The following is a 57,671-nucleotide window of genomic DNA, read 5'->3' as shown; positions in this document are numbered from 1 at the left end:
GAGGACGGGGACGGCCTCGCTGCCGCAGGCTTCGGCCCTGGCTTCCAGGCCGGGCTGCACGAAGCAGAAGCGGACACCGGCATCCTTGAACATGTAGGCGATGCGCTTGTCCGGCAGGGAGGGGGACACGGGCAGATAGGCGCCCCCGGCCCGCAGGATGCCCATGACGGCCACGACCTGTTCCCAGCCCTTTTCCATCATGACGGCCACGATCTCGCCGGGACGCAGACCCCGCGAACGCAGCCCGTTCCCCAGCAGGCGGGAGATGGATTCGGCCTCGGCCCGGGACAGGCTGACGCCTTCGCCGATGACGGCGGCCGGGGCTCCATCCCGGGAGGCGTGGTCCAGGAAGGGGGCGAACAGCGTACGCGGCGGGATGGCCGCTTCTGTGGCATTGGCCGCATGGCGGACGTCTGCCTGTGATGCGGGCAGCCGGTGCAGGGGCACAGGCTGCTGCCAGAGAGCGGCATCCTCGCACAGGGCCGTGAGGAAGTCGCCGTAGACGGTGAACACGGCATCGAGCATCCCCGAGGGGAACAGGTCTTCCACCGCATCCCAGGTATAGACGAGCTGGCCCCGGTATTCGCAGACCTGATGGTCCAGCCATACCTGCGGCGTCTGGGAGACGGCATAGGCCAGCTTCGCTCCCAGGCCGTCGGCCGCGGCGAACGGATCGTCACCGCTGAGGGGCAGGGCGCTGGTGAAGACGACAGCGGAGCGGGAGGAGGTCATGTCCTCGCCGTGATCCTTTGCCAGTTCTCGCAGAACGTCCACGGCGGAGAAACGGCTGTGTCCCATGTCCCGGATCAGCTGCCTGCCGAGAGCCGTTGCGTGCTCCAGGAAGGTGGCGCCTTTTTCCCTTTGGACTTCGAGCAGCAGCAGGCGGGTGAAGTCCCCCACCACGGCCCCCATTTCCTCATGCCGGTACCGGCGGTCGAAGGTCGTGAGCATGAGGCAGAAGTGCGGTTGCGCCGTCCAGCGGGAAAGGACGAGGCTGAAGGCCGCCAGCAGCAGGCCGGAGGGCGTGAGCCCCTGTGCGCGCCCCATTTCCTTGAGGCGGGCCCAGCGTGCGGCATCCAGCATCGCCGTGCGACGATGGAAGCGGGGGGTGCCGAGGCTTTGCGGCGTCCGTGCCAGAGGCAGCTCGGGACCTGCGGGCAGGAAGGGCAGGCGCTGCAGCCAGTACTCCCTGTCCGCCTGCCAGGCGGGCGTGTCCTTTTCCGCCTCGGCCGCCAGGACGCAATCCCTGAAGGAAAGGGCCAGAGGGCTTTTTTCCATTCCCGGGTCGGCATACCAAGCGGCGAGATCCTGCATCAGGATGCCGAAACTGTAGGCATCGGCCACCAGCAGATCCAGCTTGACGTGCAGGCGTATGGTAGCGGCATCCAGACGGCTTGCCGTGATCTCCAGCAGAGGGGCCTTGTCCGTGGGCAGTACCTTGTGGGAAAGCTGTTCCCGTTTCTGCCGGAGGACGCGTTCCTTCTCCTCTTCGGGCAGGGCGGAAAGGTCTTCGAGCGGGATGCGGCAGGCAGGGACCGCAGGCAGGACGCGCTGCCGTCCGTCAGGCGTGATGACGCAGCGCAGCATGTCATGCCGCCTGACGAGGGCATCCAAGGCTTTTTCCAGCCGGGGGACGTCCAGTCCCGTGAAGTCCGCTTCCACATAATTGCTGCAACTGACGCCACCCAGCGTCATGCTGCCGTCCCGTCCGATCCAGTAGGCGTGCTGCACGTCCGTCAGGGGGAAGGGCAGGTGCCTGTCTTCGGGACGGGCAACGATGTCCGTCATCTCCTGAGGGGCGGGAGCGGTCTGTTCCTGCAGGCGCAGACGTTCCCGCAAGGCGGCCAGGGTGGCAGTTTCCATGAGCAGGGCCGGAGGCAGCGTCATGCCGAGGCGTCTGCTCAGGCGTTGCGCCAGCTCCATGAACAGCAGGGAATCGAAACCGGCCCTGACCAGGGGCGTCTCAGGGGACAGGGGGACGTTTTCGGGCAGGCGCAGGACGGCGCGGGCCTCGCGGGAAAGCAGCGCCAGGAGCTCCGCATCGTCAAGACGGTCCGCACGCGCCGTCTCCTGCATGACGCACGATACGTCGGGGATCTCCAGCGGGGCGGGAGAGCGGCGTGCGGGCAGGGCGGCAGGGGCGTCTGTCATGTCCGTGCCGCCGAACCAGAAGCGCTCGCGTGCAAAAGGATAGGTCGGCAACGGTATGCGCCGGGCAGCGCTGCCCGCATGGACGGCAGTCCAGCGCACGTTTGTACCGCGTGTCCAGCAGCAGGCCAGCACCGCGGCCATATGCTGCGGCGTCGCGGCGGCATCGGGAGCGAAGGCGGGGAGCAGCAGCGGCGTGTCCGCGGTATTGCCGTCGGGAAGGTCGCCGGGACGCATGGCCAGGATGTCGGCGGATGGGGCAAGGCGCCGGGCCTGGGCGATGGCATGGGCTTCTTCCGGGGTTCCGGTCGTGGGGGCATATGCCCGCCAGAAGGCGGGATCGCGGGCTTCTTCGGCGGAGATGAGCCTGCTGCGGCCCAGATCGAACAGGGGGAGGGAGACGGTCCCGGCTTCCGGGGCGCGGACCTTGAACTGCGGGATGGGGGCTCCATCACCTTCAAGGGCCCGGTACAGGGCAAGGCCTTCTTCCGGGTCGAGATGGCCTGCAAGGCAGGCCGCCACAGACACCGTCGCCGGTGTGCAGAGGATGGCCGCAGGTTCGCCGAGCATACGGCGCCAGGCTTCGGCCGTGGCCATAAGAGCCAGGAACGCCCTTGCCTGTCCATCCGTCTCCGTCCCGGAGGGCAGCTGCTCCAGCAGTGCGGTGCGGGCGGAGGCCAGCGGCGGGACATCCGGGAGGGAAGCGTCGGGGCTGCCCGTCATGCTGTCGAGGAAGAAGACCACCGGACGGTGCGGCGCGCTGTCCGGCACATGGCCCATGAAGGGCACGGGCATCCCCGAGGCGAGCTGTTCCAGCCCCCGGACGATATCAGGGCCCGCGAGGGCCGCACGGCAGGGCAGGAAGGCCCGGCCGGTGCCGCAGGTCAGGCAGGCATCGGCCATCTCCCGTTCCGGTGCCCGGGCAAGGTGTTTCCTGTAGTCTGCCGCCAGCTCCCGCAGCTGGCCTTCCGATGCGGCCGCCAGCGGCAAGACGGGGAGAGGTCCGGGGAGCGTGCCGGAAGGCGCGTCTGTCAGGGGAGCTTCTTCGAGGATGACATGGACATTGGTCCCGCCAAAGCCGAACGAGCTGACACCGGCCCGGCGGGGACGTCCCGGGGTCCGGGGCCACGGGGTGGTGGCGACGGGGATGGCGGCCGGGATGCCGTCTGTCCTGATCTCAGGATTGAGGCGTTTCAGGTGCAGGTGCGGCGGGATGGCCGCGGCCTGCAGGGAAATGAGGACGCGGCAGACCCCGGCAAGACCGGCGGCAGCCTCAAGGTGGCCGACGTTCGTCTTGATGGAGGAGATCAGCAGGGGGCGATCGGCCTCCCTGCTGCCGCTGTAGACATCGCTGATGGCGCCGAATTCGATGGGGTCGCCCAGGGGCGTGCCGGTGCCGTGGGCTTCGATGCCGTCGATGTCCGCGGCCGTAAGCCCGGCGTTATGGAGAGCTTCGCGCAGCAGGCGGGCCTGGGCCCGGCGGCTGGGGGCCGTAAGGCCGTTGCTTCGGCCGTCCTGGTTGACTGCCGAGCCGCGGACGATGCCCAGGATGGGATCCTGGTCGTTCAGGGCCTTCTCCAGCGTTTTAAGAACGAGCACCACGCAGCCTTCGGCGCGGACATAGCCGTCGGCGTCGGCGGAAAAGGTCTTGCAGCGGCCGTCCGGGGCCATGAGATGGGCGTCGGTGAAGATATCCTGTCCTTCGCTTCCGGCCAGGATATTGACGCCGCAGGCAAGAGCGGTCTCGCATTCGCCGTCCCGCAGGCTGCGGCAGGCCAGGTGCAGGGCCAGCAGCGAGGACGAGCAGGCGCTGTCTACGGCCATGCTCGGGCCTTCGAACCCGTAGAAATAGGAAAGGCGGTTGGCCGCGATGCTGTGGGCGTTTCCCGTCCCCACATAGGCGTTGAGGCTCTGGCCGCACTGGAGACGGCGGTTCTCGTAATCGGAAGAGCTGATGCCCGTGAAGACGCCTGTGCGGCTGCGGCGCAAGCTGTCCGGCGCGATCCCGGCCCGCTCCAGGGCCTGCCAGGAGACTTCCAGCAGCAGGCGCTGCTGGGGATCGATCTCCACGGCTTCGCGGGGAGAGATACCGAACAGAGCGGCATCGAAAGCGCTGATGTCGTCCAGAAAACCACCCCAGACAGCCCTGTCCCCGTCTTCAGGAGCGGCCGTACCGTCCCGGTGGGCGGGGTCGCGCCGGGTGATGGCATCCTTGCCGCCGAAGAGCAGTGCCTCCAGAGCCTCGGGGCTGTCGGCGCCCGGCAGACGGCAGGCCATGCCGATGATGGCCACCGCTTGTTGTCCGGCGCAGTGCGCGGGCAACGGGGCTTCATCGGAAAGGTCCCCGGCCATGAACGACGCCAGCGAGGCGATGTCGGCATGGTCATAGAACAGGGTCGCGGGCAGAGGACGGCCGCAGGCCTGCTGCAATTCCCCGGTCAAGGCTACGGCCGTGGCCGATCCCATGCCCAGGGAGCTGAACGGCGTGTGCAGGCCCACGCTGTCCGGGGAAAGCCCCAGGCGCGCGGAAAGGCCGTCACGCAACCAGTTTTGCCAGGCCTCGCGGGAGGCGGGGGCATCCTGCTCCTGCGGGGGACGAGTCCAGGCGGGGGCCCCGGCGCGGGGCTCTTCCCGCCATTCCGCCAGTACGGGCAGTTCGCCGTGAAGGTAAAGATGGCGGCACAGGGACTGCTGGATCTTGCCGCTGGTGGTCTTGGGCACGCCATGCCGCTTGCAGAGGACGACGGCGCAGGGGGAGATGTCGAATTCTTCGGAAAGGCTGCGCCGGATGGCCGCCAGCGTCGCCTCGTGGGCTGTCGCGGGCAGGCGGGTCTCGAAGACCATGACCAGCCGTTCGCCGGCATCGCTGTCGATGCCGAAGGCGGCAGCGCCATTCTGCTCCAGCCCCGGCACGTTCTGCAGGACGCATTCCTCAAGGTCCTGCGGGAAAAAATTGCGGCCGTTGAGGATGATCATTTCCTTGCATCTCCCGGAGACGAAAAGATGCCCCCCGGACATGAAGCCCATGTCACCTGTCCGCAGGAAGGGCCCTTCGCCGGATCCGGCCAGCACGGCATGCAGGACGGTCTTCGTGGCTTCGGGCTGTTCCCAGTATCCCGGAGAAACGCACGTCCCCCTGATCCAGATCTCGCCCAGCTCCTTTTCTTCGACCTCCCGGCATGTCTGGGGATCGACGATGCGCACGTCGTTGTTACGCCCGGCCGTGCCGCAGGAAAGCAGCGGCATGGCATCGGCGTGCTGCTCCTGCAGGAAGCGTATGCGGCCTGCGGCATATTCCTGCTTGTCGAGAAAAACGGCAAAATCGCCGTCATTTTTCCAGCAGCCTGTGGTGAACAGCGTGTTCTCCGCAAGGCCGTAGCAAGGATAGAAACTGGCAGGATCGAGACCGGCGGAACTGAAACGCTCCAGAAAACGGCGGATGGTCTTCAGGCGGATGGGCTCGGAGCCGCAGTAGCAGACGGAAAGCGAACTGAGATCCAGCTCCCGGAGCCGATCCTCCGGGATGCGGTCGCAGCAAAGATCATAGGCAAAGTTGGGGCCGCCCGTCAGCTGGGCGCGATAGTGGGTGACGGCGCGCAGCCAGCAGAGAGGTTGGCGCAGGAAGGCCATGGGAGGCATGGTGACGCACAGGCAGCCCAGATGGAGCGGCGTCAGGATGCCGCCCACGAGGCCCATGTCGTGGAAGGGGGGCAGCCAGCTGACGGTGGGAATATTTTCCCGGAGCCGCATGTGCCCGGCGATGCTGTCCAGATTGGCCATGATGTTGCCGTGAGTGATGATGACTCCTTTGGGGCTGCTGGTGGAGCCGGAGGTATATTGCAGCCATCCGGGCGTATGCGCAGTCAAAGGAAGTTCCTGCCAGGACCGGGACAAGGCATCGTCGGTCTCATCAAGGCAGATGATCCGTATGCTGTCGGCAAAATGGACGCGTTCGGCCAGTTCTTCCACCGCCTTGCGCAGACGTGCGGAAGTGATGAAGACGCGTGAGCCGGAGTCTTCCACAATGCGGGCCAGACGATTGAATGTGCGGGCCATGCGGGCCAGGCCCGGAGGTGTCATGGGAACGGCGATGGCCCGCGCGTACAGGCAGCCGAAAAAGGCCGCGATGAATTCCAGGCCCGGCGGCAGCATCAGCAGGACGGGACGGCCGTCGCCCTGACCTGTGGCCTGGATGGCCGCGGCAATGGCACGCGCCCGCATGTCGAGGCGGCTGTACGAGCAGAGCTCGGCATTTTCCGCTTTTCCGTCGGGAAGAAAACTGAGCGCCGGAGAGTCGGGGTGGCTCAGGGCTTTTTTACGGATGCCGTCGATGATGGAGACGAAGGCATCATCTCCGGTCTTGCATGTCGTACCGGGACACTGCGTCGCCATGTTCCCTCCTTTTCTGGGTGGGCCAGAGCAAAGGGCATCCCGTGGGCACGGCGGACAGACCGGCGCAAAGCTCCGGTCATGCAGACCGGTAGCGGATAAGCGCACGAAGGAGCGGGGCCGTTACACCGGGGGGTGTTTGTTCTGGCAAAGTGCCCTGGAGCGTTCAGCTGGAAGCTGGCCCCGGGCATACAGGACAGCAGGGAGCTCCGCAGAAAGGAGCAAAGGAGGATCTTCTGGATATGATGCCGGGGAGAATCATGGAGGGCAGGACGGTGAGGGACACGGGGAGGCGTTTGCCGCGGGGCAGGCTGGATGCGGCGGAGAGCGAGCGGGAGGCAGGGTAGTGCATGGCAATGGGGTCTGGCTGAGGGTGTGGGAGGTTTCTTGATAAGACATATTGAAAAAGAATTTCAAAGTCAATAAGGAAAGCGTAATTCTTCAAAAAAATTATATTTTCGTAAAAAAGTCGTGCCTCCTCGTGTAAACGGAGGCACGACATGCTGAAAATCATCGGGGGGCTTGCTGATGGTACGGCGGGCTTCGCCGGGAGCAGACAGGGACAAAAAAAGCCTGTCCCCAAGGACAGGCTTTTTTACGTGCAATGTGTGTGTCGCAGCTAATCCGCCGCGATCTCGTACTGGTCCAGTTTGTCCCAGATGGCGGTGATGACCAGGGCCATGACCGCGGCCAGACGGGCCTGGATCTTCTTCAGGATCTCGGGCGTGATGCGGCTGTCCTCGTCATAGCCCAGGCGGCGGCAGAAGAGCACGGGGCACTGGTGCTGCTTTTCCTGCGCCAGCAAGGGCATGTAGGCGGCAAAGGGGCCGTCCACGAAGGCATTGAGGCTGTCCTCGGAGACAGGCACGGCCTGGGTATGCAGGCTGGCGCCTTCGGCTTTGGCCGTGGCGGCCAGCAGTTCGCCGGTGCGGCGCAGATAGCCCACCAGCACGCTATTGGGCGCGTGCTGCATGAGCCCGGCCGTGACCGTGGCATGGACGAAGGCCCGCCACTCGGCGCAGAAGTCGGGCAGGGCGCCGGGCTCCGTCAGGCAGGCTTCGGGGATCTCCGCACCGAAAGCCAGATTGACGATATGCTCGCGCTTGCTGTTGAGCTCAAAGAGGATGCAGGCGGCATCCATGCCCTGGGCGGCGGTCAGTTGTTTCTTGGCTGCCATGACGGCCTCACTTCTGGTGATAGCGGGAAAGATAGACCTCATAGCCGTGGGCGCGCAGCTTGCAGGCCGGGCACTGGCCGCAGCCGTAGCCCCAGGGATAGCGCTCGCCGCGCGTGCCCTCGTAGCAGGTATGGCTCTGCTCGAGGATGCAGTCCACCAGCGGCATGCCGCCCAGATCTTCGGCCAGGCGCCAGGTATCGGCCTTGTCCAGCCACATGAGCGGCGTATGCAGCACGAAATGGCTGTCCATGCCGGTATTGAGGGCCACCTGCATGGCCTTGATGCTGTCGTCGCGGCAGTCCGGGTAACCGGAGGAGTCGCTCTCGCACACGCCCAGCACCAGATGGCGGATGTTTTTGCCGTAGGCCCAGGCTGCGGCGTGCATGATGAACAGCAGGTTGCGGCCCGGCACGAAGGTGTTGGGGATGCCTTCGCCTTCCTGCTCGATGGGCATGTCCGAGGTCAGGGCCGTGTCGGCCAGCTGGCGGAACAGGCTGATGTCCAGCAGGGTGTCGGGCCCCAGACGGTCCTGCCATTCCGGCTTGAGGGCCGCGATGGCGCTGCGGACCTTGCCGCGGCATTCCAGTTCCACGGAGTGGCGCTGGCCGTAATCGAAGCCCAGCGTATGGACGCGGGCAAAGCGGGAAAGGGCCCAGGCAAGGCAGGTGGCCGAATCCTGGCCGCCGGAAAAGATGACCAGGGCCTGCTGGTCGGAAAGGGGAGGCTGATGGGACATGATCTTATTTTTCCTCCGGCCAGAAGGGGCAGACGCGGGCCGGGGCATAACCGGCCATGAAGGCATCCATGAGGGTGCCGAAATGGATGCGGTTGCGGGGCTTCATCTTCTGGGCGTCAGGGCAGTCGGCAGGGAAGAAGCGCAGGGAATTGCGGTTGCCGGTGTAATTTTTCAAGGCTTCGGGGCGGGAGAGCACCTCGGCCCACATGCCGCGCCGTTCCTTGATGGCTTCGGCCTGCAGGGCCAGCAGCCAGTCCTGGTACTCTTTGTCCAGCCCCTTGTGGGGATAGAAGAAGGCCGCGCCTTCACGCACCATGATGCCGTTGAGCGAGCGCCCGTCCTTGAGGCGCACGTCCGCGACGATGCGGCCGTACTTGTCCTTGCCTTCCTTGTCCACGGCAAAGAACCGGACCTCCTGGCCGCGGGCCAGACGGGTGAGCAGTTCCCGCGCTTCGCGGGCGTAGAACTGGGGCTTGCCCTTGCGGGGCTTGAGCTCCGGCGTGTCGATGCCGGCCAGGCGCACGCGGCTGCGGTTGGTCAGCTGCATGGTGTCGCCGTCCAGACAGGAAGCCACCGAGGTCTTGCCCCGGACGGCGATCTGTTCCAGATGGGGCAGGGCGTCCGTCTGTGCGCGGCCCGTGCCGGGGAAGGCCCCGGCCACGAGCACGCAGCACAGGAAAAGGATCAGGCAGAGGCTACGCAGCATGACTAGTTTTCGTAGTAGGAACGCAGGGGCTGGCTGCGCACGGGATGACGCAGCTTGCGCAGGGCCTTGGCTTCGATCTGGCGGATGCGTTCACGGGTGACGTTGAAGAGCTTGCCCACTTCTTCCAGGGTATGGTCGCTCTTTTCGGCGATACCGAAACGCTTGCGCAGCACCTGTTCTTCGCGGGGCGTCAGATCGGCCAGCACGGCCGCCAGCTGTTCGGACAGCTTGGTATTGATGACTTCCTCGGCGGGGGCCACGGCCTTCTTGTCCTCGATGAAATCGCCCAGGCTGGAATCTTCCTCGTCGCCGATGGGCGTTTCCAGCGAGATGGGTTCCTTGGCGATCTTGAGCACCTTCTTGACCTTTTCCACCGGGTATTCCATGCGCTCGGCGATCTCTTCGGGCGTGGGATCGCGGCCCAGCTCCTGCACCAGGTAACGCGAGGTGCGGATGAGCTTGTTGATGGTCTCGATCATGTGCACCGGGATACGGATGGTGCGGGCCTGGTCCGCGATGGCGCGGGTGATGGCCTGACGGATCCACCAGGTGGCGTAGGTGGAGAACTTGTAACCGCGCTGGTACTCGAACTTGTCCACGGCCTTCATGAGGCCAATGTTGCCTTCCTGGATGAGGTCCAGGAACTGGAGACCGCGGTTGGTGTACTTTTTGGCGATGGAGACCACCAGACGCAGGTTGGAGCGGATGAGCTCCTGCTTGGCGCGCATGGCGGCGGTGTTGCCGCGCTTGATGCGCCACAGCACTTCTTCCAGGTCGTTGACGTTGTGGCAGCACTTTTCCTGCAGGCGGCTCAGGATCTCGATCTTGCCGATGATCATTTCCTTGAAGGAGAAGAGCTCGTCCACACTGAGCTTGAGGTCGCGGGCGGCATCATTGGGATTGATGGTGCGCTGCTCAAGGCCGGTGAACATCTCCTGGATCTCGGCCTGGGTACGCCCGGTGGACAGGATGTAGGCCGAAAGGTCGCGCTGGCAGTTGTGCATCTGGCGCACGTAGTCCTCGACCGTTTCGATGATGCGGTCGATGAGGGTCTTTTCCAGCTTGATGTCGCGCAGGCGGGTGACGATCTCTTCCTTGTAGCTGATGATCTCCTTCTGGATGGCGGTCACCTTGCGGTCAAGGGTGTTGCAGTCGTCCAGCTTCTTGTAGATCTTGCGCTTTTTCTTGAAGATCTGCTTGATCTCGTCCAGCAGCAGGATGACGCGGGAGCGCTGGTTGAGCTCGTCTTCGCTGGGATCGTCTTCTTCGATGGTCTTGACTACGTCCTTGAGCTTGATGCGGTTCTGGCGCAGGTCCTCGCCCACGTTGATGAGCTCTTCCACGGCCACGGGCACTTCCACCAGGGCGTAGAGCACGTCCTGTTCGCCCATCTCGATCTTTTTGGCGATGACCACTTCACCGTCGCGATCCAGCAGGGGCACGGCGCCCATCTCGCGCAGGTACATGCGCACCGGGTCGGTGCTGCGCGAGGAATAGTCGGCGGATTCTTCGTCTTCGGCCAGCTCCAGGGAGCCGTCCATGGCGTCGTCGTCGGTTTCGGTGGGCGTGGCGGAGATTTTTTTGCCGTCCTTTTCGGAATCGACGATGGCGATCTCCAGCTGCTCAAAGATGCCGATGATCTCCTCGAACTGCTCGGGGGTGTTCATCTCCACGGGAAGGGCTTTGTTGACCTCGTCGAAGGTCAGGTAGCCCATGCCCTTGCCCTTGGCGATGAGGCTTTGAATTTGCTGGATATCTTTAAGATTGCTCATGTCCCTGCTCCAAGGTTTCCTGCAGTGCGCGAAGATATTCCAAATCAGCGGCAAAGTCGCCGGTGCCGGTGTTCTGCCGCAGGGCGGCCGTCACGGACTGGCGCTGGGTTGCCGCATAATAGGCATCAAGATCATGGCGCAGGGCTGCCAGCTCCCTGTCGCCGTCATCACGGGGGGCCGCTTCGGCGCCCCGGCAGAAGGACCAGAAATTCTTTTCGCGCTGGTCCAGATGGTAGGGGGCCTCGTCAGAGCCCCATTCTTCGATCTTGTCCCACAACTGACGGGCGATGTCCGACTGCAGGGCCAGGTCAGCGCCCAGATCCCGCAGATCGTCCAGTCGGTCGGGGTAGCGGACCGCATACATCATGATCTGGCGGTCCCGCATGTTCTGTCGCGCCCGGCTGGGGCGCGTGGTCTGTCCGTCAGGGCCGGGACGTCTGCTGTCGGCCAGTCCCTGACGCAATTCCGCCTCGGAAAGCTGCAGGTGGGTGGCCAGCCGTGACACATAGGGGCTGACCAGCTCCGGCACTTCCACATGGCGCAAAAAATTCTTGGCCCATTCCACGGTCTCGCGCGGGGCCAGGGCGCGCAGCACGTCCAGACAAAAACGCAGCCCGTCCGGCGCCTGGGCCTGCAGGGCCTCGAAGGCCTCCACGCCCTGCGTGCGCAGCAGGCTGTCGATGTCCTCGCCTTCGGGCATCAGGACAACGGTGCAGGCCAGACCGCGGGTGAGCAGCATCTCGCAGGAACGCAGGGCGGCCTTGCGGCCGGCGCGGTCCCCGTCGAACAACAGGGTGAGCTGCGAGGTGAAGCCCGAAAGACGCTTGATCTGGTCCGGGGTCAGGGCGGTGCCCAGCACGCCCACGGCATTGTCGTAGCCGAACTGGTGCAGGGTCAGCACGTCCATGTAGCCCTCGGTCAAAAGGGCCCGTCCCTTTACAGTAATGCCTTTTCTGGCCTGGGCAAGACCGTAAAGATGTTCTCCTTTCTTATAGATGGGCGTATCGGAACTGTTGATGTACTTGGCTTCGTCCTCGTCCGCGATGATACGCCCGCCAAAGGCGATGACCTGGTTGGAAAGGTTTTTGATGGGAAAGATGAGACGGCCCCGAAAGCGGTCATAGACCGAGCCCCGGTCCGAGCGTCCCACCAGTCCGGCCTCGGCGGCCAGGCACATGTCGTAGCCCGCGCGCTGCAGGGCCAGGTCCAGCGAATGCCAGTCACGCCGCGCCCAGCCCAGACCGAAACGCTCCACGATCTCCGGGCTCAGGCCGCGCCGCTGTATGTAGGCCCGGCACTCCTCGGCTTCCGGGCTTTTGAGGGCCGCGGCAAAATGGGCCGCCGCCAGCTCGTACATGCGCAGCATGGTCTGGCGGGAAGAACGCCGCTGCCGGTCCTCTTCCTGCCGTTTTTTGTCAACGGGCCCGCGATCCAGCGTGATGCCGGCCTCGGCGGCCAGCTGCTCCAGGGTCTCGCGGAAATCCAGGCCGTTGATGCGGCCGTAGAAATCGAAGATGTCCCCGGACGCCTGGCAGCCGAAACAGTAGAACAGGCCCTGTTCCTCGTTGACCGAGAAACTGGGCTTGGTCTCCTGATGGAAGGGGCAGGGCGCCACCCAGCGCGGCCCGTTACGCTTGAGATCCACGTAACGGCGCACGATATCCGTGATGTTGAGCCGCTCCTTGATGGCGCGGATGGCATCTCTGGACTGCATGAGGCCCCCGCCGGACTGCCCGGCTGTGCTAGCGCAGGTTGACGATGGTCATGCCATCGCCGCCGCGATCCTCCGGAGCGGTGGCAAAACGGGCCACGGCCGGGAAGGAGCGCAGAAAATCATGGATTTGGCGACGCAGGGCGCCGGTGCCGCGACCGTGCACGATCTCCACTTCACTGAAGCCGGAAAGCAGGGCCTTGTCCAGGAAGCGTTCCACTTCGGCCTGGGCCTGGTCGGCACGCATGCCGCGCAGGTCGAGGCGCAGGGCGGGCGCATCGTCGTTGGCGATGGCGGCCTTGACCGGAGAGACGCGCTGCGGCGCACGGGGGGCCGCAGCCTGGGCGGACTGGCCGCTCTGGCGCACGTCCTTCATGGCGGCCCACAGGCTCACGCCGTTGAGGTCCACGCGCACGCGCTTGCGGCGTTCGTCCACGTCGGTCACCACGCCGCGCTTGTTGAACACGGTATGGAAGACCTGCTGGCCGGGCGCGAAATGTTCGATCTGCGGCAGCACCGAGGTCTCTTCCTGCACCACGGGCGCGGCCAGATCGGCACGCAGGCGCGACATCTCTTTCAGGGCCTGCTTGTGGGTGGCGCGACCTTCCTTCCAGGCGCGCATGAGTTCGCCGGCCTTGGCGCGCACTTCGTCATGCAGGCGCAGGCGTTCCTTCTCGGTCTTCTCGCGCATGATCTGGGTGTCGCGGCGGGCCTTTTCCTGCTCCTGACGCAGACGGGCGATCTCCTGCTCGCGCTCGGCGGCCAGGGCATTGAGGCGGCCCAGCAGGGCGCTGGTGTCCTGCCCGTCCTGCAGGAGATAATGCTCCGCACGGCGCAGGATGCTTTCCGGCAGGCCATGCTCGCGGGCCACGTCCAGGGCCTGGCTGGCGCCCACCTGATCGTAGGCCAGCTTGAAAAGGGGCTTCTTGCTCTGCGGGTCGAAGAGCACCGAAGCGGCCCGCGCGCCTTCGCGCGACAGGGCATAGGTCTTGAGGGCCGGGAAGTGGGTGGCGGCCAGCACGAAGGTCTGCTTGTCCAGCAGGCCGTCCAGCACGCCCTGTGCCAGGGCCGCGCCCTGGGCGGGATCGGTGCCGGCGCCGAATTCGTCCAGCAGCACGAGGCCGGTGCTGTCCAGATGCTTCCAGGCTTTGGCCAGATGCTGGATCTGGGCCGTGAAGGTGGAAACGTTGTCTTCCAGGCTCTGCTCGTCGCCGATGAAGGCATCCACACGGCCGAACCAGGGCAGATGCGAACCGGCGGCCGCGGGCACGGGCAGGCCGCTCAGGGTCATGGCCACGCACAGGCCCAGGGTCTTGAGGCAGACGGTCTTGCCGCCGGCGTTGCCGCCGGTGATGATGAGGGCCCGTTCGCCGGGACGCAGCACGATGTCCAGCGGGCGCACCTGCTGCAGGCCGCCGCTCTTGCCGCGTTCGTCCTTGCGCTGGCGCAGGCTGACCAGGGCCAGCAGGGGATGGCGGGTCTCCAGCAGGCAGACGCCTTCCTCCACGGGCGAGAGCGGCACACAGCGGCCGTCGTATTCGGCGGCCAGGCGGCGCTTGGCCTGCAAAACGTCCAGCTGGGCCAGCAGTTCCAGGGCGGCACGCGCCCCGGGCAGTTCGGCCAGCAGCAGGCTGCGCAGATAGGCCAGCACCTTGTGCTCTTCCTCGCGCTCCTCGCGTTTCAGCTCCTGGAGGCGGTTGTTGATCTCCACCAGGAACATGGGCTCGAAATAGCAGGTCTCGCCGGTCTGGGACCAGTCATGGATGATGCCCTGCATGCGGCCCTTGAAGTTGGCCTTGAGGGGCAGCACATAGCGGTCCGAGGACAGGGTCATGAACTCGTCCTGCAGCCAGGCCAGCATATTGTACTGCATGGCGTAGTCCTTGACCCGGCGCATGCAGTTCTGGTGCAGGCGGCGCAGTTCGCTGCGCACCTGGAAGAGTTCGGGCGAGCTCTCGTCGCGGATCAGGCCGTCATCGGAGATGCAACGCAGCAGGGCCGCCGTGAGCTGCACGGGCAGCGGCGTTTCCTGGGCCAGGGCCAGCAGGTGCGGCCACTGGTCCTCGGCTTCGGGCAGGGCGATGGAGGCATGGGCGGCCTTGGCCAGCCGCAGCATCTCGCGCAGGGCCCAGAAGGCATCGGTATCGGGCTGCAGGCCGGGCTTTTCGGCCACCCGCAGGAAGGCGCCCACATCGGGGAAGGCCCCCAGGGCAAAGCCGCCCTCGCCCATGGGACGGGCGGCCCAGACGGCGGATTCGTCATACAGGCGCGCCGCGTGGGTGACGGCGGCGGCGTCTTCCAGCGGACGCAGCTCAAGAGCACGCTCGCGGCCGGCCGGGGAAAGGCACAGGCTGGCGAGGTGCTCCGTGATCTGCGGGAATTCGAGCGCGTGGAGAGTGCGGCTGTGGATCATGGATGCTCTTAGGCGGTCAGGCGGGCCTTGACGGCGGCGGAAAGGGCCTTGCCGTCCACACGGCCCTTGTGGGTGGCCATGATGGCGGAGATGACCTTGCCCATCTCGCGGGGCGAGGTGGCGCCCACTTCGGCGATGGTGGCATCGATGAGGGCGGTCAGCTCTTCTTCGGTCAGGGGCTTGGGCAGGTAGCTCTGGATGACGGCCAGTTCGGCGGCTTCCTTGTCGGCCAGATCCTGACGGCCGGCGGAGGTGTACTGCTCGATGGAGTCCTGACGCTGCTTGCCTTCCTTGATGATGAGGTCGAGCATCTCGGCATCGTCCAGGGTGCCGCCGGGACGGCACAGGTCCACCAGACGGTTCTTGACGGCGGTCTTGAGCAGGCGCAGGACGGTCAGACGCACGGCGTCCTTGGCCTTGTAGGCCTGGACGTAATCTTTTTCGATAGTTTCAAACAGGCTCATGGCGTTGGGATGGGTAGGGGGTGAAAAGAGGAACTGCGGAAGACCACGAGGGCCTTCCGCAGTTCAAAGGTGACGTGCAAGGCCTGAGAACTAGGCCATGTTCATCTTTCTGATTTTCTTCATCAGGCGCTTACGGGCAGCAGCCTTCTTCTTCTTGCGCATCACGCTGGGCTTTTCGTAGTGCTGGCGCTTTTTCATTTCGGACAGCACACCGGCCTTTTCCACCTGCTTCTTGAAGCGGCGCAGCGCGATATCGAAGTTGTAATCGTCTTCGTTCAGAAACACTCCGGGCACGAATATCACCCCCTCCTGCGAGAGCTCCGGCCAGGCCGGGCAATGACGCGGGCGTCATTCGACCTTGTTTGCAAGGTCAAGGACAGTCTTGTAGTCCTGATGCCCAAAAAAGGCAAGCATTTTTTTACAGGACACATAAAGGAGAGGGCAGCGGGCGCGGGCCCCTGCCGGAAGGTGCCGAAAGGACGGAAAGGCTACTCGGCGTCGGAGTCGTCTTCTTCGCAGGCGTCAAAGACGCTTTCCTGCATGTCCAGCAGCAGCTCCACATAGCGGCGCAGGTTGCTGCGGAAGAGTTCCGGCGTGGCCAGGCCTTCCACGCAGAAGCGGATCTCGAAGCATTCGTCTTCGATCTCGCCGATGTAGGCCTTGGCGATCCGGTATTCGCGGGAGGCTTCGGAAGCGGCGCTGTAGAAGAGCTCCAGCTGATCCATGTCGTCCACTTCGAAGGCGCAGACCAGAGAGAAGAAGTCCTTGTCTTCCTCGTCGAGGATGAGGGAAAGGGAGATCTCGCCCGCGAGGAAGGAGATGTCGCCGTCTTCGTCGATCTCAGGCTGGAAGCCTTCTTCAGCCAGGGCATCGAAACAGAATTTCTTGTCCATTGGGGGTGATCCTTTTCCCGGCGTGGCCGGGGCCGGGGCTTGGCGGTCCTGGGGACCATGAGGAGGCGGCGGAGAAAAGATAAAACAGGCGGGGCCTGTTTTATCTTTTCCGGAAAATGGGGGTCGGCTAGTCGAGGGCGTCCTTGAGCATCTTGCCGGGACGGAATTTCACCATCTTGCAGGCGGGGATGGTCAGGGTCTCGCCGGTACGGGGGTTGCGGCCCTGGCGTTCCTTGCGGGTCTCCACCACGAAGGTGCCGAAACCGGTCAGGGTCAGCTTGTCGTCCTTGGCCAGGGATTCTTCCACAGAAGCCAGGAAGGCATTGAGCGCGCGTTCAGCAGCGGCTTTGGTCAGATTGGCCTTGGCGGCAATCTTTTCAACCAGGTCAGCCTTGGTCATTGGGATATCCTCCTCATCTCGTCAGTGATACGCCATGTCCGCCGCGGGGCGGATCCCCTCTGGCGTGTTGTTTTTGTAAAACTACCTGTCAGGCAATCAGTTTTTCAAGGGGTTGTCAAGCAAGGAAGCCCCGAAACGGCTGATATGCTGAAAGTCCGCCACAGTGAGCTGTTCCGGCCGCAGGGTGGGCGTGATGCCGGCCTGCTCGATGGCCGCGGACAGCCACGGGGCCAGCGGGCAGCGGCGGGCGATGCTGCCCAGCTGTTTGCGGCGCTGCTGGAAACAGACCTTGATGACCAGGGCCAGCAGATCCGGGCGCTCCGGGCGCTGGTCCAGGGGCAGGGGCTCGAAGGAGAGCACGGCGGAATCCACCTTGGGCGGCGGGCTGAAGGCGCCGGGGCCCACGATGAACTCCATGCGCGGCCGGGCAAAACTCTGCACCCAGACCGACAGGGCCCCGTAATGGCCGTTGCCCGGCCCGGCGGCCAGGCGCTGGCCCACTTCCTTCTGGACCATGAAGGCCGCCCGCACCAGGCCCGTGGCGCGGGAGAACAGGTCCCACATCATGGGCGAGGCCACGTTGTAGGGCAGGTTGCCGATGATCTTCCACGGATTGTCGGGCGTGATGCGGCTCCAGTCGAAGCGCAGGGCGTCCGTCAGCACGGCCTGGGTACGCGCCGCGCCCAGGCGCTGGCGCTCGGCGGCCCAGTGGCTGTCCTTTTCCAGCAGCACCAGCCGGGCATGGGGCTGGGCCTCGATGGCGCGGGTCAGGGCGCCGGGGCCGGGGCCGATCTCGATGACGTTGTCCGTGTCCTTGGGCAGCAGCAGGGAGGCGATGCGGTTGCAGATGCTCTCATGCCGCAAGAAGTGCTGGCCCAGACTTTTTTTGGCCTTGGGTTGGGTGCTTTCGTTCATCAGGGCAGGTCGAAGCGGTCAAAGGTGAGTACGAGCCCGGCCCGGCCCTGGGTGGCCGAGCGCAGGGAGGTCGAAAAACCGAAAAGTTTGCGCAGGGGCGCCAGCCCGCGCACATGCTTGAGCCCGGAGCGGTCCTCCAGGTCTTCCACACGTCCGCCGGCCGTGCCGAACAGGCTGATGGCCGCGCCCAGGAATTCGTCGGGCACGCTGATCTCCACCTTCATGAGCGGTTCCAGCGCCACGGGCGATGCCGCGGCCAGGGCTTCGCGCAGGGCCATGCCCGCGGCCATGTGGCAGCCGGGCACGGTGGTCTGGCCCTCGCGCCGTTCCACGGCGGTCAGGGTCACTTCCACGTCCTCCACGGGATAGCCGGTCAGGGCACCGCTCTGCAAGGCATCGCGCACGCCTTCCAGGGCGGCGTCCAGCAGGGGCTTGGGCAGCAGTTTGCGCGCTTCGGCCTCGTCGGCGGGCAAAAAGTCGCCCACCAATACGCGGTTGCCCGTGCCGCGCGGCAGGGGACGCACATGCAGCTCCACATGGCCGAAGTGGTGCTCCTTGCCCAGCTCGCGGTCGAATTCGCCCTGGCCGTCGGCCTCCTTGCGTACGGTCTCGCGCAGGATGACCTGCGGATGTCCGGCCCGGGGCGAGATGCCGTATTCGCGGGACATGCGTTCCAGCAGCACGTCCAGATGCAGTTCGCCCATGCCGGAGACCATGCGGCAGGCCGTTTCCTCGTCCATGCGCACTTCCAGCGTGGGGTCTTCGGCGGCGTAGCGTTCCAGGGCCTCGTCCAGCACCTTGCCTTCGTCGGCATTGCGCGGCTCCAGGGCCAGGGTGATGACCGGCGCGTAGGAGTCGATGGCTTCCAAGGCCAGCAGGCGGCTCTTGTGGCAATAGGTCTCGCCGGTGTGCGCGCCGCGCAGGCCCACGAGGGTCACGATCTCGCCGGTGGAGGCGCTTTCCAGCTGCTCGCGGCGGTCGGCATGCATGCGGTAGATGCGGCTGATGCGGTCCTCGGTCTTGCCGGAGGTATTGGTCAGGGCGTCGCCCTCGTGCAGGCTGCCTGCGTAGACGCGGGCAAAAGCCAGCTTGCGGCCGTTCTCCATGGGCACCTTGAAGATCAGCACCACGGCGGGCGCGGCGGCATCGGGAGGCACGGGCACCTCGTTGCCCTCGCTGTCGCGGCCCACGGGCGCGGGCACGTCCAGCGGCGAAGGCAGCAGGTCGCAGACGGCATCCAGCACGGGCTGTACGCCGCTGTTGCGCAGGGCGGAGCCGCAGAACACCGGGGTCACGGCCCGGCTCAGGGTGGCCCGGCGCAGGGCGGCGCGCACGTCGTCCAGGCTGTATTCCCCGCCCAGATACAGGTCGAGGAAGGGCTCGTCGGCCTCGGCCAGATGCTCCAGCAGGCTTTCCCGCCAGGGCTCGGCCACGGCGGCTTCCGCATCGCTCCAGGGGCGGCGGGTCACGGTGCGGCCCTGGTCGGCCTGGTCGAAGTCCAGATGCTCGCGGGCCAGCAGGTCCAGCACGCCGTCGAAAGCCTCGCCCTCTCCGTTGGGGATGGTCAGGGGCAGGGGATTGGCGCCCAGACGTTTTTTCATGCCTTCCAGCACATTGGCGAAATCAGCGCCCATCCGGTCCATCTTGTTGATGAAGGCGATCTTGGGCACGCCAAAGCTCTCCGACTGCCGCCAGACCGTCTCGGACTGCGGCTCCACACCGGCCACGCCGCAGAACACGCCCACCGCACCGTCCAGCACGCGCAGGGAGCGCTCCACCTCGATGGTGAAGTCCACATGGCCGGGCGTGTCGATGAGGTTGATGGTGTGCTCGTTCCACTGGCAGGTGGTGCAGGCCGACATGATGGTGATGCCGCGCTCCTGCTCCTCGGGCATGTAGTCCATGGTGGCGGTGCCGTCATGGACTTCCCCCAGGCGGTGGATCTTGCGGCTGTAGTAGAGCATGCGCTCCGAGAGCGTGGTCTTGCCCGCGTCGATGTGGGCGATGATGCCGATATTGCGGATGTTTTTCATGGCAGTCTCGTCAACGTATGGGCCGGGAAGTCCCGGCAGGATGGCGAAAGTATGCGCTTTCCCGCCGTTGCGCGCAAGCGGCGGGGCTGGTGGCGGCGATGGCGCCGCGGTCATCGTCTGTCCTGCCCGGGTGGTTTACAGCAGGCTGAAGGCCCGGCGACGGCAGCGGAAAAAGTCCGGCGTCAGGCCCGGGTGCAGCCAGAAGGCTTCGCAGCCGGGCGTGAGCAGCAGTTCCACCGGCCCCCCTTCGTCCTCCATGGCCAGGCGGGCGGCCTCGTCTTCTCCCAGCACGGCGGCGGGCAGGCAGGGGCCGGGCAAAGGTCCGCCGTCCAGTACGGCCCGGGCAGCCTCGCCATGCAGGGCCTGTGCCGTGCAGTCCGGGCCGTGAGCGAAGGCCAGCAGCTCTGCGTCCACGGTAGTGTCCTGCGGCAGCAGGAACAGGGGCAGGGCGTCTTCGCGCCAGATGCGTCCCGGCAGGTCGCGGCGTTCCGGCAGGGCGTCCTCGTCCAGACCGTGCAGCAGGACCACGCGGCACTGGGGCAGTTCGCCCGTCAGGCGCGTGAAATCGGCAGCCGGAAGGGCAAAGGCATCTTCCACACCGACCAGCTCCAGGGTCACCAGCACTTCGGGCGTGGGCTCACCGCCAAGACAGAACGCCCCTGTCAGCGGGACACCGGCCAGGATGGCGGGCATGAGGGCCGCCGCCAGACGGGCGGGCGAACGCAGCGAGGCCGGGAAGGCCACCAGGGCAAAGGGCGCCGGGCCGTCCGTAGCCGTCCGGCGGAAGCCCCGGCGGGGGAAGCGCTCGTCCCGGCAGGTCCGGCTGTCCATCTCTCCGGCGTGGGCCTGATGCAGGGCCAGCGCGGTCTTGATGGCGGCACGCAGGTGTGCGGGCGTGTCCTCGTAAGCTGCGGCGCGCGGTTCGTCAGGTACCCGGAAGGCTTCCAGCCACTGGGGCCAGGCCGGGCCGCTGTCCTCTTCCGCGAAGATATCCTCACAACCGGTGGGCATGCAGATGCTGTCCATGAGGGCTCCTACAGGCTGTCACAGGCCAGGGCGTACAGGCGGGCCTCCATGAGGCGGCGGGCCGCCAGCCGTTCCGGCCAGAAGGCCGCGGCACGACGCAGAGCGGTATCCGAAGCCCGGTCGGCAGGCGCAAGGCCGTGCCAGGAGAGCACGGCGGCGTCCTCGGCGGCCAGGGCCAGCAGCTCGTCCGTCAGGGGCCAGCCGCTGGTCAGGGGCGCGGCGGTGCACTGTTCCGGACCGTGGCCCATGTACACGGCGTGGGCGTTCTCCAGCACCAGCTCGGGGTCGCGGCTCAAAAAGATCTTGGCGCCCGCACGCAGGGCCATATCCAGCAGGGAGTGATCGGGTTCGCCCCATTCGGGCAGGGCCATGAACAGTTCGAAGGGCGCGTAGATGGCGGCCGTGATCAGATCGCAGGCCAGGCCGCACTGGGCACCGCCCAGCCAGGAGATGCGCAGGCTCTCCCAGTCCCCGTGCCGGGCGGCCAGCAGGGCAAGGTCGGCCAGGGCCTGGCCCGGCGCGCCCTTGTCGTTGCCCGCATTGACCACCGCTCCCGGCAGACCGGCGGCCAGGCAGTCCAGAGCGCCGCCCTTGAGCCCGGCGGTCAGGCAGAGCCCGGCATGGGCGTAAAGCGGGGCCTGGAGGTCACAGGAGGCCATGTCCTGGGCCCAGAGCGCGGGCGGCAGCATGTCCACGTCCATGCCCAGCTGACGGGCCGCGGCCGTGGCGGCCAGCACGTCCTGCGTGTCGGCGCCGTCAGCGGCCAGCAGCAGGGCCGTCTTGCCGGTCAGGGGGGCGGGCTGGCCCTCCATCTGCATCAGTTGCCAGAAGGTGGACTGTCCCAGGTCACGGATACGCAAGATCTGCCGGGCCATGATAACTCCTTGTGCTGTACTTGAAGGCGGCGAAAGGGTGGGACGAGGGGGAAGAGGGAAACCTTTTGGAAAAGGTCTCCCTCTTCCCCCTCGAGCTCCCCCATCACCCTTGCCAAAACTTTTTATTCAGGTCCATGCGACTGTGTCGCAGAGCCCCGGGCAGCCATCCCGCTCCGGTCCCCCGGTGCCGTGGAGGGGCTGCACGGTGGAAGGGCGTGCGGCCCCGCCGTGTCCCATATCCGTGTCGGCGTGTGCATCGTGTTCCGGTCAGGCAGCGCAAAGCGTTTTCCGGAAGGCTGCGGGCAACAGACTCGGAGCGGGCACGGGGCGGCGGAAGCGGGACAAGGGCTCGGGCCAGTCTTTCCGGCTTCCGGGGCATGACGGGCAGCCGCCCGGCACAGCGAACAGTCTGGACAAATCCTGCGCTATGGTCTGCCACAAATCAAGGAAATTTCTTTTTTTCTGGGCAGGGGCCTGTGGGCGGCGCCGGCATCCTTCATGGGCGAAGGGCGGTACGGGCGCATTTCCGCACAGCGGCAAGAACCTGATGGGCTGGTTCGGAGAGCGGGAGAAAAAAGGTCGTGGAGAGGGGAGAAGTCGGGCTGTAACGGTTGGGCGGTATGGATCCGTAGACAGGCAGGGATGCCGCACCGGGCCGTGGCGCAAAAGGCTTTTGTCTTTCCTGACTTACGCCGGAATACCATGCCGGAAGAGGGAACCTCAGGCCGTGTGCGCATCACCAACGCTTCACAGCGTCTCGGCATATCCCGGGCCGACGGATCACTGCATGCTTGCAACAATTCAGGACCGTGCCGTCGTTTGCAGAAAAATTTGTCCTGATAACGCGCGCTGGGAGGGGGAGGGAGTTTGAGGGAGGGGGGACCTTCTCGTGCTGGCAGAAAGTCCCCCTCCCTCAAGAAACAGCCTTTTCTGCTCAGGGTCGGGGGCATTCGCGCCAGCGGGCATTGAGCAGGAAGTGGGCGTCGGTCTGGACGCCGGGATCCTTCATGGCCTTGGCGGCAAAGGCACCCCAGGGCAGGGTGGCGCAGTCTTTGGCGGCGCTGCGGGCGATATGCATGAGCTTGCCCTCGCGCTTGTGCTGGTCGAACAGGAGCACGGCGGCCACACAGGCGGCATCGAAGCGGCCCATGTCCAGCGATTTGTCGATCAGGGCCGCCAGGCGGGCGTCCTTGCTGTCATGGGTGGCAAAACCCGTGGAAGCGTTGGTGATGGACTCACGCAGCAGCTTGCCTTCGGGGTCGGCTTCCAGGTCGATGTGGTAGGTCTGGGCCACGGCCACGAGACCGGGCTCCAGCGGCGGAACCTCGGGCTTGCCCAGGTTGCGCCACAACCAGGTGCCCAGCACGGCTACGCCCATGACGGCGCAGAAGAGCAGGGGCACTTTCCAGCCGGTGGCTTTTTGCTGGCTCATGCGCGCTCCTGCAGCCAGCTGCGCAGCTGCTCGATCTGGCGGGCCACGGAACGGGGACCGGTACCGGCGGGCGTCTCGCGGCGGCGCACGGCGGCGGCGTAATCCAGCACGGCATAGACGTCATCGGCGATGCGGGCGTCCAGCTGCTGGAGTTCGGCCAGCGAAAGGTCTTCCAGACCCTTGCCCTGCTTTTCGGCCAGGGCCACGGCATGGCCCGTGACGTGATGGGCCTCGCGGAAGGGCAGGCCCTTGCCCACCAGATAGTCGGCCAGTTCCGTGGCGTTGAGGAAGCCGCGGGCGCAGGCGGCGCGCATGCGGTCGGTGCGGAAGGTCAGTTCTTCCAGCATGCCGGCCATGAGCATCAGGGAAGCATCCACGGTGCGGTCGGCATCGAGGAAGCCTTCCTTGTCTTCCTGCAGGTCGCGGTTGTAGGTCATGGGCAGGCCCTTCATGATGGTCAGCATGCCCATGAGCGAGCCGTAGACGCGGCCGGTCTTGCCGCGCATGAGTTCGGCTACGTCGGGGTTCTTCTTCTGGGGCATGATGGACGAGCCCGTGGAGTAGCCGTCGGAGAGCTGCACGAAGCCGAAGGCCGGGTTGGCCCAGATGATGAGCTCTTCACACAGGCGGGACAGGTGGGCCATGATGCAGGAACCGGCGAACAGGGCCTCCAGCACGAAATCACGGTCGGAGACGGCGTCCATGGAGTTGCCGTAGATGCCGTCGAAGCCCACTTCGTCGGCCACGCTCTGCGGATCGAGGGGATAGGTGGTGCCGGCCAGGGCGGCGGAGCCCAGCGGGGAGATGCGCACGCGCTTGAGCACGTCGTCCAGGCGCATGCAGTCGCGGCGGAACATCCAGGCGTAGGCCAGCAGATGGTGGGCCAGGCTCACGGGCTGGGCGGGCTGCATGTGGGTGCAGCCGGGCAGGATGTCGTCCTGATGGCCGTCGGCGCAGGACACCAGGGTGGCGCACAGGTGGGCGGCGCGCTGCTGCCAGACCTTCAGGCGGTCGGCCACGAACAGGCGGAAGGTCAGGCCCACCTGGTCATTGCGGCTGCGGCCGGTGTGCAGCTTTTTGCCCACGTCGCCGATGATCTCGGTGAGGCGGGCCTCGATGTTCATGTGCACGTCTTCCAGCGCCGGTTTCCAGACAAAGGCGCCGGATTCGATCTCCTGCTTCACGGCATCGAGACCGTTGACGATCTGCTCGGCCTCGTCGGGGGTGATGACGCCCTGACGGCCCAGCATGCGGGCATGGGCCTGGGAACCGCGGATGTCCTGGGCATAGAGGGCGCGGTCATAGGTCTGGGAATCGGTATAGGCGGCCACGGCTTCTCTGGGGCCTTCGGCGAAGCGGCCGCCCCAGCTCTGATTGGTGCTCATGGAAAGATCTCTCTGCCCCGGGAGGGGCCGGTGTATGCGCTGCGGCGCGCGATGACAAGGGGCCGGAAACGGCGGCGCCCCGTGCGGGATGCGGACGGGGCGGCCTTCCGGATGGAAAGAACGGGGCGGACGGGTCTCCCCGTCCGCCGTGAGGAAGACTTACTTGCCCAGCTTGTTCTGGACCGCGGCGTACATGCCGAGGCGCAGGCAGTTGAGGCGGATGAAGCCGGCAGCGTCCTTGTGGTCGTAGTTGCCGCCTTCGAAGGTGGCCAGGTCTTCGGAGAACAGGGAGAAGGGAGAGGTACGGGCCAGGGGCCACACGCCGCCCTTGTACAGCTTGGCGCGCACGGTACCGGTGACGGTCTCCTGGGACTTGTCCATGAAGGCCTGCATGGCTTCGCGTTCGGGCGAGAACCAGTAGCCGTTGTACACGGCGTGGGAGTAGGGCACGGCCAGCATGTCACGCAGCTGCAGCAGTTCGCGGTCCATGCACAGGCCTTCCAGGTCGCGGTGCAGGGCGTAGAGCAGGGTGCCGGCGGGGTTTTCGTACACGCCGCGGCACTTCATGCCCACGTAGCGGTTCTCCACCATGTCGTCACGGCCGATGCCGTGCTTGCCGGCCAGTTCGGCCAGGGTCTTGATGATGGTGTAGGGCGACATCTTTTCGCCGTTGACGGCCACGGGGTTGCCGTGCTCGAAGCTCACTTCGATGATCTCGGGCTCGTTGGGGGCCTGTTCCACGGGCACGCAGCGCTCGTGGCAGGACTCGTGGGGAGCGTTGCCCGGATCTTCCAGCTCGCTGCCTTCGAAGCTGGTGTGCATCATGTTGGCGTCCATGCTGTAGCGCTTGGCTTCCTTGGAGATCGGGATGCCGTGCTTTTCAGCAAAGGCGTTGAGGGCCGTACGGGACATCAGGTCCCATTCGCGCCAGGGGGCGATGACCTTCAGGTCGGGGGCCAGGGCCTTGGCGGCGAACTCGAAGCGCACCTGGTCGTTGCCCTTGCCGGTGGCGCCGTGGGCGATGGCGTCAGCGCCTTCCTTGCGGGCGATGTCCACCAGGGCCTTGGTGATGATGGGGCGGGCGATGGAGGTGCCCAGCATGTAGCGGTTCTCGTACCGGGCGGCGCCGCGCATCATGGGGAAGACGAAGTCGCGGGCCATTTCTTCACGCAGGTCCACAACGTAGGCCTTGGAAGCGCCGGTCTTGTAAGCCTTGGCTTCCACACCGCTCAGGTCTTCGGGCTGGCCCAGATCGGCAGTGACGGTGATGACTTCGCACTTGTAGGTTTCGATCAGCCACTTGAGGATGACGGAGGTGTCCAGGCCGCCGGAGTAGGCGAGCACAACTTTCTTGATGTCTTTGTTCATCGTAAGGCCTCGTAAAAAAGATTGAGAGGGAAGCAGTATTCTCCAAAAGCCCGTCCTTGGCAAGTGCGAAAGGGGGCAAAAGGCCCGCAGGCGCACGCTTTGGCCCTGGCCGTGCCCTTGGCCGGACATCCTGCCGGGAAGGGCAGGCAGCATCTTGACGAAGGCAGCGCAAGCGGATAGAAAAAAACGTTTTAACCGGATGTCTTCCGTGCAATGCGCCATGGGGCGGCAGGGGAGGCACCCGGAGGGGCAGGGCCGCACCCCTGCGATTTTCCCAACCATACAGGAACATCCAATGCCCAAACGCACGGATCTACACAAAATTCTGGTTATCGGCGCAGGTCCCATCGTCATCGGCCAGGGCTGTGAATTCGACTATTCCGGCTCCCAGGCCGTGAAGGCCCTCAAGGAAGAAGGCTACGAGGTGGTGCTGGTCAATTCCAACCCGGCCACCATCATGACCGACCCCCACATGGCCGACGCCACCTATATCGAACCCATCGAGCAGCAGACCCTGGCGGCCATCATCCGCAAGGAACGCCCCGATGCCCTGCTGCCTACCCTTGGCGGACAGACGGCGCTCAACGCCGCTCTTGGTCTGGCCAAGAGCGGCGTTTTGGCGGAGTGCGGCGTTGAGCTCATCGGTGCGCGTGCCGAAGTCATCGAAAAGGCCGAAAGCCGCGAACTGTTCCGGCAGGCCATGGAGAACATCGGCCTCAAAGTGCCTGCCAGCGGCATTGCCCACAACATGGATGAAGTGCGCGCCCTGGGCGACGTGCTGCCCTTCCCGCTGATCATCCGCCCGGCCTTCACCCTGGGCGGCACCGGCGGCGGCATCGCTTACAACATGGCCGACCTGGAAGAAGTGGCCGGTCACGGCCTTTCCGCCAGCCCCGTGTCCGAAGTCATGATCGAGCAGAGCGTGCTGGGCTGGAAAGAGTTCGAGATGGAGGTCATGCGCGACAAGAATGACAACTGCGTCATCGTCTGCTCCATCGAGAACGTGGACGCCATGGGCGTGCACACCGGCGACTCCATCACCGTGGCCCCGGCCCAGACCCTGACCGACGCCGAATACCAGATGATGCGCGACGCTTCCTTCGCCATCATGCGCGAGATCGGCGTGGAGACCGGCGGCAGTAACGTGCAGTTCGGCATCAACCCCGCCAACGGCGAGATGGTGGTCATCGAGATGAACCCGCGCGTGTCGCGTTCCTCGGCCCTGGCCTCCAAGGCCACCGGCTTCCCCATCGCCAAGCTGGCCGCCAAGCTGGCCATCGGCTATACCCTGGACGAACTGCGCAACGACATCACCCGCGAGACCGCGGCCAGCTTCGAGCCGGCCATCGACTACTGCGTGGTCAAGATCCCGCGCTTCACCTTTGAAAAATTCCCCGGTGCCAAGGACGAGCTGACCACCTCCATGAAGAGCGTGGGCGAAGCCATGAGCATCGGCCGCACCTTCAAGGAAGCCCTGCAGAAAGGCCTGCGCTCCATGGAGATCGGCGCCTCCGGCCTGGGCTTCAACTTCCGTCGCGAGCTGCCGCCCCTGCCCGAGATCATGGCCGGTCTGCGCAAGCCCCATTCGCGCCGCATCTTCACCCTGCGCCAGGCCCTGCTGGCCGGCGTGAGCGTGGAAGACATCCACGAGGCTTCCGGCATCGATCCCTGGTTCATCCGCCAGATGCGCGACATCGTGGACATGGAGACCCGCATCCGCGACTTCGGTCTGGCCAACGACATGACGCCCCTGAACCCCGAGCTGCCGGAGATCCTGCGCGAAGCCAAGGAATACGGCTTCTCCGACCGTCAGCTCTCCGAGATGTGGAAGCGTCCCGAGACCGACATCCGCCGTCTGCGCAAGGAAATGGGCATCGTGCCCACCTTCTACCTGGTGGATACCTGCGCCGCGGAATTCGAAGCCTACACGCCCTATTACTACTCCACCTATGAAAAGGGTGACGAAGTGCAGACCAAGGACTGCCGCAAGGTGCTGATCCTTGGCGGCGGCCCCAACCGTATCGGCCAGGGCATCGAGTTCGACTACTGCTGCTGCCATGCCTCCTTCGCCCTGCGCGACGCGGGCATCATGGCCATCATGGTCAACTCCAACCCCGAGACCGTGTCCACGGACTACGACACCTCCGACCGCCTGTACTTCGAGCCCCTGACCTTTGAAGATGTGATGAACATCGTGGAAAAGGAAAAGCCCGAAGGCGTCATCGTGCAGTTCGGCGGCCAGACCCCGCTGAACCTGGCCGTGCCGCTGATGCGCGCCGGTGTGCCGATCCTGGGCACCTCGCCCGATGCCATCGACCGCGCCGAAGACCGCGAACGCTTCCAGGCCCTCATCGAAAAGCTGGGCCTGCTCCAGCCGCCGAACGGTACCGCCATGGACCTGGATCAGGCGCTGGAAGTGGCCGAGCGCATCACCTATCCCGTGGTGGTGCGTCCCAGCTACGTGCTGGGCGGCCGCGCCATGGCCGTGGTCTATGACAAGGAAGAGCTGGTGGATTACTTCCGCGAACAGGTGCCCGAAAAGCCCGAGCATCCCATCCTCATCGACAAGTTCCTGGAACATGCCGTGGAAGTGGACGTGGACGCCCTGTCCGACGGCAAGGAAGTCTATGTGGCCGGCATCATGGAACACATCGAAGAAGCCGGTATCCACTCCGGTGACTCGGCCTGCGTGCTGCCTTCCTTCTCGCTCTCCTATGACCACGTGGCCCTCATCGCCGCCCAGGCCGAAGCCCTGGCCCGCGAGCTCAAGGTCGTGGGCCTGATGAACATCCAGTTCGCCATCAAGGGCGACGACCTGTACATCCTTGAAGTGAACCCGCGTGCCTCGCGCACCGCGCCCTTCGTCTCCAAGGCTACCGGCGTGCCGCTGCCTTACATGGCCACCCAGGTCATGCTGGGCAAGACCCTGGACGAGCTGGATCCCTGGAGCATGCGCCGCGGCGGCTTCACCTGCGTCAAGGAAGCCGTGCTTCCCTTCCAGCGCTTCCCCGGCGTGGACATCATCCTCGGACCCGAGATGCACTCCACCGGCGAAGTCATGGGCATGGGCAGCGACTTCCCCGAAGCCTACTACAAGAGCCAGCTGGCCTCCGGTCAGGATCTGCCGCAGGGCGGCAATGTCTTCATCTCGGTCAATGACCGCGACAAGCCCATCCTGCCCGAAGTGGCGGCCATGTTCGCCGACCTGGGCTTCCACCTGCTGGCCACGCGCGGCACGGCCCGCTACCTGCGCGAGCGCGGTCTGGAAGTGGAAGAAGTGCTCAAGGTCTACGAAGGCCGTCCCAATATCGTGGACCGTATGATCAACGGCGACGTGGCCCTGGTCATCAATACGGCCTCGGGCAAGAACACGGCCCGCGACTCCAAGTCCATCCGTCACACGGCCGTGAGCTACGGCGTGCCTTACTGCACCACCGTGGCCGGTGCCAAGGCCTCGGCCATCGCCATCGGCAAGCGCCGCGAAGACACGCATGTGGAAAGCCTGCAGGAATACTACGCGCGGGAAGCGCGGGGGTAAGATATGAAAGCATTACTGGTACTTGAAGACGGTTTCTGCCTTCAGGGCAAATCCTTTACCGGCGATTTCGAAACCGGTGGGGAAGTGATTTTCAATACAGGCATGACCGGCTATCAGGAAGTGCTCACCGACCCCTCCTATTACGGGCAGATGGTGTGCATGACCTATCCGCTCATCGGCAACTACGGCATCACCGCCGAAGACATGGAATCCGGCCGCGTGCACATGCGCGCCCTGCTGGTCAAGGAATGCTGCAAGGAGCCCTCCAACTGGCGCTCCAAGGAATCCCTGCCGGACTTCCTCAAGCGCTGGAACGTGCCCGGCATGGAAGGCCTGGATACCCGCGCCCTGACGCGCCACCTGCGCATCAACGGCGCCATGCGCGGCATCATCTCCACCCGTGACCTGGATGTGGAGAGCCTGCGCGCCAAGGCCTGCGCCCTGCCCAGCATGGAAGGCCAGAACCTGGTGCCCTTCGTGGCCGCCCAGAAGCCTTACATCCTCACGGCCGACGGCCCCAAGGACGCCCAGTTCGACGCCAACGGCGCCTATGCCTGGCAGGGCACGGGCATCCCGCTGCTGGTCTATGACTTCGGCGTGAAATGGAACATCCTGCGCCTGCTGGCCGAAGTGGGCTTCGAGCCCCTGGCCGTGCCGCCTTCCTTCACGCCGGACCAGGCCCGCGCCAGCGGTGCCAAGGGCGTGTTCCTGTCCAACGGCCCCGGCGACCCCGCCACCCTGAAGGACGAGATCGCCATCATCCGCGAACTGGTGAAGGAATTCCCCGTGACCGGCATCTGCCTGGGCCATCAGCTCATCGGTCACGCCCTGGGCGGCACCACGGCCAAGCTGAAGTTCGGCCACCACGGCTGCAACCATCCGGTCAAGGATCTGGGCACGGGCCGCATCGAGATCTCGTCCCAGAACCACGGCTTCCATGTGGTGCTGGACGGCCTGGACGATGTGGAAGCCACCCACATCAACCTCAACGACCAGACCCTGGAAGGCCTGCGTCACAAGACCCTGCCCATCATGAGCGTGCAGTATCATCCCGAAGCGGCCGCCGGTCCCCACGACGGGCGTTACCTCTTCGAACGCTTCCATGAGATGATGAAGGCCGCTCTGGCCTAAGATCTGGCGGGATTTTTGAGGGGGGACCCCCTCGCCTAGCGCGAGAGGGGTTCCCCCCTCAAACTCCCCCCTCCCCAGCGCGCTTTATCAGGTATCTGTTTACAGGGCTCTTCCCGTTCGGAAGGGCCCTGTTTTTTTATGCTGCGGAGGAGTAGGGACAGGGCGTTGGCAACACGCAGGGATGCCCTGTGAACAGAAGAGCGAAGACCGGGCGTGCTACAGGAATGCTTTCCCAAAGGGCTATTGATGCAGGGCTGATGTGGGGCCAGCGCTCAGGCCGTACAAGAGGGATGCGTTGCCGTCAAAGGACGGACATCTGGGGAGGGTGAAGGAAAACTACTGCGATACCGGGCCCTGACGTTTCGCTCACGCTATTGGTGCCAAGGTTCCGGCACAGGCTTGCCATCACCTGCGCACTTGGGCTATCGTCGTGATATCGGTCCGAATCTGCTGCAGGCAGGTCGGCCTTCAACTGTCCGCAAGGGCAACAGACCAAAGGAGTCTGGAGTGAAAAAAGCCATCATGAGCCTTTGTCTGGCTGCGGCGCTTGTGTTCGGGGCTGCCGGCGTTCAGGCGGCAGATCAGGACAAGGGCAACAATCCCGTGCTGCAATTCACGGGCAGCGTGTGGCAGAAGAGCAGCCTGGACAACAAGCTGAGTTTCCTGTTCGGCATGGATACCGCCATCGCCACGGAATACTTCGTCAACAGCCGGGAAGCTGAACTGGCCGCCAAGAACGGCAAGATGCCTGTGTCCAACCTGTCCAAGTTCGAAAAGGGCTGGATGAAGGCGTTCAAGGACGTGAAGCGCACCACCATCGTGGAAGAAGTGGATGCCTGGTATGCGGCTCACCCTGACAGACTGGACCGTCCTGTCCTGGGTGTGCTGTGGTTTGAACTCGTCGAGCCGCGCCTTGCGGCCGCTCAATAACGGATCGTCCCTCACGAACTGATACGCTGCTGCGTATTGTGGAGACTTCTATGAAAAAACTGTTTGCGATCATCTTGATGGCCGCCTTTATGGCGACGGGCGTCGCCTGCACCAATATGTCCCCCACCCAGCAGGGCGTGGCCAGCGGTGCTGCGCTGGGTACGCTGGGTGGTGCCGGCGTGGCCGCCATTTCCGGCGGTTCCGTGGGCTGGGGCGCTCTGGCTGGTGCCGGTATGGGTGCTCTGGCCGGTGGTATCGTAGGCAACCAGCAGGAAAAGAGCCGTTACCACCATCGCGGCTGGTAACCCCGCTTTTTTTGCTTTGTGACAGCGACCGCTCCCTTCGGGGAGCGGTTTTTTTATGGCCTTTATCCTGTTGCATTCCACGGTGCGAAAGGGAAAACCATCCTTGATCCCCGGGGCATCATTTTTCTGCATCTCCGGCAGAAGTCCCCTCCTGTTCCTCGTGCGTTTCCATACGAAAGATGCCGGATGGACCTTCCCCGTATTTCCGGGGGACAGGGGCGTCGGGCACGGTCTGTCGCGTTACTTCATCCTGCCATAGACCAGGGCAAAAGTTTTGGGGAGGGGATGGGGGAGTTTGAGGGGGAAGGGGAGGGCTTTTTTCAAAAAGTCCTCCCCTTCCCCCTCAGCACATATTTGCTTCAGCTCCTCTCATCCGAAGGGCCCTGCCAGCGGCGGCACAACTGGTGGGACAACCCCAGCTGATCGAAGATGCGGCCGCAGAACTGGCCCATGAGCCCTTCGAGGGTATCCTCCCCGCTGTAGAAGGCGGGCATGAAGGGCATGATGACGGCTCCGGCCTCACTGGCCCAGAGCATGTTGCGCAGATGGATGCGGCTCAGGGGGCTTTCCCGGGGGACGAGGATCAGGGGGCGGCGCTCTTTGAGGGTCACGTCGGCGGCGCGGTGCAGCAGGTTGGTTCCGGCACCGGTGGCGATGCTGGCCAGGCTGCTCATGGAGCAGGGGCAGACCACCATGCCGTCGTGCTGCCAGGAGCCGCTGGCCGGGGCGGCTCCCAGACAGGCCGCATCATGGCTGACGTCGGCCAGGGCATGCAGGGCGGACGGGGCAAGGCCGCATTCCGCTTCCAGCACGGCATGGGCCCCGGGGGAAAGGATGAGGTGGCTTTCCACGTCGGGCAGGGCAGCCAGATGGCGCAGCAGACACAGGGCCAGGGGCATGCCGCTGGCACCGCTGACACCTACGATGATTCGTTTCATAAAAGCTCCTTGGCCGTACCCTCCCCGGAGGAGGGCCTCTGCCGCAGGCAGCGGAAGGGGTGCCCTTTGGCAGGATGGCAGGAAGGCGGTCGGGGACGGAAAACTGAGGATACGGTGGGAGAGAGGGAAAGAAAAGTCCCCCCTGCCACACGGACAGGGGGGACAAAGCGACAAATCGCGCGGAACCTAGCCCAGGTTCACGATGGATTCTTCGCCGGTCTCAGCGTGCAGCACGTGCACGGCACAGCCCAGTCACGGGTCGAAGGCGCGGATGGTGCGCCCAACATTGACGGGGTTGTTGATGTCCGGGACCTGCACACCGATGAGGGCTTCTTCCAGAGGACCACGGCGGCCCTTGTCGTCGCGGGGCGAGCAGTTCCACAGAGTGGCGGAGATGATCTGGTAGCTGTCGATCTTCTGGTCCTTCACACGGATGTAGTGGACCAGAGAACCACGGGGCGCTTCGGTGCAGCCGTAGCCTTCGGCGCTCTGCGGGATCTCGAAGGGGGTGAAGGTCTCGCCGTCGGGCTTGACTTCCTTCAGCCAGCCTTCCACAGCATTGGCGATGAGCAGGGCTTCTTCGGCGCGGGCCACGTGACGGCCCATGATGGAGAAGACCTTGTCCCAGCCCAGGTCGCGGATGGTGCGGGCTTCGATGCCGAACTTTTCCTTCAGCATCTTCACGCCCACTTCGGACAGCGGCGCGTTGGCCACCCACATGCGGGCGGCGGGGCCCACTTCGATGACTTCGCCGTCGTAGCGGGGAGCCTTGACGAAGGAGTAGGCGTCCTTCTTGTCCAGGTTGGGGTTGGTCTCGGCGCCGGCAGCACCCTTGCCGGTGGTGGCGTCGTCGTACCAGGCGTACTTGAGGTCTTCGGTGATCTTCTTGGGATCGAATTCCACGTCACGGCCATTGAGGAAGATACCGGCCTTGAGCAGGTGGGTCTTGCCGTCGTCGGTCATGGGGAACACGCCGAAGCAGGAGCAGCCGTGCACGCCCTGGCCCTGTTCGAACAGGTCCTTGTACACGGAGCCCACGATGTAGGTGATGGGCAGGTATTTTTCGACGATGAACTGGCGCACCTTCTTGAAGCGGGCCGCGTATTCCAGCAGGGCTTCCTTGGTGGGCATTTCAGTGGCACCGCCAGGCACGATGCCCTGCACATGGGGCATGCGGCCGCCGAAGAGGGCGACCATCTCGTGGGCGATGCGGCGCACTTCCAGGGCTTCCAGGTACTGGTCCACGCCCACCTTGTTGGCTTCGGGGGGCAGGCGCAGGTCGGGCTGGGCGAAACGCGGCACGAAGGGCGCGGTATCGGGGCCGGCCACGAAGTCCAGAGCGGCCAGATGGTAGAAGTGCAGGATGTGCGACTGCAGGTAGTTGGCGCCCAGGATCAGGTTACGGGTGATGCGGCCGTTGCCGGTCACCTTGATGTTGAAGGCGCTTTCCTGCGCCAGGGCGGAAGCCATGGCATGGGAGGTGGGGCACACGCCGCAGATGCGCTGCACGATCTGGGTGGAGTCACGCGGGTCGCGCCCTTTCAAAATCTGTTCAAAACCGCGGAACATCCCACCGGTGAGGTGGGCGTCCACAACCTTGCCGTTCTCCACCACCACTTGGGCCTTGAGATGGCCCTCGATTCTGGTGACGGGATCGATGGCGATAGTGGCCTTGGCCATAAAGCTCTCCTTTGAACGTCAGAAAAAATGGAAAAGCCGGGCCGCTTCTAGTTGCTGTAGAAGGGGCTCTGTCCGTCGGGGAACGAGGGCTCGGTGCAGCCGATGCAGATGGCGTTGGCCACGCACCAGTTGACGCCGTTCCATTTACGTTCAAACGAGTCGCAGTACGCACCGGGGCCCTTGCAGCCCAGGTCGTAGCGGCAGCCGTCCTTCTCGGTGAAGGTGGCGGAGAACTTGCCTTCGTCGTACTTGCCCAGATAGGGGCAGTTCTCGTGCACGTTGCGACCGTAGAAAGGCAGCGGACGGCCTTCGCTGTCCAGCAGGGAGACCACTTCGGCCAGACCGGCTTCCAGGCCCTTTTCCTTGATCTTCTGGAGGGCCAGGGCGATGGTGCCCACGATCCAGTCAGGCTGGGGCGGGCAGCCGGGGATGTTGACCACGGGGGTCTTGATGCCGGCCTGCTTGAGCATGGCACCGGTACCCATGGCTTCGGTCACGGAACCCTTGGCAGCGGGGATGCCGCCGTAGGCAGCGCAGGTACCCAGGGCCAGCACGGCGGCGGCATCGGGAGCCAGCCTTTTGACCAGGTCGGCCATGGTGATCTCGGTGTGGCCCTCTTCGGCCACCACGCAGTAGCGACCATCCTTGGCCAGCGGGATGGAACCTTCGATGGCCAGGAAGAACTTGCCCTTGAAGTTCTTGGCAATGTTCAGCATGTGGGTGTAGGCGTCGTGGCCTTCACCACCCATGACGGTAGGATGGTACTCGAGGCTGATGATCTTCAGCAGCACATCAGCGATGGAGGGGTTGACGTTGTTCAGCAGCGACACTGAACAACCGGTACAGCCCTGTCCCTGCAGCCAGATGACAGGGGGGCGCTCGCCAGTCAACGTGCCGGCCAGGGCTTCGCGAACCGCAGGATGGAACATCTGCGCAACGCCGAAACCCGCCACTGTGCCGGTGCACAGTTTGACGAAATCACGCCTGTTGAGACTCATGCATGCCTCCTCATGTTGGCGTAGTGAAAAAAAACGGCAGTCGGGTTATGCCAAACGACATAAGTAATATGGATGTACCAAGGCCGGAAGATTGTGTCAACGTAACAATCCGAAGAAACAGGCTTAGGACAAGGGATTCCGAGCTCTTTGCTTGTTTTTTTGACGGACCTTTCAGCAGCTGAAGATACGCAGTCCGGCGTAGCCCACGACGTGTCCCGTATCGTGCGAAACAGCGGCGGACGTTTCGTGCATGACCAGGGTTGCGCGTACTGCCGCATCGGGTGCCCAGGCGTGCAGGGCATAGAATGCCAGAGCCAGCGGCGCGGCCCCGCACATGCTGATGCCCTCCCGGGCCACAGTGGCCAGCAGGGCGTCGGCATCGCCTTTGAGGGCGGCGTCCAGGGCTAGGTCGTCCTTGCGCAGGGTGGTCCGCTGGTCTTCGTAGTGGTTCATGTCCGAGCTGACCAGCAGCAGGGGGCGCTGGCCGTCGCGGCTCCGGCAGCGCTCCAGGACCCGGGCCAGGCGTTGTCCGGCCGTGCGCAGCACAGGGGCCTGGCCGGTGCCCACACAGACAGGCACCACATGCAGGGGCGCATCGCCCGCGCAGACCTGGAGGAAGGGCAGCAGAACCTCGATGCTGTGTTCCCGCACATGTCCCATGACATCAGCGCTGAAATCCTCGTCGGCCTCGCAGAGCAGGCGGGCCATCTCACCGTCCACGGGCACGGGACCCAGCGGGGTCTGCCAGGCACCGGCGGGCCAGACGGACAGGGGCGTGCCCAGGCCGGTATGGTTGGGGCAAAGCAGGAAGACCGTGCGCGGCAAGCGCACGTGGGCCAGAGTGGCGCCGATGACCCGACCGCTGTAGACGTGCCCGGCATGGGGGAGCATGAGGCCCGCCAGATGGGCCGCATCCCCGGCGGCAAGGACCGAAGCGGGCAGGGCCGCCCCCTGTTTCAGGAACGACTCCACTTCGGCGCGCAGGTCGGCCGGGACATCAGTATAAAAACGGCCTGCGACAGCGGGCTGACGAAGATGCATGGCGGTATCCTCCCGAAAAAGATCTTGAACTGGAAGGAGCATAGCGCCGGCGGCGGACAAAGACCAGCAAGACCGGAGCAGCTTTCCCGGCGGAAAAGGGCAGGGGAGGGAAGATGGCGGCGAAGGCGGGGGAGGGCCTGCAAGGCTGTATCAGCTGCTTTACCCAAGAGACTTTTCGCCTCAGGAATGTAGGCGTGCCTCGTCCATCAGGTTTTGGCGATGCAGGCATTGGCGGGCATAAGAAAGGCACCTTTGCATCTCAAAGGTGCCTTTCCGCATCATTTGTATTGCATGGAAGTTTTTGTTTCCCTGCGACTTGTTCCTGAAAAGGGAATCGCAGGCCCATCAGACAGGCCATTGGCATGGCATCAATAAGGGTATCCCCATATGTCCGGGCAAAGGGCGCAGGATAAAAGAGAGGTGAGCAAGGTCAGGAGCAACATTCTTTGGCAAGCCCGGTCGGCAGCGTCAGCAGTTTGTTATAAGAGCAGCCGTGAGCCACAACATGCTCAGACAAACATGCGCAAGCAGCAATGCACGTTTGAGAGACCATCGGCACACACAAAGCCATATTCCAGACAAAAACCAAACGATCAGACAGGCAAGGTGAAGCAAGTAAAGACTTTCCGAGGCATAGTACCACAGTCGAGCCACGGGCCCTTCACCGCCCCACAAGCAAGCGTATTTCTCCGGTGCGGTTTTGACGTTCCAGACTTCACTCATCCATACTATGGTCATGAAGCCACAAAACAGCAGCCATATAAATTCCCATGAAAAAATATTTATGGATGCTAATTTATTCTTCATTGTGATTTTTTAAGGAGATATACGTTCACGATATGTATTTACGATGGTCTTTAAAACGCTTGCCGGCTGCTTTCATGGCATAGGTGGGAACGATACACGCACAAGCTCCAGGGATATCTTCGCTCATGATAAGCCCGGGAACAGGAGACATACGATAACCGACGTTTGGGGGATTAGTTTCGTCCTGTCCTGAGTCCTGAGCAGGGGACAGTCCTGTGCGTCATTGGGGAGGGGATGGGCCACGCCTCGTGCTGCCCGAAAGCAGGCGCAGGCCGTGACCGTTGCGACAGGGCACCTGCGGGCATCGACAGCAGCGCTACGGGGAGCCCTTCCTCCGATCCGAAAAAAAGTGCCATGCCCGTCGGCACGGACACCGTTCGGGCATGGCACAAAGTTACAAGGGCTTTTCCCAGTTTTTTAGAACAGCTGCACGCCGCCCAGCCAGTGATGGCGGACGCGGCCCTGCATCTCCCGGCCCAGGAAGGGGGTGTTGTAGCTCTTGGAGTACAGGGTCTCGCGGCTGACGGTCCACTTTTCTTCGGGATCGAAGAGGAAGAAGTCGGCCGGATCACCGGGCTCGAAACGGTTGAGGGGCAGATTGAAGATCTCGGCCGGGCGCACGCTCCAGAGGCGGTGCAGGTCGGCCTCGCTGATGACGCCCTCGCGCACCAGCTGCCAGGTCAGGGTCAGGGCCAGATCCATGCCGGTGAAGCCGCAGGGGGCCTCGTCCAGGGTACGCTCCTTTTCATGGGCGGCGTGGGGGGCGTGGTCGGTGGCCAGGATGTCGATGGTGCCGTCCTTGATGGCCCGGCGCAGGGCCTCGCGGTCTTCGGGGCGGCGCAGCGGCGGGCTGACCTTGGCGTTGGTGTTGTAGCCGTCCAGCGCGGATTCATCCAGCGTCAGGTAGTGGGGGCAGGTCTCGGCCGTGACCTTGACGCCGCGGGCCTTGCCCCAGGCGATGATGTCCACGGTCAGGGCGCTGGAGACGTGGGCGATGTGCACGGGCAGGTTCAGATATTCGGCCAGCATGATGTCGCGGGCGGCCTGCACGGCCTCGCCCACCGGGGGCTGGCCCTTGACGCCCAGGCTGCCGCTGAGGGGACCTTCGTTCATGACCCAGCCGCGGGCCAGGGTGCTGTCCTCGCAGTGATCGATGAAGGTCAGGCCCAGGTCGGCGCCGTATTCCATGACGCGGCGCAGCAGTTCGGTGCCGGGCATGGGACGGCCGTCGTTGGAGATGGCCACGCAACCGGCGTCCTTGAGCTCCTGCAGGGGGGCCATCTCTTCACCGGCCAGGCCCACGGTGGCGGCGGCGATGGGGCAGAGGCGCGGACCGTGGGGATGGGTCTGGGCGGCGCGGTCCAGCATGAAACGGGTGACGCTGGCGTTGTCGTTGACGGGCTTGGTGTTGGCCATGCACATGACCGAACCGAAACCGCCGCGGGCGGCGGCCTCCAGGCCGGTGTTGATGTCTTCCTTGTATTCGAAGCCGGGCTCGCGCAGGTGGACGTGGGCGTCCACCATGCTGGGCATGAGGATCAGGCCGCGGGCGTCCACGATCTGGCTGCCTTCGGGCGCGGCGTGATGGCCGGCGGGGGTCATGGTCACGATCTTGCCGTCCCGCACCAGCAGGTCAACGGGGGCGTCCAGGTGACGGGCGTTCTTGATGCACAGGGTCATTTAGCAACCTCCATCGTTACGGGTGGCCAGCAGGTAGAGGACGGCCATGCGGGTGGCCACACCGGACGCCACCTGATCGAGGACCAGGCTGCGCGGGTCGTCGGCCACGTCGTTGGAAATCTCCAGCCCGCGGTTCATGGGGCCGGGATGCAGGACCTTCACGCCGGGGTGGGTGAGTTCCAGATGACGTTCGGTCAGGCAGAAGCGGCGGGAATATTCGGCCAGGTCGGGCAGCAGGCCTGCCTGCTGGCGTTCCAGCTGCAGGCGCAGGCACATGACGGCGTCGGTGTCGCGCACGGCCTGGTTGAGGTCGCCGTACACGTCCACGGGCCAGGATTCCACACCGGCGGGCAGCAGGGTGCGCGGCGCACACAGGCGCACCTTGGCGCCCAGCATGGTGAGCAGGTGCACGTTGGAGCGGGCCACGCGGCTGTGGGCGATGTCGCCCAGGATGAGCACCTGCTTGCCGGCAAAGGCATCGCCCCAGACCTGCCGCAGGGCGAAGCTGTCCAGCAGGGCCTGGGTGGGATGGGCATGCCAGCCGTCACCGCCGTTGACGATGCCGCAGGAGACACGCTCGGCCAGGAACTGGGCCGCGCCGCTGCTGGGATGACGGATGACGATGACGTCAGGCCCCATGGCCTGCAGGGTCAGGGCCGTGTCCTTGAGGCTCTCGCCCTTGTTGAGGCTGGAACCGGACTTGGCCAGGGAGTAGGTGTCGGCGGAAAGGCGCTTGCCGGCCACATCGAAAGACGTCTTGGTGCGGGTGCTGTTCTCCACGAAGAAGAGCACCACGGTCTTGCCCTTGAGGGTAGGCACCTTTTTGACGGGTCTCAGGTTGATTTCCTGGAAACTGGCGGCCACGTTCAGCAGGTGACGCACGTCCTGTGCGTCGAGCTGGGTGACATCCAGCAGGTCTTTGTGCGGCCAGCGGTACGTAGTATCTGTAGTCATGGCGTCGTGGGGTTGCAGGATTAAAAAAAAGCCCGCTCAACGGCGGGACAAAAGAAAAACCGGGCAGAACCCCTGCGAACGGCGTTCACAGGGCGCAGATCACCGCGGTACGTTGCCAGACATTTCATGGGGGCAAACCTAGACGCTGCCGGGCGCTTTGTAAAGCAAAAAGTCAGTTGACGCTTTGGGGGGCTTTGTCTACTTTCTTGAGGTATTGCGCCGGACCAGCGGCAGGTGTCCGGTGCCTGTCCCGGGGGCGTGACGGGGCCCGTGGCCCCACGCCTTTTTGTTTTTTCTGCCGTTTCGTACCGCGATCGCGCCTCCGGGCACGACCTGCGCTGCCATGGAGGAAGGTCGTCATGCTCGTTTCAATCCTTGTCTATTTGTGCTGCGGCGCCGTGGCCGGTGTGCTTGCCGGTCTGCTGGGCGTGGGCGGCGGTATCGTCATCGTGCCCATGATGGTGGCGGTCTTTCCCAGTCAGGGCATCCCGGCCGAATATGTGCAGCAGATAGCCCTGGGCACCTCGCTGGCCAGCATCATGATCACGTCCATCTCCAGCAGCCGGGCCCATCACAAACGCGGTGCCGTCCACTGGGACATCTTCCGCAACATCACGCCCGGCATCCTGCTGGGCACCTTCCTGGGCGGTCTGGTGGCCACCCACATGCCGACCCTGTTCCTGAAGGTCTTCTTCATCTGCTTCCTGGGCTTCGTGTCCCTGCAGATGCTGTCCAACTACCGTCCCCCGGCCAGTCGTGAGATGCCCGGCGCCCTGGGCACCGCCGGTGTGGGCGGCGTCATCGGCCTCATCTCCAGTTTCGTGGGCATCGGCGGCGGGACGCTCTCCGTGCCGTTCATGAGCTTCTGCAACGTGCCCCTGCATCACGCCGTGGGCACCTCGGCCGCCATCGGCTTCCCCATCGCCGTGGCCGGTACGCTGGGCTATATCGTGGGCGGCTGGAATGCCCCCGGCCTGCCCGCCGGCTGTGTGGGCTTCGTGAACCTGATGGCCTTTTTCGGCATCGCTGCCGCCAGCTTCATGACGGCCCCCATCGGCGCCAGGCTTTCCCACTCCCTGCCCACGGCCAAGCTCAAGAAGGGCTTTGCCGTCTTCCTCATCATCGTGGCCCTGCGCATGCTGGTGGGCCTGTTCTAGGATCATCCCCGGGCGGACCGGGACCGTCACCGTTTCGGGGCCTCGCGTCCCTGCCGAGGCCGTCGTGCTCTTTTGCGGAGCGCGGCGGCCTTGGACGGAACGGGCCTGTCCGGCCCTGTTTCAAGGCTGGCACGCGGCCTTCCACCGTAACCATTTCGAATCGGGAGACCCATGAAGCTGAAAACATACAATAACAGGCTCGCTGAGTCCGTCTGGTGGAACCTGCTCTGGCTGACCATCGGCGCCTTTTTCGTCACCGTATGCGTCAAGAGCGTCGTGGCTTCGCACGCCATGCTGGCGGGCGGTGTCCTGGGCATGGCCCTGCTGGTGTTCTACAATACCGGCCTGCTGACGCCCCTGATCTGGTATCTGGTGCTCTCCATCCCCATCTGGGTCTGGGGCTGGTTCTTCGTGGGGCGCCGCTTCTTGCTCTATACGGCCTACGGCACCATCTGCACCACCATCTTCGGCATGTTCGTGGACTTCCAGATCCCCATCAACAACGAGGTCTACGCCGCCGTGGTGGCCGGGGTGCTGCACGGCACCGGCGTGGGCATGATGCTGCGCACCCTCGGCAGCGGCGGCGGTACGGACATCATCGCCGTGGCCTTGAAACAGCGCTGGAACATCCCCATCGGGCAGTTCAGCTTTGCGGTCAACATCTGCATCTTCCTGGTGGGCGCGTTCAGCCTGTCGCTGGACATCATCATCGCGTCCACCATCATGATGTTCATCTCGGCCAATACGCTGGAGTATGTGGTGGGCCTGTTCAACCACCGCAAGCTGGTGATGATCATTTCCAAGAAGGGCGAGGAGGTCAGCGAGGCCATCCTGGCCAGCGAGCGCTTCGGCGTGACCCTGATCCGGGGCAAGGGCGCCTATTCCGGCGGCGACAGGGAGATCCTGCTCACCGTCACCAACAACGTGGCCCTCAAGCGTCTGGAGAACCTGGTCTTCATGGTGGACCCCAAGGCCCTGTTCGTGGTGGAAAACACCTTTTACGTGTCCGGCGGACAATTCTCGCGCCGGAATTGATGCCCTATGCTGCAAGAACATGACGACCGGCTCCGCATCATCCGCGCCCGGACCATCCTGGATATGCTCGGGGAGCGCCCCGCCACGGGCCGCGACCTTTTCCGTCCCCTCAAGGGCCTGGACAATGCGGCGCTGCTGGTACGCGGCGGCCGCGTCCTGGACGTGCTGCCCTGGAAGAGCGTGCGCGTGCCTGTCGGGACCCCGGTGACGGACATGGGCGACGTGACCCTGATGCCCGGCAGCATCAATGCCCACTGCCATCTGCAATTGTCGCATACGGCGGGCCGGACGTTGTTCGGCGCGGGCTTCACGGCCTGGCTGCGCAGCCTCATCGCCCTGTTGCGCGAAGAGCATGACGGCACGGCCCTGATCGGGGCCTGCCGGGACATGGCCGCGGCGGGCACGGCCCATGTGGGCGATTATGCCGGGGACGGCCTGCTGGCGGTGGATGCCGCCGTGCGGGCGGAAGGCATGGGCGTGACCCATTTTTGCGAATGGTTCGGCGGCCAGGCCCCCTTCATCGACGACGGGCGTCCCTGGCCGCCGCGCTGCCGTGCCCTGCTGGAAGGCCGGCCGGAAGTGGCCGGGCGCTGTGCTCCGGCCGGGCACGCCCTGTATTCCACGGATGCCCGCGTGTTGCAGGATGCGCGGCAGTGGTGTCGGCTGAAGGGGCGTCCCTTCGCCCTGCATCTGGCGGAATCCGAGGACGAGACGCGCCTGCTGCTTGACGGCGAGGGCCCCCTGTGGGACTGCTACCGGGGCATGGTGCTGCCGGAAGAGTGGGCCGTGCCGCATCTGCGGCCTGTGGCCTATGCCCGGCGTCTCGATCTGCTGGGCCCGGGCACGCTGGCCGTGCACGGCGTGCAGCTGGAGCCCGCCGAAGTGACGGCCCTGGCCGCCAGCGGCAGCGCCCTGTGCCTGTGCCCCCGTTCCAACGAATATCTGGCCGTGGGCACGGCGCCCGTGGCCGCGCTGCTGGAGTCCGGCCTGCTGTGCTGTCTGGGCACGGACGGCCTCAGCTCCAACACGGATCTGGATGTGCGTCAGGAAGCTGTTTTTTTGCGCGAAAGGCTGGACGTTGCCCCGCAGGCCCTGATACGGTGCCTCACTGTGAACGGGGCCGCCGCACTGGGCCTTGCCGGATACGGGCGTCTCGAACCCGGGAGCAGGGCCGTTTTCAGTGTGCTGCCTGAAAGCCTCTCCATCTGATCCCATGCTATTTCGGCCGGTATGTCTCCGGCCTTCCACGACAGTTGTCCTTCATATTCACCGAATCATCAGAACGAGCAATAACGGGAAAGGTTATGAGCGAAGCAATCCTTGACTGGAAGGAAGCCATGGCGCGCGTGGATACCACGCGCGGGCTCTATGTGAAGCTGCTGCGAAACTTCATCGAGACGGAACGGGACACCCCCGTCAGGGTCTCGGTAGCGCTGAAGAACGGTCAGCAGGAAGAAGCCCGCGCCATGGTCCATGCCACGCGTGAAGCTGCCGCCGAACTGGGCGGCAAGGCGCTGGCGGCGGTCGCGCTGGAGCTTGAGATGGCCATCAAGGCCGGTGCGGACACCACGGTGGCCCTGCACCGTTTCGACAGCATCACCACGGATACCCTGGTGGCCATGGCCACGGTGGCCGCACAATAAACAGATGTTTTTCCGCCCGTCCCCCGCATCCCTGATGCCGGGAGGGGCAAAAAAGTCCTTTTTTTTCCATCGTTGCAACTGTCGTGGAAGGCCCTTTCCGCCCCGGACGGGGAAAGAGGAAAGGGCTTTTTCTTTTGTACGTTTTGGGATATGCTGTCCGCTTGCAACAACTCGTACCTTTGGGAGAGTACCTTATGAAAAAGCTCGGGCTTTTGCTGGGAGTGGTAGCCTTGCTTGTGCCTTCGCTGGTTCTGGCGGGCGACATCAAGATCGGTCTGATGTGTCCGTTGACGGGCAAATGGGCCTCCGAAGGGCAGGACATGAAAAATATCGTGAGCCTGCTCGTGGATGAAACCAATGCCAAGGGCGGCATCAACGGCAGCAAGGTGGAACTGGTGGTGGAAGACGACGCCGGTGACCCGCGCACCGCTGCCCTGGCGGCCCAGAAGCTGGCTTCCGCCGGTGTGGTGGCCGTCATCGGCACCTACGGCTCCGCCGTGACCGAAGCCACCCAGAACATCCTGGCCGAATCCGAGCTGGTGCAGATCGGTACCGGCTCCACCAGCGTGCGCCTGACCGAAAAGGGCCTGCCGCTCTTCTTCCGCACCTGTCCGCGTGACGACGCCCAGGGCAAGGCCGCTGCCGCCGCCATCATCAAGGCCGGTTACAAGAAGGTGGCCCTGCTGCACGACAACTCCTCCTATGCCAAGGGCCTGGCCGAAGAAAGCCAGGCGGCTCTGGAAAAAGCCGGTGTGAAGATCATCTTCTACGATGCCCTGACCCCCGGCGAACGTGACTACACCGCCATCCTGACCAAGCTGAAGGCCGCCAACCCCGACCTGATCTTCTTCACCGGCTACTACCCCGAAACGGGCATGCTGCTGCGCCAGAAGAAGGAAATGGGCTGGGATGTGCCCATGATGGGCGGTGACGCCGCCAACCATCAGGACCTGGTCAAGATCGCCGGTCCCGAAGCCGCTGCCGGTTACTTCTTCGTGAGCCCGCCGCTGCCCCAGGACATGGATACCGACGAAGCCAAGAATTTCCTGAAGGCCTTCAAGGACCGTTACAAGACCGTGCCCGTCTCCGTGTGGGCCGTGCTGGCCGGTGACGCCTACAAGGTGCTCGAGGCCGCCATCGCCAAGGGCAACGACGATCCCGAAAAGATTGCCGAATGGCTCAAGCAGCTCAAGGAACTGCCCACCCTGTCCGGCAAGATGGGCTTTGACGAAAAGGGCGACCGTGTGGGTGATTTCTACCGCATCTACAAGGTGAACAACGCAGGCAAGTTCGAGCTCCAGGCTCGATAGAAAAGTCATCCGAAGCGGGGCGGCGGGCAGTGAACGCCGCCCCGCAAACTGCGCCGTGGGGCGCATGACCGAGACATGGAACAGTTTTTTCAACAACTTTTGAACGGCCTTGCCGTGGGCGGCATCTACGCGCTGGTGGCCCTGGGCTACACCATGGTCTATGGCGTGCTCAAGCTCATCAACTTCGCGCATGGCGACCTGTTCACCATCGGCGCCTATCTGGGCCTGACCCTGCTGGTGAGCTGCAACCTGGCGGGCGTGCTGCCGCCGGTGGTGGCCGTGCTGGCGGTCTTCATCATGGTGGGCATCATGGTGGCCATCATCGGCTGCCTGCTGGAGCGCGCCGCCTATCGCCCCCTGCGCAAGGCCGGGCGCCTTTCGGCCGTGGTGTCCGCCCTGGGCGCTTCCATCTTTTTCCAGAACGCCGTCATGCTGGTCTACGGCGCGCGCTTCTACGTTTATCCCGACTGGCTGCGACCGGACTTCACCGTTGACCTCTTCGGCATCGCCGTCCCCGGCGTGCGCCTGATGGTCATCGCGGCCAGCGTTATCCTGATGCTGGCCCTGTGGGCCTTCATCCAGCGCACCCGTATCGGCGCGGCCGTGCGTGCCGTGGCCATCGACCAGGGCGCTGCCCGCCTCATGGGCATCAACGTGGACCGCATCATCTCCCTGGTCTTCTTCATCGGTCCCGGCCTGGGCGGCGCAGCCGGCCTCATGGTGGGCATCTACTACGGCCAGATCGACTTCACCATGGGCTGGTCCTACGGCCTCAAGGCCTTCACCGCCGCCATCCTGGGCGGTATCGGCAACATCCCCGGCGCCATGATCGGCGGCCTGCTGCTGGGCGTCATCGAAGCCCTGGCCGCCGGCTACATCGCCATCGCCTGGAAGGATGCCATCGCCTTCACGGTGCTGATCCTCATCCTGATCATCCGTCCCACGGGCATCCTGGGCGAAAGGACGGCCGACAAGCTATGAACCGCACCATCGTCATCGTCGCGCTGGCGGCGGCCCTGCTGGTCCTGCCGCTGTTCACCAATCCCTACTGGACGGACGTGTGCGTCAGCATCGGCCTGTATGCCCTGCTGGCCCTTTCGCTCAACGTCATCCTGGGACAGGCCGGCATCTTCCATATGGGGCATGCCGCCTTCTTTGCCGTAGGGGCGTACAGCACGGCCATCCTGAACACCATGTACCACTGGCCCATCTTCCTGACCATGCCGGTGGCAGGCTGTGCGGCGGCCCTGTTCGCCCTTGTGGTGGCGCGGCCCATCATCCACCTGCGTGGTGACTATCTGCTCATCGTGACCATCGGTATCGTGGAGATCGTGCGCATCGCGCTCATCAACGACGTGGGCGGTCTGACCGGCGGTTCCAACGGCATCTTCGGCATCAGCCGTCCCGTGTTCTTCGGTTTCCGCATCTTCAAGCCCCTGCATTTCTATTATCTGGTCTGGGGCATGGTGGGCGTCAGCCTGCTGCTGTTCTACGGCCTGTGGCGTTCGCGCATCGGCCGCGCCCTCAACTGCATCAAGGAAGATGACGTGGCCGCCGAAGGCTGCGGCATCAACGTGACCCACTACAAGCTCATGGCCTTCGTGCTGGGCGCGTTCTGGGCCGGTATGGCCGGCACCCTCTATGCCGCCAAGATGACCACCATCGCGCCGGAATCCTTCAACTTCATGGAATCCGTCATCATCTTCGCCGTGGTCATCCTCTCGGGCGGCAGCCAGCTGGGCGTGCTGGTGAGCGCCTTCCTATTCATCGGCCTGCCCGAGTTGCTGCGCGAGTTCTCCGGTGCGCGCATGCTCATCTTCGGTCTGGCCATGATGCTGATGATGATCTGGCGTCCCCAGGGCCTCATGCCGCCCAAGAGCCGCCGTTACGGCGTGGCGGCGTTGCTGGAGGCCATCAAGGCCCGTGCCTGTGCCGCCGCTGACGGCAACGCGGTCCGCCTGGCGGACGATGCCCGCACTGCCGAGAAGGAAGGAGGCCGCGCATGAGCCTGCTGCAACTGCATGAGATCAGCAAGATCTTCGGTGGCCTGATCGCCATCAACGAGCTGTCCTTCTCGGTGGAGCAGGGCAGCGTGGTGGGCCTCATCGGTCCCAACGGGGCGGGCAAGACCACGGTCTTCAACTGCATCACGGGCAACTACAAGCCCGAACACGGCCGCATCACCTTCGGCGGCCAGGACATCACCGGCAAGCGCCCGCACAATATCGTGGAGATGGGCATTGCCCGCACCTTCCAGAGCATCCGTCTGTTCGGCAAGCTGCCCGCGCTGGAGAACGTGCTGGCGGGCCGTCACTGCCGCCTGAAATCCGGCTTTTTGTCCTCCATGCTGCACACGCCCTGGCAGCGCCGCGAGGAAAAGGCCGCTGTGGAACGCTGCATGGAAGAACTGGAGTTCGTGGGCCTGGCCGATCATTACGCCGAGGCCGCCAGCAGTCTTTCCTACGGCAACCAGCGCCTGTTGGAGATCGCCCGCGCCCTGGCCTCCGACCCCCGGCTGCTGATCCTGGACGAGCCCGCGGGCGGCATGAACGACCAGGAGACCGTGGCCCTGGTGGATACCATCGCGGCCATCCGTGACCGTGGCATCACCGTGCTGCTCATCGAGCACGACATGCGCCTGGTCATGCAGATCTGTGAACACCTTGTGGTGCTGGAAAACGGCACCCTCATCGCCCAGGGCACGCCCGACCATGTCCGCAACCATCCTGCGGTCATCGAGGCCTATCTGGGTTCCGACGATTCCGAGACGTGGTAATATGGCACTGCTGACGCTATCCAACATACATGTCCGTTACGGCAGCGTGGAAGTGCTGCACGGTATCGACCTGCACGTGGACGAAGGGGAGATCGTGACCATCCTGGGCGCCAACGGCGCGGGTAAGAGCACGACCCTGCTGTCCATCAGCGGTCTTGTGCGGCCCTGCGAAGGGGAGATCATCTTTGACGGCAAGCCCCTGCTCAAATACCCCAGCCACGAAGTGGTGAACCTGGGCATCGCCCAGTCGCCCGAAGGCCGCCGGGTCTTCGGCACCATGAGCGTGCTGGAGAACCTGCGCCTGGGGGCCTTCTGCATCCGCGACAAGGAACGCAGCGAGCGGACCCTGGAGTGGATCTTCGAACTGTTCCCGCGCCTGTTCGAGCGCAAGCAGCAGCTGGCGGGCACGCTTTCGGGCGGCGAGCAGCAGATGCTGGCCATCGGTCGCGCCCTCATGGCCGAGCCGCGCCTGCTTCTGCTGGACGAACCCTCGCTGGGCCTGGCGCCGCTTTTGGTGCGTTCCATCTTCGAGACCGTGCGCGCCATCAACCAGAAGGGCGTCACCGTGCTCCTGGTGGAGCAGAACGCCCGTGCGGCTCTCAAGCTGGCCTCGCGCGGCTATGTGCTGGAAGTGGGCAACGTGGCCATGGAGGACACGGCCGCCAATCTGCTGGCCGACGCCAGCGTGCGCGAAGCCTATCTGGGCGGCTAACCGTCTGCCCGACACATGCGATAAAAAAGAGCCCCTGCCTGATGCGGGGGCTCTTTTTGCGTTATGGGTTCAGCGGTGGCGGAAGCCGTACAGCAGGAGCAGGAAAGAACATGCTCCTGGCGGTTCAGTTGGCGGACAGTTTGGGTGCCAGATGACAGCGGGCCGTGCGGCAGAAGGGCGTCCCGCACGGTGCTAATGCTCCGCGCGCTGGACGAGCATGCCTGCCTGCCCCGTGTGCTTGCTTATTGTTCCTCCCGCTCTGCCATGCAGGTCCGCCGCAACGGGAACATCCCTCCGGGCTTATTTGTCGATCTGGCTTTCCGTAAAGGCGTCCGCACGATGCCCCATGAGGGTGATCCCGCCGTATTCCCGTTCGAATTCTTCCAGCTCCTCAGGCGTCAGGCTCACGGCGGCACCGCCGAGAAAGTCGTCGAGATGGGCCGGATTGGTCGTGCCGGGGATGGGAGCGATCCAGGGGGCCTGGGCCAGGAGCCAGGCGATGGCGAACTGGGACATGGTGCAATGCTTGCGCTCGGCCCAGCTACGGATCAGGCGGGGCAGGGGCATGTTGTGCTTCAGGGCCTCCGGAGTGAACTGCGGCAGGGTGGACAGGCGCCCTGTGGTGAAGCGGCTGTTCTCGTCGATGGCGCCGGTCAGGAAACCCCGTCCCAGAGGGCAGTAAGGGACAAGGCCGATGCCCAGTTCCCGCAGGGTGGGGAAGATCTTGGTCTCCGGTTCGCGCCACAGAAGGGAGTATTCGCTCTGCACGGCGCTGACGGGCTGGACGGCATGGGCCCGCCGGATGGAGGCCGCGCTGGCCTCGGACAGACCGAAGTGAAGGACCTTGCCTTCCCGGATGAGGTCTTTCACCGTTCCGGCCACGTCTTCCATGGGGACCTTGGGATCCACACGATGCTGGTAGAGCAGGTCGATGTGGTCGGTGCGCAGGCGCCGCAGGGAACCTTCCACGGCCCGCCGGATGTGGTCGGGACGGCTGTTGAGGGCCGTGGGCCGGCCTTCTTCGACGCCAAAGCCGAATTTGGTGGCGATGACGACCTTGTCGCGCACCGGGGCCAGGGCTTCGCCGACCCATTCCTCACTGGTGTAGGGGCCGTAGACCTCGGCCGTATCGAAAAAGGTCACGCCGTTGTCGTATGCCCGCCGGATCAGGGCGATCATGTCCTTTTTGGCATAGGTGCCGCCATAGTAACCTACCATGGGCAGACAGCCGAGACCGATGGCAGAGACCTGCAAGGAGCCGAGACGGCGTTGCGGCAGGGAGTGGGGCTGCTGCCTGTTTTTTGTGGCGGATGGGGAGGACAGTGCCGCGGCATGGGCCATGCCGTGCAGGGAGGAGGACAGAAGGGCGGCCGCTCCGGCGGCCAGGCCACCGGCAAGGAAGCGGCGGCGGGCAAGCTGGTTTTCTCTCGTGATCGTATTCATGACGTACCTCCGTCAGCATCTGGCTGTGATCCCTGTATAGGCAGAGCACACGAAGGAAGAAAGAAACGATCTTTGCAATTAGTTGCCTGTTTTTGGCGATGCCGGCAGATCCGGCCGGATGCGGCACGATGCTGTCATTCCACCATCGCCGTTCGTCGGCGATGAGGAGCCGCATCCCGCCAAAGAAAGGTTTTACGGCATGGTGCGCAGAAAAAGGGGCGCTTTTTCCAAAGCGCCCCTTTCCCCATAAAAAAGAAAAATGCCTACTTACCCGCGAACAGGGCCAGGGCCCGCCCGGCGGCCATGCCGCTGGCCCAGGCCCAGTGCAGGTTGTACCCGCCCAGCAGGCCGGTGACATCCAGCAACTCGCCCACGATCCAGAGGTTTTCCCGCACCGTGCTTTGCAGGCTGTAGGGATCCACCTGCCGGGTGTCCACACCGCCGCGGCAGGCCTCGGCTTTTTTCAGCCCGGCCAGACCGGCGGGGACGGTACGGAAATCATGGATGCGGGCACAGATCTGCTGCCGGGCGGCGCGGGAAAGTTCGGCTATCTTTCGGCCCGCAGTCTCCGGCGGCAGCAGGGCGTCCACCAGACGCTGGGGCAGCAGGCGGCGCAGCAGTCCGCGCGGGGTCTGCTTGCCCTGGCCGGGGCCGTCCAGCAGGGCGGCCAGATCGCTGCCGGGCAAAAAGTCCAGGGCAACCTCCTGTCCCGGCCGCCAGAACAGGGAGGCCTTGAGGCTGGCCGGGCCGCTGATGCCGTCGTGGGTGAAGAGCAGGTCGTCCTGCCAGACGGGATCCGCGGCCAGCGAAGGGGAAAGTCCGGCCTGCGGCAGGCCGATGCGCACCGGCAGGCTGATGCCCGCCAGATTGTCGTCCAGCCAGCCGGGGGCCATGCGGAAGGGGGCCAGCGCCGGAGCATGCTCCACAAGGCGGTGCCCCAGTGCCTGGGCCAGCCGGAACCCGCTGCCCGTGGCTCCGCATTGCGGCCAGGCGGGACTGCCCAGGGCCAGCACCAGGCGGCGGCAGCGCCAGAGGCCCTGCGAGGTGCCGACCTCGAAGCCCGCACCATCGGGCAGGGGCACCACGTCATGCACGTCGGTCTGGCAGTGGAGGGCACAGCCCTGACGGCGGCAATCCTGCACCAGGGCATCCAGCAAACGTTTGGCCGGGACAGTCAGGAACAGCTGGCCGTGGGCGCGTTCTTCCACGGTCAGGCCCCAACCATGCACCAGGCGCTCCATGTCCTGCGGGGTGAAGGCATCCAGTGCAGGCTCGCAGAAGGAAGGATCGGCGCAGGCATAGTGATGGGCCGCCAGACGGCGGTTGGTGAAGTTGGCCTTGCCGCCGCCGCTGATGCACAGCTTGCGGCCGGGGGAGGGGGCACGTTCCAGCAGGGCCACGTCCAGGCCGTGGGCCGAGGCTTCGCGGGCGCACATAAGGCCCGCCGCACCTGCCCCCAGGATGAGGACGTCCGTTTTCCGGGGAGCGGCGTTTGACAGGGCCTTTCTGACAGGTCTAGGATGAAAGTTTGCTTGCATCCCACCGTTCTTACACGAGGCCTGCCGTCATGCCAATACTGCCCAGCCGCTACCGCGCGCCGCTCTGGCTGCGCAATGCCCATGTCAACACCATCTGGTCCGCCAAATGCCGCCGTCTGGACTTTCCCGATGCGGCACAGGCCGCCCGCTGCCGAAGGGTACGTCTGGATACGCCGGACGGGGATTTTCTGGATGTGGATGTCTACACGCCCCCGCCGGGCCTGCCGGAACGCGGGGTGGCCATCCTGTCGCACGGTCTGGAAGGCCACAGCCGCCGCCGGTACATCCTGGGACTAGCGCGCGTGCTGCTGGAAGAAGGTTTCCGGGTGCTGGCCTGGAACATGCGCGGCTGCTCCGGCGAGCCCAACCGGACCGACCGCCTGTACCATATGGGCGTGACGGTCGATCTGGCCACGGTAGTGCGTTACGCCGAGCAGTGGGATCTGCCCATCCTGCTGGCCGGGTTCAGCATGGGCGGCAACCAGACCTGCATGTATCTGGCCAGGGAGCAGGTCTCGCCGCTGGTGCGTGCGGCGACGGTCGTCTCCGTGCCCTGCGATCTGGTGGGCGCGGCCAAAGTCATGGACGGGCCCGGCTGCCGCATCTATTTGCGCTATTTCCTGCGGACCATGTGTCCCAAGGTTCGTGAAAAAGCGGCCCGGTTCCCCAATTACCCTTCGGTGGAGGGCATCGAGAAGTTCCGTACCTTCGCGGAATTCGACGGCCGCTTCACCGCGCCCCTCTACGGCTATGCCAGCGCCCAGGATTACTGGCGCGAGAACAGCTCGCTGCCCTGGCTGCCGTCCATCCGTGTGCCGCTCTATATGCTGCTGGCCAAGGACGACCCCTTCTGCTCGCCTTCCTGCTATCCCGTGGATATGGCGGCCAAAAGCAGGACCCTGCATCTGGAAGTGGCCTCGCACGGCGGGCATGTGGGCTTTGCCCAGCCCGGCAGGGACTATTACAGCGAAGAACGCATACGCGATTTCGTACGCTCACTGTGGTGAGTCGGGGGAGTGGATAGATGGTTTTGAGGGGGAAGGGCCCTTTTTCTGGCGGAAAAAAGGGCCCTTCCCCCTCAAACTCCCCCATCCCCCAAAAACCGCTCGTATGGTCTTTTGACAGTGACGCGTGATGCGGCGGGCAGCCTTTGCTGCCGGTCCCCCGATGTATGGGGAGATGGACGCGGGGAGATCCTTTGAAAGGATGTTTGCGTCAGAGGCGGTGTAGCCGGAGTATGGCCGGGGGAAAGCTGGAAGTTGCCCGGGAAGGGCGATGAGCTGGGCTCTTTGCCTTTTGCCGTACTCTTGGCGGAGCCTTCGTTTTTTCCCTGCAGTGGGGCAGGACGCGTTTTCAAGTAGATATTTTTCCGGACGCGCGGAGGCGTGTTCGCGGCCATACGACCAGCCGTTTTTTTGCACCGTAGGCGGCTTGCGGCCCTAGCTTTTTTATTGTCGTTTTTGTGGTGTGCCGGGGGACTGTGAGCGAAGGGAGACCGTTGCGCATCCGCAGCCTCCATCTTCCTGAATAACGCGCGTTTGGGGAAGGGGTGGGGCTTGGGGAGGGGGAACCCCTTTGTGCGCCAGCCAAAGGGGTTCCCCCTCCCCAAACAAACGACCTATTTGCCTCGGGCCAGCTGGCGGTTGGTGCGGGCCGTGGCCTGGGCGGCCAGCGGGTCATCGGGCCAGGGATGGCGCGGATAGCGGCCGCGCATCTCCGCACGCACCTGCGGGTAGCCGTTGCGCCAGAAGTGGCCGAGGTCACGCGTGATCTGCAGGGGGCGCCCGGCGGGCGAGAGCAGATGCAGGGTCAGCGGCACGCGCCCGTCGGCGATATGGGGCGTATCCTCGCAGCCGAAGAATTCCTGCAGCTTGGCGGCCACGAAGGGGCCGCCTTCGGCATCATACACGATGGGATGCGATCTGCCGGAAGGGGCCTGCCATTGTGCGGGGGCCAGCTGTTCGAGTCGTCGCGGCAGTGGGTAGGGCAGCAGACAGCGCAGGGCATCGGCCAGCCGGGCAGCGGAGAGCTGGCGCAGGTCGGTGCAGGTGCCCAGATGGGGCGCCAGCCAGTTTTCCAGCTCGTCCAGCAGCCAGGTATCGGAGAGGTCGGGCCAGGGATTGCCCCATGTCTGGCGCAGCAGGCGCACACGGGCCAGCCATTGGCGCGCGGGCTCGTCCCAGGGCAGGACACGCAGCCCCTGGTCGCGGATGAAGGCACACAGGGCCAGAGCGCAGGCGTCGCCATCGGGACGGGGCAGCGGGGCATCGTCCAGCAGCAGGGCCCCCAGACGGCGACGGCGGCGGGCATTGACCTGGCCTTCCGGGCTGACGTTCAGGTCTTCGCTTTCGGTGATCTCTGACCGGAAAAGTTTTTCCAGCACGTCCTGCTCCAGCGCTGCGGCCAGACGGATGCGGCCGCGCGTGCCTGCATCCACGGCAGCCACGGCCAGCATGTCCTGCCGGGCCAGACTGTCCGTCAGGGGCAGGACGGCAGCCTTGCCGTTGCGCATGAGGTACTGGGCCATGCCGTTGTTCTCGCCGCTGCGCAGGGCCACCCGCTCGGGATAGGCCAGGGCAACGACCTCGCCCAGATGGGGCAGCTGTTGCCGTGCCGTGCGCAGCAGGGAAGCCCCGGAGGCATCGGAACCGTTGCCGGTGGGGATGTCCGCCAGTCGTGCCATACGTTCCGCCCACTGGCGCAGACGGCGGAAAGCTCCGTGGCCGTCGCCGGGCGCGCAGAAGCGGTCCAGGCGCAGCGCCAGCGAGGCGTCCGCCAGCGGCAGAGGATCGCGCTCATCCAGCAGGGAAGCCACACAGGCGGCCAGAGCGCCGTATCCGTGTTCCCGGGCACGCAGCAGCAGACAGGACAGCCGGGGCGGCAGGGGCAGTTTTACCAGCTGCCGGCCCAGGGGCGTGGGCAGCAGTTCCTCCGTGCCGGGCTCAATGGCTCCCAGCCCGGCCAGCTGTTCCCGGGCCACGGCCAGATGGGCCTTGGGAGGCAGGTCCAGCCAGGGCAGGTCTTCGGGCCTGCGTGCGCCCCAGACGGCCAGTTGCAGGCAGAACGGCGCAAGGTCCGCATCCAGGATCTCCGGCCGCTGCTGGGGACGGAAGCCGTGCTCTTCGGCCTGCTGCCACAGGCGGCAGCAGATGCCGGGCTCCAGACGCCCGGCGCGACCGGCCCGCTGCCGGGCCCCGGCCAGCGAGACGCGCACGGTCTCCAGGCGGGAAAGACCGCTGGCCGGATCGAAACGGCTCTCGCGGGAAAGGCCCGCATCCACCACCAGACGGATGCCTTCGATGGTCAGGGAGGTCTCGGCGATGGCCGTGGCCAGGACGACCTTGCGCTCGCCTGCGGCCGCCGGGGCGATGGCCGCATCCTGTTCCTGCGGACTCAGCATCCCGTAAAGAGGGTAGAGGCGGGTATCGGCGGGCAGGCGTCCTTCCAGCAGCTCGGCCACACGGCGGATCTCGCCCGTTCCGGGCAGGAAGGCCAGCAGGCTGCCGGATTCCTGACGCATGAGGGCCGCGATGACATCGGCCATGTGCGGCCACAGGGCCTGGGGGCCGCTGTGGGCCGCGGCGGGCGGCAGCGGCAGATAGCGCTCCTCCACGGGGAACTGGCGGCCCTCGCAGGCGATGACCGGCGCATCCTCCAGCAGGGCGGCCACCTTGTGGCTGTCCAGCGTGGCGGACATGACCAGTAGGCGCAGGTCGGGCCGGAGCACGGCCCGGCTCTCCAGACAGAGGGCCAGCCCCATGTCGGCATGCAGGGAACGCTCGTGGAATTCGTCGAAGATGACGCAGCCCACGCCGGAGAGCTCGGGATCGGCCAGGAGGCGGCGGGTCAGCACCCCTTCGGTGATGATCTCCAGCCGGGTCCGGGCCGAGACGGCGCTTTCCTGCCGCATGCGGTAGCCCACGGTCTGGCCCACGTCCTCGCCCAGCAGGCGGGCGGCGTAACGCGCCAGGGCCCGGGCAGCCACCCGGCGCGGCTCCAGCAGCAGGATCTTCCTGCCCTCCAGCCAAGGGGCCTCCAGCAGCCACAGGGGCACGCGGCTGCTTTTCCCGGCGCCGGGAGGGGCGCTCAGGACGGCATTGCCGTGTTCCAGGGCGCCGGCAAGTTCCGCACGGACGGCATCCACAGGAGCGGAAGGAAGATCGGGGCAACGGTAAGGCCGGGCAGCGGCGGAGGAATCTTTCATGACGGTCGCGCGGAAGGGAAGATGCATCCCTGTTTTTTTACTGGAAATTGATGGCCTGTCAGTGTATTGACAGTGTAAAGGCCATGAACGTGGAGAATATGCATGGAGCTCAAGAGCAACGGAATCATCGGGCAAAGCGCCAGCCTGGCCGGTGTGTTCAAGATCCTGGGCAAAGTGGCGCCCACGGACAGCACTGTGCTTGTAACCGGGGAATCGGGAACAGGCAAGGAATTGCTGGTGCGGGCCCTGCATGCTGCCAGCCCCAGGGCTGACAGACCCTTCGTGCCCGTCAACTGCGGCGCCATCCCCCGTGATCTTCTGGAAAGCGAACTTTTCGGCCATGAAAAGGGAGCCTTCACGCACGCCCTGCGTTCCCGCCCCGGCCGTTTCGAACTGGCGGACGGGGGCACCATCTTCCTGGACGAGATAGGCGAGATGGAGCCCGGCCTGCAGGTCAAGATCCTGCGCGTGCTGCAGGAAAAGGAAATAGAACGCGTGGGCGGCACGGGCTGCCGCAAGGTGGACGTGCGCATCGTGGCGGCCACCAACCGGGATCTGGAAGCCGCCGTGGCCGCGGGCACCTTCCGCGAAGATCTTTATTACCGCCTCAACGTCATCCCCATCCATCTGCCGCCCCTGCGCGAACGGGGGCAGGACGTCCTGCTGCTGGCCCGGCATTTCCTGGGCCGCTTCTGCCGCAAGAAGGAAAGGCCCCCGCTGGAGCTTTCGCCCGTCGTGCAGCGCGTCCTTCTGGCCTATGCCTGGCCTGGCAATGTCCGCGAACTGGAAAACGTCATGGAGCGCCTGAGCGTGCTGGTCGACGGGCATGTCGTGGCCCCGGAGGATCTGCCGGCGCGTCTGCTCCAGAGCGTGGGGGATATTGCCTTGTTGCCGGAAGTGGAGGAATATGCCCCTGAGGCTGACGTCCTTTCCGGTGCCGGGAACGGGGAGCCCGCTGCGGCTGCCTCCAGTCCTTCCTCTGGTTTCGTCTGGCCGGATCTCCAGACTCTGGAGGCCCGGGGGATGGGACTGAAAGAATTCCTGGATGCCGTGGAGATGCACCTGATCGAAGAGGCCCTGCAGCGGACCGACGGAGTGAAGAACCAGGCTGCGGAGCTTTTGGGCATCAAGCGGACGACCCTCATCGAAAAGTTGAAGAAAAAAGGCCTGTAGCCGGAACGCCCGGCGGCTTTTGACTGCGGGCATGCCCGCAGGTTTGCCTGCCCTTGCGGCAGGAGGAGGCTATCATGAATATGAAAATGGCAAGTATCCTTTGTCTGGTCATCATGCTGGCCGGCTGTGTGGCCGGGCAGCAGCGCGGTCTGGTGGGCGATACCTATGTTTCGTCTTCCCAGCCCGCTCTTGCCCTCAAAGCCCGTGACCTGCCCCTGATGGGCAGCATGACGGGTGCCTCGCGCCTGACCAGTTCCGGCGCCATGGGAGGGCTTTTGGTGGACAGCTGGGTCACGGTCTACGGCAAGGGCGACGGCGCGTCGCCTCTGGCCATCGTGGCTCACGGCGAAGTCCCCAACGGCTGGTACTGGGACGGCATCATGCGCCATCCGTTCAGCATCAACGAAGGGGTGGAGACCATCGGCGGCGTGGGCTTCCAGGCCTGCACCTATGTCACCAGCGAAAAGCGTGACGCCTTCCTGCCCCTGGAAGATCCCGAGGGGGCCCGCATCCTCGCGCAGGACGGCCAGCCGCCCCGTCGCTGGCTGGCGCGCATGTTCGCCAACCGCTTCAATTTCGACAGTGACAAGATCGTACTGGAATACCGTGAGCCCCTGCCCGAGGACATCACCTCCATCACGGCCCTGCCTCTGGGGCGCGCCGACTATATCGCCGCGTTCGAGCAGCGTGCCCGTGAAGCCTTCATGGTCGAGACCGCGGCTGTCCCTGCTGCAGGCATCATGCCGCAGCGCAACATCGGCGCATTGCAGTGGCGTTACATGGATGAAACGTTCTGGGGAACGGTCTCTCCCTATGACCGTATGGACTGGCGTTA

General features: G+C 64.8%; 43 protein-coding genes (1 of these 43 running past the window's edge). 16 read left to right on the top strand and 27 right to left on the bottom strand.

Features of this window, described 5'->3' with window-relative positions; all coding sequences use genetic code 11:
* The 18 genes from ACQRAG_RS08480 to ACQRAG_RS08395 form a co-directional block, all read right to left on the bottom strand.
* Positions 1-6,540, bottom strand: the 5' portion of a protein-coding gene (locus tag ACQRAG_RS08480) for an amino acid adenylation domain-containing protein (RefSeq protein WP_427803613.1). 2,358 nt of this gene lie to the left of the window's left edge; only the first 6,540 of its 8,898 coding nucleotides appear in the window; its start codon is at positions 6,538-6,540; its stop codon lies off the left edge, out of view.
* Between the two features lie 616 nt (positions 6,541-7,156).
* A complete protein-coding gene (locus tag ACQRAG_RS08475) occupies positions 7,157-7,714 on the bottom strand; it encodes a hypothetical protein (RefSeq protein WP_006003923.1) in 558 nt (185 codons plus the stop codon).
* Between the two features lie 7 nt (positions 7,715-7,721).
* Entirely contained in the window at positions 7,722-8,450 is a 729-nt protein-coding gene (gene queC / locus ACQRAG_RS08470) for a 7-cyano-7-deazaguanine synthase QueC (protein ID WP_204625588.1), read from the bottom strand.
* 4 nt (positions 8,451-8,454) lie between these two features.
* Positions 8,455-9,156: a thermonuclease family protein gene (locus ACQRAG_RS08465; protein WP_006003925.1), complete on the bottom strand. Its 702-nt coding sequence runs from the start codon at positions 9,154-9,156 to the stop codon at positions 8,455-8,457.
* 2 nt (positions 9,157-9,158) lie between these two features.
* Positions 9,159-10,928: an RNA polymerase sigma factor RpoD gene (gene rpoD / locus ACQRAG_RS08460; protein ID WP_006003927.1), complete on the bottom strand. Its 1,770-nt coding sequence runs from the start codon at positions 10,926-10,928 to the stop codon at positions 9,159-9,161.
* Complete coding sequence (gene dnaG, locus ACQRAG_RS08455; RefSeq protein WP_427803612.1) at positions 10,915-12,642, bottom strand: DNA primase; 1,728 nt, start codon at positions 12,640-12,642, stop codon at positions 10,915-10,917. The genes rpoD and dnaG overlap by 14 nt, the downstream gene beginning before the upstream one ends.
* Positions 12,643-12,670: 28 nt before the next feature.
* Positions 12,671-15,052 carry an endonuclease MutS2 gene (locus ACQRAG_RS08450; RefSeq protein ID WP_278899799.1) on the bottom strand — a complete coding sequence of 794 codons (2,382 nt, stop codon included), beginning with the start codon at positions 15,050-15,052 and terminating at the stop codon, positions 12,671-12,673.
* 8 nt (positions 15,053-15,060) lie between these two features.
* On the bottom strand, positions 15,061-15,516 hold the full coding sequence (locus ACQRAG_RS08445; RefSeq protein ID WP_168934615.1) for a GatB/YqeY domain-containing protein: 456 nt from the start codon (positions 15,514-15,516) through the stop codon (positions 15,061-15,063).
* A gap of 90 nt (positions 15,517-15,606) precedes the next feature.
* A complete protein-coding gene (gene rpsU, locus ACQRAG_RS08440) occupies positions 15,607-15,810 on the bottom strand; it encodes a 30S ribosomal protein S21 (protein ID WP_040368982.1) in 204 nt (67 codons plus the stop codon).
* A 194-nt stretch (positions 15,811-16,004) separates the two neighbouring features.
* Entirely contained in the window at positions 16,005-16,409 is a 405-nt protein-coding gene (locus ACQRAG_RS08435) for a YbjN domain-containing protein (protein WP_204625595.1), read from the bottom strand.
* 127 nt (positions 16,410-16,536) lie between these two features.
* Positions 16,537-16,809, bottom strand: a complete 273-nt coding sequence (locus ACQRAG_RS08430) for an HU family DNA-binding protein (protein WP_168934613.1) — start codon at positions 16,807-16,809, stop codon at positions 16,537-16,539.
* 96 nt (positions 16,810-16,905) lie between these two features.
* Positions 16,906-17,724 carry a 16S rRNA (adenine(1518)-N(6)/adenine(1519)-N(6))-dimethyltransferase RsmA gene (gene rsmA / locus ACQRAG_RS08425; RefSeq protein WP_297137598.1) on the bottom strand — a complete coding sequence of 273 codons (819 nt, stop codon included), beginning with the start codon at positions 17,722-17,724 and terminating at the stop codon, positions 16,906-16,908.
* Positions 17,724-19,757 carry an elongation factor G gene (gene fusA, locus ACQRAG_RS08420; protein WP_427803611.1) on the bottom strand — a complete coding sequence of 678 codons (2,034 nt, stop codon included), beginning with the start codon at positions 19,755-19,757 and terminating at the stop codon, positions 17,724-17,726. The genes rsmA and fusA overlap by 1 nt, the downstream gene beginning before the upstream one ends.
* A 135-nt stretch (positions 19,758-19,892) precedes the next feature.
* A complete protein-coding gene (locus ACQRAG_RS08415) occupies positions 19,893-20,783 on the bottom strand; it encodes a hypothetical protein (protein WP_304038527.1) in 891 nt (296 codons plus the stop codon).
* Between the two features lie 8 nt (positions 20,784-20,791).
* Positions 20,792-21,658: a hypothetical protein gene (locus tag ACQRAG_RS08410; RefSeq protein ID WP_427803610.1), complete on the bottom strand. Its 867-nt coding sequence runs from the start codon at positions 21,656-21,658 to the stop codon at positions 20,792-20,794.
* A 934-nt stretch (positions 21,659-22,592) separates the two neighbouring features.
* Complete coding sequence (locus tag ACQRAG_RS08405; protein ID WP_168934608.1) at positions 22,593-23,090, bottom strand: hypothetical protein; 498 nt, start codon at positions 23,088-23,090, stop codon at positions 22,593-22,595.
* The gene (argH, locus tag ACQRAG_RS08400) at positions 23,087-24,475 is read right to left on the bottom strand and encodes an argininosuccinate lyase (RefSeq protein WP_204626553.1); all 1,389 of its coding nucleotides are present in this window, start codon (positions 24,473-24,475) and stop codon (positions 23,087-23,089) included. Before argH ends, ACQRAG_RS08405 begins: the two co-directional genes overlap by 4 nt.
* A gap of 159 nt (positions 24,476-24,634) precedes the next feature.
* Positions 24,635-25,843 (bottom strand): argininosuccinate synthase, encoded by a 1,209-nt coding sequence (locus ACQRAG_RS08395; protein ID WP_168934606.1) that lies wholly within the window; start codon positions 25,841-25,843, stop codon positions 24,635-24,637.
* Positions 25,844-26,138: 295 nt separating this feature from the next.
* Here ACQRAG_RS08395 and carB point away from each other — a divergent pair, with 295 nt between their 5' ends.
* The 4 genes from carB to ACQRAG_RS08375 all read left to right on the top strand — a co-directional run bounded on the left by carB (position 26,139) and on the right by ACQRAG_RS08375 (position 31,747).
* Complete coding sequence (gene carB, locus ACQRAG_RS08390) at positions 26,139-29,381, top strand: carbamoyl-phosphate synthase large subunit (protein ID WP_168934605.1); 3,243 nt, start codon at positions 26,139-26,141, stop codon at positions 29,379-29,381.
* A 3-nt stretch (positions 29,382-29,384) separates the two neighbouring features.
* A complete protein-coding gene (gene carA, locus ACQRAG_RS08385; RefSeq protein WP_006003958.1) occupies positions 29,385-30,512 on the top strand; it encodes a glutamine-hydrolyzing carbamoyl-phosphate synthase small subunit in 1,128 nt (375 codons plus the stop codon).
* Between the two features lie 507 nt (positions 30,513-31,019).
* Entirely contained in the window at positions 31,020-31,442 is a 423-nt protein-coding gene (locus ACQRAG_RS08380; RefSeq protein WP_168934604.1) for a hypothetical protein, read from the top strand.
* A gap of 50 nt (positions 31,443-31,492) precedes the next feature.
* Positions 31,493-31,747 (top strand): glycine zipper domain-containing protein, encoded by a 255-nt coding sequence (locus ACQRAG_RS08375; protein ID WP_040368933.1) that lies wholly within the window; start codon positions 31,493-31,495, stop codon positions 31,745-31,747.
* Positions 31,748-32,106: 359 nt separating this feature from the next.
* Here the strand turns inward: ACQRAG_RS08375 and ACQRAG_RS08370 are convergent, their stop codons facing one another.
* From ACQRAG_RS08370 to ACQRAG_RS08345, 6 genes are all read right to left on the bottom strand, one after another.
* The gene (locus ACQRAG_RS08370; protein WP_204675372.1) at positions 32,107-32,685 is read right to left on the bottom strand and encodes a UbiX family flavin prenyltransferase; all 579 of its coding nucleotides are present in this window, start codon (positions 32,683-32,685) and stop codon (positions 32,107-32,109) included.
* A 186-nt stretch (positions 32,686-32,871) separates the two neighbouring features.
* Positions 32,872-34,365, bottom strand: coding sequence for a NiFeSe hydrogenase large subunit HysA (gene hysA, locus ACQRAG_RS08365; RefSeq protein WP_168934601.1), 1,494 nt, complete (start codon positions 34,363-34,365; stop codon positions 32,872-32,874).
* Between the two features lie 47 nt (positions 34,366-34,412).
* Positions 34,413-35,363, bottom strand: coding sequence for a NiFeSe hydrogenase small subunit (hysB, locus tag ACQRAG_RS08360; protein WP_427803609.1), 951 nt, complete (start codon positions 35,361-35,363; stop codon positions 34,413-34,415).
* A gap of 171 nt (positions 35,364-35,534) precedes the next feature.
* Positions 35,535-36,404, bottom strand: a complete 870-nt coding sequence (amrB, locus tag ACQRAG_RS08355) for an AmmeMemoRadiSam system protein B (protein ID WP_427803608.1) — start codon at positions 36,402-36,404, stop codon at positions 35,535-35,537.
* A gap of 1,224 nt (positions 36,405-37,628) precedes the next feature.
* Positions 37,629-38,891, bottom strand: coding sequence for a dihydroorotase (locus ACQRAG_RS08350; protein WP_168934598.1), 1,263 nt, complete (start codon positions 38,889-38,891; stop codon positions 37,629-37,631).
* Positions 38,892-39,845, bottom strand: coding sequence for an aspartate carbamoyltransferase catalytic subunit (locus ACQRAG_RS08345; RefSeq protein WP_006003985.1), 954 nt, complete (start codon positions 39,843-39,845; stop codon positions 38,892-38,894).
* A 359-nt stretch (positions 39,846-40,204) separates the two neighbouring features.
* Between ACQRAG_RS08345 and ACQRAG_RS08340 the strand changes: the two genes are divergently transcribed.
* The 9 genes from ACQRAG_RS08340 to ACQRAG_RS08300 all read left to right on the top strand — a co-directional run bounded on the left by ACQRAG_RS08340 (position 40,205) and on the right by ACQRAG_RS08300 (position 48,478).
* Positions 40,205-41,002 (top strand): sulfite exporter TauE/SafE family protein, encoded by a 798-nt coding sequence (locus ACQRAG_RS08340; protein WP_168934597.1) that lies wholly within the window; start codon positions 40,205-40,207, stop codon positions 41,000-41,002.
* Between the two features lie 171 nt (positions 41,003-41,173).
* Positions 41,174-42,037 (top strand): YitT family protein, encoded by an 864-nt coding sequence (locus tag ACQRAG_RS08335; protein ID WP_427803607.1) that lies wholly within the window; start codon positions 41,174-41,176, stop codon positions 42,035-42,037.
* 6 nt (positions 42,038-42,043) lie between these two features.
* Positions 42,044-43,246, top strand: a complete 1,203-nt coding sequence (locus tag ACQRAG_RS08330; protein WP_427803606.1) for an amidohydrolase family protein — start codon at positions 42,044-42,046, stop codon at positions 43,244-43,246.
* A 95-nt stretch (positions 43,247-43,341) separates the two neighbouring features.
* Positions 43,342-43,680 (top strand): histidine kinase, encoded by a 339-nt coding sequence (locus ACQRAG_RS08325; RefSeq protein ID WP_168934594.1) that lies wholly within the window; start codon positions 43,342-43,344, stop codon positions 43,678-43,680.
* Between the two features lie 194 nt (positions 43,681-43,874).
* The gene (locus tag ACQRAG_RS08320; RefSeq protein ID WP_006003993.1) at positions 43,875-44,990 is read left to right on the top strand and encodes a branched-chain amino acid ABC transporter substrate-binding protein; all 1,116 of its coding nucleotides are present in this window, start codon (positions 43,875-43,877) and stop codon (positions 44,988-44,990) included.
* A 75-nt stretch (positions 44,991-45,065) separates the two neighbouring features.
* On the top strand, positions 45,066-45,971 hold the full coding sequence (locus ACQRAG_RS08315; RefSeq protein ID WP_006003995.1) for a branched-chain amino acid ABC transporter permease: 906 nt from the start codon (positions 45,066-45,068) through the stop codon (positions 45,969-45,971).
* Positions 45,968-46,996: a branched-chain amino acid ABC transporter permease gene (locus tag ACQRAG_RS08310; RefSeq protein ID WP_204626294.1), complete on the top strand. Its 1,029-nt coding sequence runs from the start codon at positions 45,968-45,970 to the stop codon at positions 46,994-46,996. Before ACQRAG_RS08315 ends, ACQRAG_RS08310 begins: the two co-directional genes overlap by 4 nt.
* Entirely contained in the window at positions 46,993-47,766 is a 774-nt protein-coding gene (locus ACQRAG_RS08305) for an ABC transporter ATP-binding protein (RefSeq protein WP_168934591.1), read from the top strand. Before ACQRAG_RS08310 ends, ACQRAG_RS08305 begins: the two co-directional genes overlap by 4 nt.
* 1 nt (position 47,767) lies before the next feature.
* A complete protein-coding gene (locus tag ACQRAG_RS08300; RefSeq protein ID WP_168934590.1) occupies positions 47,768-48,478 on the top strand; it encodes an ABC transporter ATP-binding protein in 711 nt (236 codons plus the stop codon).
* Between the two features lie 300 nt (positions 48,479-48,778).
* Here the strand turns inward: ACQRAG_RS08300 and ACQRAG_RS08295 are convergent, their stop codons facing one another.
* Positions 48,779-49,921, bottom strand: a complete 1,143-nt coding sequence (locus ACQRAG_RS08295; protein ID WP_427803605.1) for an aldo/keto reductase — start codon at positions 49,919-49,921, stop codon at positions 48,779-48,781.
* A 263-nt stretch (positions 49,922-50,184) separates the two neighbouring features.
* Positions 50,185-51,459, bottom strand: a complete 1,275-nt coding sequence (locus ACQRAG_RS08290; RefSeq protein WP_427803604.1) for an NAD(P)/FAD-dependent oxidoreductase — start codon at positions 51,457-51,459, stop codon at positions 50,185-50,187.
* Between the two features lie 29 nt (positions 51,460-51,488).
* Between ACQRAG_RS08290 and ACQRAG_RS08285 the strand changes: the two genes are divergently transcribed.
* Positions 51,489-52,466 carry a YheT family hydrolase gene (locus ACQRAG_RS08285; protein WP_304045818.1) on the top strand — a complete coding sequence of 326 codons (978 nt, stop codon included), beginning with the start codon at positions 51,489-51,491 and terminating at the stop codon, positions 52,464-52,466.
* 611 nt (positions 52,467-53,077) lie between these two features.
* Here ACQRAG_RS08285 and hrpB read toward each other — a convergent pair.
* Positions 53,078-55,663: an ATP-dependent helicase HrpB gene (gene hrpB, locus ACQRAG_RS08280; RefSeq protein ID WP_427803603.1), complete on the bottom strand. Its 2,586-nt coding sequence runs from the start codon at positions 55,661-55,663 to the stop codon at positions 53,078-53,080.
* Between the two features lie 102 nt (positions 55,664-55,765).
* Here hrpB and ACQRAG_RS08275 point away from each other — a divergent pair, with 102 nt between their 5' ends.
* Complete coding sequence (locus tag ACQRAG_RS08275) at positions 55,766-56,836, top strand: sigma-54 interaction domain-containing protein (protein WP_168934586.1); 1,071 nt, start codon at positions 55,766-55,768, stop codon at positions 56,834-56,836.
* Positions 56,837-56,910: 74 nt separating this feature from the next.
* A partial coding sequence (locus ACQRAG_RS08270) for a DUF4851 domain-containing protein (RefSeq protein ID WP_204674342.1) occupies positions 56,911-57,671 on the top strand: 761 nt, incomplete at its 3' end.

This window comes from Desulfovibrio sp. SGI.230, from assembly GCF_050313065.1.
Lineage (GTDB): Bacteria > Desulfobacterota > Desulfovibrionia > Desulfovibrionales > Desulfovibrionaceae > Desulfovibrio.
The sequence above is the reverse complement of the archived record's forward strand: the minus strand, read 5'-3'. Positions and strand labels throughout refer to the sequence as shown.

Excerpts from the sequence above, each read along its gene's own strand:
- ACQRAG_RS08275 (WP_168934586.1), top strand. The coding sequence starts at position 55,766 with ATGGAGCTCAAGAGCAACGGAATCATCGGGCAAAGCGCCAGCCTGGCC.
- ACQRAG_RS08450 (WP_278899799.1), bottom strand. The coding sequence starts at position 15,052 with ATGATCCACAGCCGCACTCTCCACGCGCTCGAATTCCCGCAGATCACG.
- ACQRAG_RS08285 (WP_304045818.1), top strand. The coding sequence starts at position 51,489 with ATGCCAATACTGCCCAGCCGCTACCGCGCGCCGCTCTGGCTGCGCAAT.
- ACQRAG_RS08290 (WP_427803604.1), bottom strand. The coding sequence starts at position 51,459 with ATGCAAGCAAACTTTCATCCTAGACCTGTCAGAAAGGCCCTGTCAAAC.
- ACQRAG_RS08405 (WP_168934608.1), bottom strand. The coding sequence starts at position 23,090 with ATGAGCCAGCAAAAAGCCACCGGCTGGAAAGTGCCCCTGCTCTTCTGC.
- ACQRAG_RS08305 (WP_168934591.1), top strand. The coding sequence starts at position 46,993 with ATGAGCCTGCTGCAACTGCATGAGATCAGCAAGATCTTCGGTGGCCTG.
- ACQRAG_RS08340 (WP_168934597.1), top strand. The coding sequence starts at position 40,205 with ATGCTCGTTTCAATCCTTGTCTATTTGTGCTGCGGCGCCGTGGCCGGT.
- fusA (WP_427803611.1), bottom strand. The coding sequence starts at position 19,757 with ATGAAAAACATCCGCAATATCGGCATCATCGCCCACATCGACGCGGGC.
- ACQRAG_RS08330 (WP_427803606.1), top strand. The coding sequence starts at position 42,044 with ATGCTGCAAGAACATGACGACCGGCTCCGCATCATCCGCGCCCGGACC.
- ACQRAG_RS08475 (WP_006003923.1), bottom strand. The coding sequence starts at position 7,714 with ATGGCAGCCAAGAAACAACTGACCGCCGCCCAGGGCATGGATGCCGCC.
- hrpB (WP_427803603.1), bottom strand. The coding sequence starts at position 55,663 with ATGAAAGATTCCTCCGCCGCTGCCCGGCCTTACCGTTGCCCCGATCTT.
- hysB (WP_427803609.1), bottom strand. The coding sequence starts at position 35,363 with ATGAGTCTCAACAGGCGTGATTTCGTCAAACTGTGCACCGGCACAGTG.
- ACQRAG_RS08465 (WP_006003925.1), bottom strand. The coding sequence starts at position 9,156 with ATGCTGCGTAGCCTCTGCCTGATCCTTTTCCTGTGCTGCGTGCTCGTG.
- ACQRAG_RS08415 (WP_304038527.1), bottom strand. The coding sequence starts at position 20,783 with ATGGACAGCATCTGCATGCCCACCGGTTGTGAGGATATCTTCGCGGAA.
- ACQRAG_RS08445 (WP_168934615.1), bottom strand. The coding sequence starts at position 15,516 with ATGAGCCTGTTTGAAACTATCGAAAAAGATTACGTCCAGGCCTACAAG.
- argH (WP_204626553.1), bottom strand. The coding sequence starts at position 24,475 with ATGAGCACCAATCAGAGCTGGGGCGGCCGCTTCGCCGAAGGCCCCAGA.
- ACQRAG_RS08350 (WP_168934598.1), bottom strand. The coding sequence starts at position 38,891 with ATGACCCTGTGCATCAAGAACGCCCGTCACCTGGACGCCCCCGTTGAC.
- rpoD (WP_006003927.1), bottom strand. The coding sequence starts at position 10,928 with ATGAGCAATCTTAAAGATATCCAGCAAATTCAAAGCCTCATCGCCAAG.
- ACQRAG_RS08320 (WP_006003993.1), top strand. The coding sequence starts at position 43,875 with ATGAAAAAGCTCGGGCTTTTGCTGGGAGTGGTAGCCTTGCTTGTGCCT.
- ACQRAG_RS08310 (WP_204626294.1), top strand. The coding sequence starts at position 45,968 with ATGAACCGCACCATCGTCATCGTCGCGCTGGCGGCGGCCCTGCTGGTC.
- rsmA (WP_297137598.1), bottom strand. The coding sequence starts at position 17,724 with ATGAACGAAAGCACCCAACCCAAGGCCAAAAAAAGTCTGGGCCAGCAC.
- ACQRAG_RS08325 (WP_168934594.1), top strand. The coding sequence starts at position 43,342 with ATGAGCGAAGCAATCCTTGACTGGAAGGAAGCCATGGCGCGCGTGGAT.
- ACQRAG_RS08345 (WP_006003985.1), bottom strand. The coding sequence starts at position 39,845 with ATGACTACAGATACTACGTACCGCTGGCCGCACAAAGACCTGCTGGAT.
- ACQRAG_RS08295 (WP_427803605.1), bottom strand. The coding sequence starts at position 49,921 with ATGAATACGATCACGAGAGAAAACCAGCTTGCCCGCCGCCGCTTCCTT.
- ACQRAG_RS08375 (WP_040368933.1), top strand. The coding sequence starts at position 31,493 with ATGAAAAAACTGTTTGCGATCATCTTGATGGCCGCCTTTATGGCGACG.
- amrB (WP_427803608.1), bottom strand. The coding sequence starts at position 36,404 with ATGCATCTTCGTCAGCCCGCTGTCGCAGGCCGTTTTTATACTGATGTC.
- ACQRAG_RS08430 (WP_168934613.1), bottom strand. The coding sequence starts at position 16,809 with ATGACCAAGGCTGACCTGGTTGAAAAGATTGCCGCCAAGGCCAATCTG.
- ACQRAG_RS08370 (WP_204675372.1), bottom strand. The coding sequence starts at position 32,685 with ATGAAACGAATCATCGTAGGTGTCAGCGGTGCCAGCGGCATGCCCCTG.
- ACQRAG_RS08435 (WP_204625595.1), bottom strand. The coding sequence starts at position 16,409 with ATGGACAAGAAATTCTGTTTCGATGCCCTGGCTGAAGAAGGCTTCCAG.
- ACQRAG_RS08410 (WP_427803610.1), bottom strand. The coding sequence starts at position 21,658 with ATGGCCCGGCAGATCTTGCGTATCCGTGACCTGGGACAGTCCACCTTC.
- ACQRAG_RS08315 (WP_006003995.1), top strand. The coding sequence starts at position 45,066 with ATGGAACAGTTTTTTCAACAACTTTTGAACGGCCTTGCCGTGGGCGGC.
- carB (WP_168934605.1), top strand. The coding sequence starts at position 26,139 with ATGCCCAAACGCACGGATCTACACAAAATTCTGGTTATCGGCGCAGGT.
- ACQRAG_RS08335 (WP_427803607.1), top strand. The coding sequence starts at position 41,174 with ATGAAGCTGAAAACATACAATAACAGGCTCGCTGAGTCCGTCTGGTGG.
- queC (WP_204625588.1), bottom strand. The coding sequence starts at position 8,450 with ATGTCCCATCAGCCTCCCCTTTCCGACCAGCAGGCCCTGGTCATCTTT.
- ACQRAG_RS08300 (WP_168934590.1), top strand. The coding sequence starts at position 47,768 with ATGGCACTGCTGACGCTATCCAACATACATGTCCGTTACGGCAGCGTG.
- ACQRAG_RS08395 (WP_168934606.1), bottom strand. The coding sequence starts at position 25,843 with ATGAACAAAGACATCAAGAAAGTTGTGCTCGCCTACTCCGGCGGCCTG.
- carA (WP_006003958.1), top strand. The coding sequence starts at position 29,385 with ATGAAAGCATTACTGGTACTTGAAGACGGTTTCTGCCTTCAGGGCAAA.
- dnaG (WP_427803612.1), bottom strand. The coding sequence starts at position 12,642 with ATGCAGTCCAGAGATGCCATCCGCGCCATCAAGGAGCGGCTCAACATC.